Below are 57,671 nucleotides of genomic sequence, written 5' to 3'. Positions count from 1 at the left end.
GATATGGAAATAGAGTAGATCGTTTTATTGCAGCCGTTGCTTATCTTGATGGCGAAAAACCTAGCTTAGTAATGGGTCGTGGTTATTATACAAGACTTGTGCGAGTAGCTTGGGACTGGCGAAACAATAAACTCACACAAAGATGGATTTTTGACAGTAACGATTCTGCGAATTCCAGTGCTGCTGGGCAAGGTAATCATCAAATGACAGTAGGTGATGTTGACGGCGATGGCAAAGATGAAGTCTGTAATGGCGCCAGCACAATTGACGATAATGGCACGCTATTATATGCTAACGGCTTAGGCCATGGAGATTCTTTACACATGACCGACATGGACCCTGACCGTCCTGGACAAGAAGTATGGCAATGTCATGAAAGCCCTAGAAGTTATGGAGACTACGGTCTTGAATTTAGAGATGCAAAAACAGGAAAACCATTATGGGGTGCTAGCGGAGAAGGAAAAGACGTAGGCCGTGGCCTTGCTGCCGATATAGATCCTCGTTATAAAGGATATGAATGTTGGGGAGCCAAAGGAAATTTATATGATTGTAAAGGAAATGAAATCGGGACTTCAAAACCTTCCATGAATTTCGCTATTTGGTGGGATGGTGATTTAAACCGAGAATTGTTAAATTCAAATAGAATCGACAAATGGGATTATAGCAATGCAAAAAGCGTCAATTTGCTAACAGCCACAGGATATTCATCAAACAATGGAACTAAATCAACGCCTTGTCTGAGTGCCGACCTTTTTGGAGACTGGCGTGAAGAAGTTATATTCCGTAAATCTGATAATACTTCCATTAGAATTTACACGACTACTATCCCTACTACTCATAAATTATACACTTTAATGCACGACACTCAATATAGAGTAGCAATAGCATGGCAAAACTCTGCCTATAATCAACCACCACATCCAAGTTTCTATTTAGGAGTTGACATGGCGCCGCAAACAAAACCAAATGTAGTTGTAGCAGGTAAAAAATAAAAGACGCAATAATCAACTTTAGTTTTTCGTAATCAAAAGCTTCAAGATTTTTCTTGGGGCTTTTTTTTATCAATACAGCAAACCAACAAATAACAACATTGTTCATTTTTTTAACTTAAAAAAAATAAAAATAAGAAAAATAATCACAATTTATTATTATTAACTATTTATTTTGTGTATTTTTCACAATTATTAGCTAACCTACTCAACCAAAGCATTATGAACAAAAAAATCAAAGCCAATTTCCTCAGAAAAACAGCTATTTTACTTCTGTTTTTATTTGGAATATCTAACCAAATAACTGCACAACGCACTGTAGAAAAACTCAATCGTGGTCTTGTTGCAATGCGTTTAAATACAAATCAAGTCTATATTGGCTGGCGAATGTTAGGAACTGAACCAACTGATGTAAGTTATAATTTATATTGCGATGACGTAAAAGTTCCAGAAAGTCCTTTTACAACTACAACCAATTTTACACACACCATCGCTACCAATGGAACTTATACAGTCCGTGCCATTATCAATGGAGTTGAAGAACCCGCTTCAGAGACTGCTACTGTATGGGCAAATCAATATTTAGACATCGCCATGCAGATACCAGCTGGCGGAACTAATCGAGACGGAGAGATTTATACCTATAATGTAAACGATTGTAGTATAGGAGACGTTGATGGTGATGGACAATATGAAATATTTGTAAAATGGGATCCGTCTAATTCAAAAGACAACTCTCAACCAGGTTTTACAGGAAATGTATATATAGATTGTTATCGATTAGACGGAACCTTTCTTTGGAGAATCGATTTAGGAAGAAACATTCGTGCCGGAGCACATTATACTCAATTTATGGTGTATGATTTAGATTCTGATGGAAAAGCAGAAATGGCCTGCAGAACAGCTGACGGAACCATAGATGGAGCTGGGACAGTTATTGGCGACGCTAATGCAGATTATAGAAACACAAGTGGTAGTAAAACCACAACAAGCACTTATGGTGCTGTGATATCGGGTCCTGAATTTTTAACGGTTTTTAACGGACTAACAGGAAAAGCAATGGCAACTACTGATTATCTGCCAGCACGTGGAACAGTATCCTCTTGGGGTGATAGTTATGGAGGCCGTTCGGAACGTTTTGTTGCTGCGGTGGCTTATCTTGACGGATCTAAACCAAGCTTGGTGATGGGGCGTGGCTACTACACCAGACTAGTTCGCGTGGCTTGGGATTGGAGAAACAACACTCTCTCTCAACGATGGATTTTTGACAGTACTACTTCTGGAAATTCAGCTTACGCAGGAATGGGAAACCACCAAATGACAGTGGGAGACGTAGATGGAGATGGTAAAGACGAAATCTTTAACGGCTCTTCAGGGATCAATGATGATGGCACAAAATTATACGCTAATACCTTAGGTCACGGAGACGCTTTACACATGAGTGACATGGATCCTGATCGTCCTGGAATGGAAATCTGGCAATGCTTGGAAGAACCAGCCAAATACAAAACTAATGGTTTAGTATTTTTAGATGCTAAAACAGGAGCAACACTATGGGGAATACCTGCAAACGCAGATATAGGTCGTTGCAATGCTGCAGATATTGACCCTCGCTACAAAGGTTACGAATGTTTTGGAAGTTCAGGTGGTGTAAATTATTTAATGGATTGCAAAGGAAACCTTATCAGCAATAAAAAACCTACGCAGAATTTTTCAATTTGGTGGGATGCTGATTTGAATAGAGAATTATTGGATTCAAACAAAATAGACAAATGGGATTACATGAATGGCAAAACCAGCAATATGTTAACTGCAACTGGGTATTCATCTAACAACACCACCAAATCGACCCCTTGCTTAAGTGCTGACCTCTTTGGAGATTGGAGAGAAGAAGTTATCTTCCGAAAAGACGATAATACTTCTATTAGAATTTACTCAACTAACATCCCTACCACTAATAAATTATATACTCTGATGCACGATACGCAATATAGAGTCGCTATTGCCTGGCAAAATTCAGCTTACAATCAACCGCCACATCCAGGTTTTTATTTAGGAGTGGATATGGCAGCACAAACACAACCAAACATTGTTACTACAGATATAAACAAACTAGCAACCAATGACTATTCAAAAGAAGTCCCTTCGGCAAATGCTGTTGTATATCCAAATCCTGCAAACCAAACTTTCACTATCGCTGCAAAAGGCAAATTCACTTATACTATTCACAATATTATAGGGAAGGAAATCGCTAAAGGGAAAGGTGAAAACCAAGTAGAAGTATCCGAAATCGCAGCTTCATCAGGAGTATATATAATTAGTATCAAATCCGAAAAAGGAACCTCAACAGTAAGATTGATAAAAGATTAAAACCACTATTAATATCACCATCAAGAGCCTCAACATTTTTACTTGAGGCTTTTTTTATGGGGTTCCCTACGGTCGGGCTATCCGTTGCAATCTTTTGTTTTTTAAAGAAAAAAACAAAAGGATTTCCACATCTATCCCTAACCCAAAAAAGGGGACAACAAGCAAGACGTTTTTCGTTTAAAAATAAAATTCAAAAGTTTAAAAATGGAATAAAAAAACCAATCCTTTCAATTAAAAATCACATCCCTTTTTTTGTTAAATTTGAACATACTACAAGTGTAAAGCCTTTCGCTTTTATAACGAAGTAGAAATTGTAAATCATTATGGCAAATCATAAAAAGTTAATTCTTTACATCGCTCTTTTCTCTACTACCCTTTTATCAGCACAAACTGCCGAAATACCTTTTAAAGTAAATCCTCTTTTTGACCTTAAACAACCCGAGACTTTAGGACTTACTTTTGCAAAAGGGGCAGAAACATTCACCATCTTTTCACCCAAAGAAAACGAAAACAAATACAATCACGGTGTTGTTTTATTTGCTTTCAAAGGAATGCTGTATGCACAATGGCAGAGTTCTTCTATCGATGAAGATGGAGCAGACACACAAGTATTTTACAGCCGAAGCACCGATGGAAAAGTTTGGGAAAAACCAATGCCATTAACAACAATAGAACCTCAAAACATAAAAACAAGCGGAGGCTGGTGGAGTGATGGAAAGACACTCGTGGCTTATTTAGGCATTTGGCCCAAAAAAGAAAACACCCCTAAAGGAGGATTCACCCAGTACATAACATCTACAGATGGAATACATTGGGGAACACCAAAGCCAGTAACAAATAGCGAGAACAATCCTGTATCAGGAATTATCGAACAAGACGTTCATAGCTTACCAAACGGCAGAATTATAACCGCTTTTCACATGCAGCCTGGTCTAATCGCAACGCCGTTCTATACCGATGACACTTTGGGAATAACTGGATGGAAATCTGGCAAAATGGAAAACCTTCCTTCTAAAGATATTACTATTAGCAGAGAATTGGAACCTAGTTGGTTTTACAGAAAAGACGGTGCAATTGTAATGATTTTTAGAGACCAAAACGGTACATTTAAAAAACTAGCTGCTATAAGTCATGATAACGGAGTAACCTGGACCATACCAACACTTATCGATACACCTGATTCCAGAGCGAAACAAAGTGCTGGAAATTTACCAAACGGAATGGCGTATATGGTAAACAATCCATCAGGAAACAAAAATCGCTTTCCATTGGTCATTACGGTGAGTAAAGATGGCTTTTTATTTGACAAAGCCTATTTGCTTCGAAGCGGTGGAAAAGATTTACAACCGATGAAAACCGATGGGAAATTCAAAAGAATTGGCTATAGTTATCCCAAAAGTTTTGTTTGGAAAAACTATCTGTATGTAGGATATGCTACTAACAAAGAAGATGTTGAATTCACTAGAATTCCTCTGGATAGTTTTTAGCTTTGTAGCATTTAAAATTAGAGCATTTTTCTTAAAAAAATTAGCCACAGATTTGACGGATAAAACGGATTTTACACAGATTTCATTTTTAACACATTAAATTAAAAATCCGTGCTAATCTGTTAAATCCGTGCCATCCGTAGCTAAATATTCCGTTTAGAAATACAACATTTTTTTCAAAGCAAATACCTTGCTTTTTTTGCTAAATTTGGGCATAAACAAATACACATCCTGTACGAACCTATCACAATCTGTTCGTTACATAAAATATAAAAAATGAAAATACTACTTCTAGGTTCAGGCGAATTAGGAAAAGAATTTACAATCGCCGCGCAACGTATCGGTCAAACCGTAATTGCTGTTGACAGTTATGAAAATGCTCCTGCAATGCAAGTAGCACACGGTTTTGAAGTCATCAATATGTTGGACGGAGAAGCATTAGACAAAATCGTTGCCAAACACCAACCCGATTTTATTGTTCCCGAAATTGAAGCTATCAGAACCGAGCGTTTTTATGATTACGAAAAACAGGGGATTACCGTAGTTCCTTCTGCGAAAGCGGCGAACTTTACAATGAATAGAAAAGCGATTCGCGATTTGGCTTCTAAAGAACTGGGATTGCGAACCGCCAATTACCGTTACGCCACTTCAGCCGAAGAACTGCAAAAAGGAGTCGAAGCAGTTGGAATGCCTTGCGTAGTAAAGCCATTAATGTCTTCGTCTGGAAAAGGACAATCCACCATAAAAACAGCTGCTGATATTGACAAAGCCTGGCAATACGCCGTAGAAGGTTCCCGTGGTGATGTAGTCGAAGTTATTGTGGAGGCTTTTGTAAAATTCAATTCGGAAATCACGTTATTGACCGTGGTTCAAAACGACAACCCTACCCTATTTTGTGCGCCAATCGGACACAGACAAGAACGTGGCGATTATCAGGAAAGTTGGCAACCGGCAAAAATATCGGACGCAGCCTTATATGAAGCTCAGGATATGGCCGAAAAAGTAACGGAAGCTTTGGGCGGAGCAGGATTATTTGGCGTCGAATTTTTCCTTGCCGATGACGGCGTTTATTTCTCAGAGTTATCTCCAAGACCTCACGATACGGGAATGGTTACTTTGGCGGGAACACAAAACTTTAATGAATTTGAATTGCATTTACGTGCTATTTTGAGTTTGCCTATTTTCGAAATTACTTTAGAAAAAGCGGGAGCGAGTGCCGTAATTTTAGCTTCCGAAAATTCAACAAATCCAACTTTTACAGGAATAGAAAAAATCGCAGCTTTACCCAAAACCGATTTCAGAATATTTGGAAAACCTACTTCAAGACCGTATCGTAGAATGGGTGTGGCTTTGGTCAATGACACTTTGGACACTGCAATTGAGGAAGTGGTTGAAAAAGCGAAAGCTGCTGCTGGATTAGTAAAAGTCATAGCTAACTAATTAAAAAAATAAACACGAATTTCACTAATTAGCACGAATTTGAATGCTGTGATTATTTCACAAATACTCAAATGCTCAAAGAACTATTGTAATTTTATTTTTAGGGCCACAACTTTTAATTATACCATAGCCAACGGTTTCAAACGTTGGAGATATTAAAGAGACAATACAATATCGCAAATTGATTTTGCAATACGTTACCAACGGTTGAAACCGTTGGCTATGAAAGCAATGTTTGCAAACTATATTTCGTGATACAGATTCACCTTAAATATCAGTAAAAAAAACTGTGTAAATCTTTTTAATCTATGGCAAAAAAAACAATTGGTAATCTTTGCTTACTATCAATTAACAAAATACTCGCAATATCGGGTATTTTTTTTGCTTCAAAATAATTTTGAAACTGAAATCAAACAAAAAATGTAGCGTATTTCGTATTATATATATACCTTAGTTTTCGAACCAAAAAACTAAACACATGTCAAATCTTACCTATAATCGCATCGATACTACAATTTCAGAATCATCTATTAGTTCCATTAAAACCAATTTGCAACATATTAGCGCTTTACTTCCTCCCAATTCATTAACAGCAGATGAGAAAAAATCTTTTCGGGGTATGGATGCCGCCAACAAAGCATTTACCGAAGACTGTATCAATCAGCTCCGATCCAATGGTGCCGAAACGATGCCTTCGTATATCAAAATTGACAATCTGATCGCCGATTTAAAACTATTTGAACAACTCGATATTCTAAAATCAATGCTTAATCAGGTTATTAGTCAGGTCAATGCTGCCCAACGATTAGCGGGAAAAGAAGCTTATGACACCGCACTAAAGGTGTATGAACTTTATGAAACTGCCTCAAAATCGGGTGTCCCTGGATCTAAAACTTCATTTGAACTGCTTAACCAAAGGTTTAAAACGAACACTGGCAGAAAATCGGATACCCAATTAAAAAGAAAACAACAATAAATAGTTATAAATAACAATTAAATTAATTTTTATAACTATTTAATTGTTTATTTTAATAATAAAATTATCTTTATAATCAATTAAATTATTATTATTAACAACCAAATTAATATATAAAATAACTAAATTGTTATTTTTGATAATTAAATTGATATATTAAATAATTCACTTCTATTTCAAATCAAATAATGGAAAAAAACGTACACATCGGCACACTATTAAAAGGATATATCAAAGAAAACAATGTTTCGAAAGCAGCTTTGTCAAGAGCCTTAGACATTGATCCAGCAAATCTTGAAGTCCGTCTTAAACAGGCTTGGATTCGCACCGATATTCTTTTAAAAATAAGCAATTTACTGCAACACAATTTCTTTACGGATATTGCCGCATTACTCCCTGATAAATTTTCAACGAACAAAATAGGAGACCAAGCAAAAGATGATTTAATAGCCGAATTGGAACTCGAAATAAAAATGCTGAAACGGGAACGTGATGTGTTAAGCAACCTCATCAGTGCAAAGATAAAATAGCCTGTTATTTCTTCAAATCCCTAAAAGCTGTCGGCGTCATTGCTGTATGCTTTTTAAACAATCGCACAAAATACGAATAGTCATCGAAACCCAATGCTGTAGCAATTTCGTTGACTGTTCTTTTTTTATCCATTAGCATTCTTTTGGCCTCTAAAATAATTCTCTCCGTAATAACCTGAGTCGTGGTCTTCTTTAGGATTTCATTGCATATTCTATTCAAATGCTTTAAGGTAATATGAAGTTGAGAAGCATAAAAGGAAGGCGCTTTTTCTGTTAAAAAGTAGTTTTCCAAAAGCACATTAAAATCTCTTATTTTCACATTATATGAATGTGTTTCGAGAATATTGTTTTCACTGTACTTTCGGGCAATTTCAATATGAATACTATCCAATACATTGATGATTTTATCCTGCTTCATCATTTTATTCCCTTGATACTCCGCCAACATACTATGAAAGTAGGGTTCTATAGCTTTGGTTTCTTTAGCATCCAAAATCATTTCGGGTGAATTCCCTAAGGAGTGATAAAACGGATAAGCGTCAATTGTCTTTTGACGAAAATAAAGATTATACATTTCCTGAGAATAAAAAACCACAAAACCATCAATATCATCAGACAAATCCCAATGATGAATTTGACCAGGCTGCAAAAAAAACATACTCCCCGGCTGAATTTTAAACGTATCAAAATCGATATCATGCGTTCCTGATCCATTGGTAAAAAGAACCAATACATACGAATTATGCCTATGCGGTTCTTCGACAAAACTGTGATCTACCAAGTGATTTTTGAAGGTATTTATATAAAAATCACTATTCACATCATTACAATTGAACCGCTGAATAGAATATATGGGATACTTTTTCATAATTTCAGAAATGTCTTTTTTGTGCTATAATTAGCGAATATAGAAAACTTTTGAGACATGAATAAAAAATACCTTTGATAAAAAATAAAATCATGTCACACGCACTTATTCACATCCTAAATAATGATTGTCCACATTGTCTAAAAGGAAAAGTATTTAACGAAAAAAATATTTTCTTAAACGTTGGATTCCCAAAAATGAACCCATATTGTCCTCATTGTCATTTCAAATTCGAAAAAGAACCTGGCTATTTTTTTGGTGCTATGTATGTAAATTATGGTTTGACGGTCGCACAAGGAATAGCAACTTATTTAATTGCTCATCAATTTTTCGCAGAAACTTTTGATTTAAGAATCATTGGGATTATTACAGCAGTAATATTATTTATGGCGTCTTTCAACATTCGTTTATCAAGATTATTATGGATTTATATGTTTAAAAACTATTCTATTTAAGAGAAGAACAACACACATTAAAGTCACAAGGCATTAGCTATTGAAACTTTCAACTGCAATAAAAATGGCACACAGATGACACGGATTGAACTGATTTTACACAGATTTCAACTAATTTTTTAACGGATTTATTTAAAATCCGTTCTAATCTGTTACATCAGTAGAATCCGTGGCTAATAAATTATTTAGCCAAATAGGAAAATAATATTTATTTTTCTAAAGCGAATGCCATTCTAAAATCATCTTTTCAAAAAAAATTCCAAAAAAAACCTTAAGAAATCCCAACTTATAGAAAATTACATTTTCATTTTTTTATGTTTGTAAAAACAAACACTTGTAAATGAAATTATTGATCGTTGAAGATGAACCTAATTTGTTATCCGTTTTAAGAAAAGGATTTACCGAGAACAACTTCGAAGTAAGTGTCTGTCTTGACGGAGAAACTGCGTTGGAAATGATTCAGAACAATGATTTTGATGTAGTGATTTTGGATGTAATGCTTCCGAAAGTTAACGGAATTGAGATTTGCCGAAGATTAAGAGCCATCAAAAACTTTGTTCCCATTCTTTTATTAACAGCATTGGGAACTTCTGAAAACATCGTTAACGGATTAGAAAACGGCGCCGATGATTATTTGGTTAAACCATTCAAATTTACGGAACTTAATGCAAGAGTGATGGCTTTGGCAAGAAGAGCCAATTTAGATACTCAAAAACCTGACATTATAAAACTAGAGGATTTAGAAATAAATGGAAAAACCAAGTCGGTACATCGAAATGGAAATCCAATACTTTTAACGCATAAGGAATTTAGATTACTCTATTATTTAGCCAAAAATAAGGGAACAATCGTTTCCCGAAATCAAATTCTGGACAATGTTTGGGACATCAGTTTTGACATGAACACCAATGTTGTAGATGTGTACATTAATTATTTGAGAAAAAAAATCGACAAACCTTATAACACCAAAATGATTCAAACCATAAAAGGTTTTGGTTATTTATTACAGGCTGAAAATGAATAATATCAAGAAAAAAATCACCTATTCGTACGTTATACTCTCTACATTTAGTACTGTACTTCTGTGCATATTGGTGTTTTTTTTATTTAGAAGTAACAACCAATATTATTTTTTAAAACGACTTGAAGATCGCGCCAAAATTGTTGCTTCGATTCACTTCCAGAAAGATCCTGAAAAAATTAAGTATTACAAGCAGCTTAAAAAAAATGGTTTAGAAGAATTGATTCAAGAAGAAGATTTTGTACTAAAAGTAAATAGTCAAAACACTTTTGAATACAACACCAAATTAAACTTACCCAACGAATTTTATACTAACGTTTTAAAAAACGGAAAAGAATCCTTTGAAATAGATAACAAATATTACTTGGGTCAAATTTTTACGGAGAATGGCCAAAAATACATTGTAATCATTGCAGCAGTAGACCGAAAAGGACATCTTACAACCGTTTATATTTCAAGAATTATGATTCTTGGAATTGCCATTTTCTTGATTATCTCTTTTTTTCTAGGACGATTATTAGCCAAAAAAGTAATAATTCCTGTCTCCAATATAGCCAAAGAAGTAAAAAGAATCAGTGCTTCCAATTTATCCCGAAGACTACAAAATGATGGACATACAGGCGAAATAGCCGACTTGACTTCGACCTTCAATGATATGCTCGATCGATTGGAAACATCATTTGAAATTCAGACTAATTTTATCAATAATGCTTCTCACGAATTAAAAACACCTATTACCACCATTATTGCCGAGGCAGAAATCATGCTTCTCAAAGACCGTGAAAAAGAAGAATATATTACTTCATTAGAAAATATTTACAGACAAGCTTCTAAATTAGGAAGTTTAACCGAGAGTCTTTTAAAACTTACTCAAACGGGTTATGACGGAACCAAACAAGTCCAAAATGTTGTTCGCATGGACGATTTGTTATTTGAAGTAAAAACAGACTTAGATACTTTTTTCCCAGATAATAAAGTAAGCATCAAACTAGATATTTCTGCAAAAGACAGCAATTATTTATCCATTCCATGTAACAAAAACTTATTAGAATTAGCTATAAATAATATTGTTGCCAATGGGGTAAAATACTCGGATAATAAAGAAGTTTTTGTTAATCTTAGTGCTACCAAAGACACCATTAAAATTGTAATTAGCGATATCGGAATCGGAATCCCATCGGAGGATATTCCACACCTTTACGAGCCTTTTTTCAGAGGAAAAGAAGCAAGTAAATATATTGGTTACGGTTTAGGACTCCCATTAGCTATGAAAATCATCCGAATGCATAATGGCGAATTGCAAATTCAATCCGAGAAAGACAAAGGAACTATCGTGACTATTTTGTTCAAAAAAACCAACATTAAAAATTCTAATGTCAATTCTTAGGATTTTCTAATGTTATTTTAAACTAGCTCTAATGTAGCTAAGATTACTTTGTAAGTACAAAAAAACAACCGTACTTATGAAAAACTTTTTAATCCCTACCCGACTAACTTCTGATACGATATCAGCAGTCAAAACAGCCATTAATCATTCTAAAAATGGAAATACAAAAATCATTCTATTTTTAGTTACTGATGAAATTGATTCATTCTCGGCGGCACAATATCTAAGAGAACAAGACAGTCAAATAACCCATAAAGAAATGGATGTATTAGACAATTGTCGTGATCTAATTGAACTTTTTCCTAATTGCAAATTAGAATTCAAGCGTCAATCTGGAATCTCGTCTCCGCTTTTAAAAAACTTTTTGCATTTACATTCCGTTGATTTAATTCTCCTTACAAAATCAATCATCACAAGTAAAAAAAGTGTACACATTAATTTGATACATAGTATTGAAAATCAAAAAATACCAATTTTACGTCTCATCAATGACTCTACGACTCAACTGAATAAAGCGATTTATTTAGAAAATGCTTTTTCCCGATTAAATATCGATGACATTCAGCAATATATGCATGATCAATTTCCATTGCAAAAAATCAGTCAAGTCCTAAAAAAAGAACAGGAAACGTCTGAGTACACCAATCTTCTTTTGAACGATATCTTATCAAAAAATGATATTGATTTTGTAATTGAAACCCGTACTTCAGAACGGTCAAAAATTAAAAAGAAAAACGAACTGAATCAACATTTTGAAATTCCCGTTTTATCATTGCATGAAGAAACCGTTTAAAACAATTACATTATGTTACTAAAAAAGAAAATACCACTAAAATACATACTAGGCAAAATTAAATATGAACTTATAATAGTACTAGTATACACCTGTTTATTTGATATTTTTCATCGGTTTAATCCTGAGCTAAATACTGAAATACCATTGGCAATCCCATCTGTTATTGGAACCGTAATTTCGTTATTACTTGCCTTTAAATCGAACCAAGCGTATGACCGTTGGTGGGAAGCTAGAATTGTTTGGGGAGCGATAACTAACGATTCAAGAACCCTTGTTAGACAAATCATAACCTTTTATAAGGATCCTATTTTTTCGATAGAATCGAATAATTTTATCGAAAAAATAGCAAAAAGACAAGCTGCCTGGTGTTATGCTTTAGGAAATGCGCTTCGTGGTGAAAATGTATACAAACCTATTGAAGGCTTACTTTCTGCAGAAGAATTAGACTATGTAAAAAGACATAAACACGTACCCAATGCATTATTAATGCTTCACGGAAAAGATTTAAAAGATGCTTTGGATGGAGAAAAAATTAATATGTATCAACAAATCGAATTAGATAAAACATTGACTCGTTTTTGTGATCAAATGGGTAAATGTGAACGTATTAAAACGACAATATTCCCAACTACTTATGGATTATACATTCACATGACTATCTATTTATTCATTATGATGTTGCCTTTTAGTTTACCAACTATGTTGCGTACTTTAGAAATTCCATTAGTTACCATAATAGCAGCAGCCTTTTTCTTGGTTGAAAAAATGGCTATTCATCTACAGGATCCATTCGAGAACAAACCAACAGATACGCCTGTTTCTACTATTGCCAAAAACATTGAGAAAAATTTAATGCAAATGGTAAATGAATACAATGATGAATTTTCAAATCAATCGGATCATTTCGAATCCAATACATATCCTAAGAAAGCAAAACCCAAAATGGAAGACTATTATATTTTATAGTTAGTATAATTAAGTTTTCCCTAGAGCCTGTAGGAACAACGTTTCTTGCAGGCTTTTTTTTATGATTATAATTTTACAAATAGTTAAATAATCGTACTTTTGAAAGAATGAAGGCCATTCTCGAAAACATCAGCAAACACGTTACTTTAACGCCACAAGAGCAAGAACTTTTTCTCTCTAAAACAGAAACAAAGCAATACAAGGCCAAAACCGTTTTGCTTAATGCGGGAGAAGTTTGCAAACATTCATATTTTGTAAATTCTGGTATTTTGCGCAGTTTCAATATTAATGACAATATTGTGGAGCATGTTTTGAGTTTTGCCTGTAGTGGCTGGTGGATAAGTGACATGTATAGTTTGCTTTCGCAAAAACCTGGAAACCTTTTTATTCAAGTTATCGAAGATGCCGAAGTAGTTATATTATCCAAAGAAAACCAAGAAATTCTATATAAAGAAATACCTCAACTCGAACGCTTTTTCAGGATTCTGACTGAGAATTCATTGGTAGCACATCAACAGCGCCTGATGGATAATTTGAGTTTAACCGCCGAGGAGCGTTTTGAAAAATTTTGCACAAAATACTCGGACTTAATTTATAATGTTCCTCAAAAACAAATTGCTTCTTATCTTGGTGTGACTCCTGAGTTTTTCAGCAAAATGAAAAGCAAAATGTTGCGGAAATAAAACTTAACGAATACTAATATAAAAAACCAAATAACCACAAGGGGATTTTATTTCCAATGCCGTATTCAATATCGTCTGAAACTACGAAAGCATTATCAATAAATTCAATTTGTTTTGCTTTTTTGTCTTTACCTCCTATTTCAAATGTAAATTTTTCATCAACCAAAAAATCTCCTTTATCAGTATAATTGAGTCTATGACGATGATTCAATTGATTTGCAAAAAATGTTTCACGCAAATTTCCAATATTAGTATTTTCTCTTGACAGCAAGTAAGCTAAATTGGTGTTCTCTAAATAAATTTTAGAAGGCTTTTGTAACCTACTAATGCCAGATGCTTCTTTAAATAAATTATGAGTAAGCCCAATCTCATCCAAATAATGCAAATAACTTAATAAGGTTGCTCTATTAATATTTATCTTTTCACTCAATTTACTAACGTTAGGAACAAATGGAACCGACTCAGCGATGATTACTAATAACTGTTTTATTTTACCAATATAAGATAGTTCTACATTGCGAAGTAGTGGAAGTTCTATTTCCAAAATCATATTGACAACCTCTGCTAATCGCATAAAATATAATTCTGGTTGTTCACGATAAAAAGGATAATAACCTTGTTTTAAATAATTTTCAAAATATTGAAAAGGCCTTATCTGATTATTGATTTTCCGCGCTTCCTCTTTGTGGTCAGTAAGTATCTGATCCAACGAAAGAATATCAAAAATCTGCCCTGTTTCTACTGCTATGAATTCACGAAACGAAAATCCCTGCATAGTATAAACTACTGCTCTACGGCTTAAATCGGCACGAGCATTAAGAATTTCAAGCAATGAAGAACCTGTAAACACAATTTTGAGCTCAGGATATATATCATAGATATTTTTGAGCTCTTGTGCCCATCCTTCATATTTATGCACTTCATCTAAAAAAAGATATTTTCCCCCTCTACGTTCAAAATCCTTCACTAATTCTAGAAGTGAGTTTTTATGAAACCAAGTAGTATCTAAACTCACATACAATGTTTCATTCAATTTATCAGCAAGATGCAACTTTATATATTGTAACAAAAGCGTAGTCTTACCAATTCCTCTTGCTCCTTTTATCCCTATTAATCGGGCGTTCCAGTTAATTTCATTCATTATAGAACGAACAAAATCTACCGAAACATATCGCATTCTTTGCTCAAACTGATTGTTTAAATCCTCCATATCGTTTTCTTAATTAAACAAAAATACAATATTTTGTTTACTTCACTAAACAATTTCAAGCAAAAAATAAATAACAAACTAAACAAAACATTAATCCTTACATTATTATTATCATAATTATAGCACTCGGTATTTTAGAATTACACTTTCTTAATCTAGGTTAAGTGCCTTTTGCTTACAACTGATGTAAATTTGTATAACAAAAATCATTAAATTTATATATCATGGCAACTACTACAGTTTTACACAAAGCAGATACAAGAGGACACGCAGATCACGGATGGTTAAACGCTTATCATAGTTTTAGCTTTGCTAGCTGGTACAATCCAGATAGAGTTCAATTTGGAGCATTACGCGTTTTAAACGATGACACCGTTGCAGCAGGAATGGGTTTTGGAACACATCCACACGACAATATGGAGATTATCACTATTCCTTTAGAAGGTGATTTGGCTCACAAAGACAGTATGGGAAATACTGAAACCATCAAAACTGGTGATATACAAGTAATGAGCGCGGGAACTGGAGTTCAACACAGTGAATTCAATCCAAATGCAGATCAACGCACCAAACTTTTTCAAATTTGGTTATTCCCAAAAGTGAGAAATGTAGAACCTCGTTACCAACAAATCACTTTAGATACTACTGAACAAAAAAATAATTTTGCTCAAATATTATCCCCAAATCCTGATGATGATGGTGTTTGGATTCATCAAGATGCTTGGTTTCATTTAGCTGATTTTGAGGCAGGTTTTGAAAAACAATATGAATTGAAAAAAGCAGGAAACGGTGTTTATGCTTTTGTAATTTCTGGAACCATAACTATTGACGGTCAAGAATTAGAAACTCGTGATGGTTTAGGTATCACTGACTTCAAAACTTTGGATATTAAAGCATCCACAGACGCAAAATTTCTGTTAATGGAAATTCCGATGGCTTATTAAATAGATACAAAGTTTCTGAGATACTAAGATTCTAAGCTATTAATCTTATCATCTCAGAAACTTAAAAAAACTTAAACTCTTAGCGACTTAGAAACTTAGCAACTCAAAAAAAATGAACGAAGAAGTACAATTAGAATTAACTGATAAAAACGGTTTTTTCCATATAGATGTGAATGGTAAGACGGAAGCAAAAATGACTTTTGTATTTGCTGGTCCAAATAAAATTATCATAGATCATACTGAAGTAAACGAAGGAAACAACGGAAAAGGTTTTGGAAAAAAAATGGTAGCAAAAGCTGTGGAATTTGCTCGCGAAAAAGACATTAAAATTATTCCGCTTTGTCCTTTTGCAAAAAAAGTTTTTGATAAAACTCCCGAATTTAGAGACGTTTTATAATCCTCATAAAAAACAAACCTTATGGAAAATCTATTAGAGAATGACATTACCGGAAACATTGGAACACAAAAATACCTGTGCACTATTGCTTGGCGCAATGGAAAATTACTAATGGATGAACCTGAGAATGTTGGCGGAAATGATTTGGGCCCAGACCCCTTTTCGACTTTATTGGCATCGTTAGCTGGTTGTACTTTATCTACTTTGAGAATGTATATTGATCGAAAAGGCTGGGATATTCCAGAAATAAATATTTCGCTAAATATATCTCAAGAAAATGATACTGAATTAACAACAACGATTAGTCGTTCTATCAGCTTTCCAGGAACCGTTGATGAAGACACCAAAAACAGATTATTAATTATTGCCGAAAAATGCCCGATTTCTAAAATATTAAAAAACAAAATACTAATCAATACCACTATATAATCATGGATCCAAAAGACATCAAAAAAGAATACACCAATGGTGAAGTGACGATTGTGTGGGAATCAGGAAAATGCATACATTCTGCCATGTGTGTTAAGAACAATCCAGATGTTTTTCACCCAAAAGAGAAACCTTGGATTTTACCCGAAAAGTCAACTTCTGAAAAAATAATGGACACCATTAACAAATGTCCATCAGGAGCACTGAGTTTTTACCTCAACAAAAAAGATTAATCCTCATTCAATTTCCGAATCACTTTGGCAGGATTACCCACTGCCAATGAATTTTCGGGAATATCTTTGGTTACTACCGAACCTGCGCCAATTACGCAACCGGCTCCAATGGTCACTCCTGGGCAAATAACAGAATTTCCTCCTATCCAGCAATCATCTCCGATGGATACAGGTTTTGAACTTTCGACAGTTCTTCTTTCAATAGCATTAAGCGGATGCGTCGCTGTGTAAATATGCACACCGGGAGCAAAGAAAACATTGTTCCCAATAGTCACTTTCATTGTATCCAAAACCACACAATTGACATTGAAATACACATTCTCCCCCGAATGAATATTATACCCATAATCACAATGAAATGGAGGTTCGATGTATAACCGTTTATGAGAATTAGGCATTAACTCCCGAAGAATAGCTCGTGATCTTCCATTCATCAAATATTCGGTGACATTCAATTTATGCAATAATTTTTTAGCTCTGGTTCTTTCTTCGGTTAGCTGTTTATCATTGGCAAAATAGATTTCACCCAAAAGCATTTTTTCTTTTTCGGTCATTTTAAAAAATTTATAGAGTATCCCTAAACTCGATTGGCACTTTTAAAAGCAACAAAATCAGTTATTTTAAAAAAAATAAAACAATAATTAAGTATTGTAATCAGGGATAAAGATAAGCATTTGGCATTTTTGTAATCTACTCAAAAATTAATAATAGTTAATCAAAATCGAAACGTTAACAAATCATCAATAAAAAGCCATAAAATTATTGTTTCAAGAGTATTAACACGTATTTTTAATAAATTATTATCAATAAAATTCGTTAAATAATGTTTTTTTTTCAATATTTGTATAAACAAAATATGTCATAAAAAAACTTCTTATGTCCATAAAAATAGCCATTTCACATAAAACAACATATAAATTTGACCGAAGCGTTAAATTATTCCCACATGTTTTCAGACTTCGCCCAGCAGTACATTCTCGAACTCAGATTGAAGGATATACATTTAAAATTAGCCCAGATAATCATTTCATAAATTGGCAACAAGATCCTTTTGGGAATTATCAGGCTAGAATTGTTTTCCCAGATAAAATTAAAGAATTAAAAGTCGAAGTCGAAGTCATTGCAAAACTTCAAGTCATCAATCCATTTGATTATTTTGTAGAAGAATATGCTCAGAAGTTTCCATTTAAATATGACAATGTACTCGAACAAGAATTAATTCCTTATTTGAAATTAAGTGAAGAAAGTCCAACTTTTTTAAAATTTATTGAACAAATAAAACTAAACGATTCTTTAGAAATAAATGATTTTTTAGTTTACATGAACCAAGTAGTTTATAAAACACTTACTTACAATCTGAGAATGGAAGTTGGTGTGCAAACTCCAGAAGAAACATTAAGGCTAAAAAGTGGTTCTTGTAGAGATTTTGCTTGGTTATTAATTCATATTTTGAGGCACTTTGGCTTAGCCACACGTTTTGTTTCTGGTTATATCGTACAATTAGCACCAGATGTCAAATCTCTTGATGGCCCATCTGGACCCGAAAATGATTTTACCGATTTGCACGCTTGGGTTGAAGTGTATCTCCCTGGCGCTGGTTGGATTGGGCTCGATCCTACTTCTGGACTTTTTGCCAGTGAAGGGCATATTCCATTGTGTTGTACTCCGCATTATGAAAGCGCTGCGCCTGTAACTGGAGCAACAGAAAAATGTGAAGTAAGTTTTGAATTTGAAAATAAAGTAACCCGAATTCATGAAGACCCAAGGGTTACCAAACCCTATTCTGATAAACAATGGGAAGACATCATGGAAGTTGGAAATGTCGTTGAAAATGATTTAATTCAAGGGGATGTTCGTCTAACAATGGGTGGAGAACCAACCTTTATTTCTATTGATGATTTTGAGGGTGCCGAATGGAATACCGCCGCCGATGGGCCACTGAAACGAAAACTAGCTTATGATTTAGCATTACGTTTAAAACAACGATTTGCTCACGGAGGTTTACTGCATTTTGGACAAGGAAAATGGTATCCTGGAGAATTATTCCCTCGTTGGCAATATGGGTTATACTGGAGAAAAGACGGATTCCCTTTATGGAAAAATGATGCTTTGGTAGCCAAAGAAGGAGAAACCAAATTCACCTTTCACGATGCTGAAAAATTCGCAACCGAATTGACCAAATTCCTAGGAATTGATACTAAAAATTTATTACCAACCTACGAAGACCCTATCTATTGGGCGCTTGAGGAAGGAAAACTTCCAGTGAATTTGGATCCATTAAAAGTGAATTTAAAAGATTCTATTGAACGCCATAATCTCGCAAAGGTTTTAGAAAAAGGGTTGAATAATCCATCAGGGTTTGTTTTACCAATACGAAAAAATTACTCTTGGGATAATTGGGAAAGTTGTGCATGGGAATTTAGAAGAGGAAATTGTTTTTTAATTCCTGGAAATTCTCCTATTGGTTTGCGTTTACCTTTAGACTCCCTGCCAAAAGTCTCCAAAAACAAGAGAGAAACAGTTGTTGACAGAAGTTTATTTGAAGATTTACCTCCATTAGGTGATTACTCTGAAAAAGTAAAAAAACGTTACGGAACTATTGCAAAGATTTTCGAAGCAATTAAAAAAGTAGCTTCCAAAAAAGAGGATAAAAAGAAAGAAGACTCCACCGTATTCGAAGTTGACACTTTCATTACCGCGATGTGTGTACAAGAACGCGATGGCATGTTATATGTTTTTCTCCCACCAACTGATTATTTAGAAGATTATATTGACTTAATTACTTCGATTGAAAGTACTGCCGAAAAGCTACAAATGCCCGTAAGAATTGAAGGATATCAGCCAAAAACGGATTACAGGGTAGAAAAAATGATGGTTACTCCAGATCCAGGTGTAATTGAAGTGAATGTACATCCAGCCAAATCATGGCAAGAAATTGTAGACAACACAACAGCACTTTACGAAGAAGCATTCTTAACTCGTCTTGGTACTGATAAATTTATGGTTGATGGTCGTCATACAGGAACTGGCGGAGGAAATCACGTAACGTTAGGTGCAGAAAGACCCGAAGACAGTCCGTTATTGAGAAGACCTGATTTATTGCGAAGTTTAATTACCTATTGGCAACACCATCCAGTTTTGAGTTACCTTTTTGCTGGACCTTTTATTGGACCAACGAGTCAAGCTCCACGTATTGACGAAGGCCGTGATGAACGCCTATATGAAATGGAAATTGCTTTTGAACAAATCCCAAAAGACAGAGAAGTTCCTTTTTGGATGGTGGATCGAATTTTTAGAAACCTATTGACTGATATCACAGGAAATACACACCGTACCGAATTTTGTATCGACAAATTATACTCTCCAGATTCTTCAACAGGACGTTTGGGAATATTAGAGTTACGTGCGTTTGATATGCCGCCGCACAAACATATGAATTTAGTTCAGAATTTATTAGTTCGGGCTTTGGTCGCAAAATTTTGGAAAAACCCTTACGAGAAAAAATTAATTCGTTGGGGAACCGAACTGCATGATAAATTTTTATTACCTCATTTCGCTTATTTGGATATGATTGATGTCGTAAATGATTTAAAAGATGCCGAATATAATTTTGACATTTCATGGTTTGATCCTTTCTTCGAATTTAGATATCCGCATCATGGTAATGTGACTATTGATAACATCCAGTTAGAAATTAGATTAGGAATAGAACCTTGGCACGTACTAGGAGAAGAATTGTCTAGTTCTGGAACTTCTCGATTTGTAGATTCTTCTTTAGAGAGATTACAAGTAAAAGTTTCAGGAATTGTACCTGATCGTCATATTTTATTATGCAAAGGCTGCCGAATTCCGTTAAGAAGCACTGGAACCAAAGGAGAATATGTAGCAGGAATACGTTATAAATCATGGAACCCACCATCCGCATTGCATCCTAATATTGGAATTGATGTACCGCTTGTTTTTGACTTAGTAGATACTTGGAACAATAAAGTAATTGGTGGCTGTACTTATTTTGTAACACATCCTGGTGGAAGAAGTTTTGATAGTTTCCCCGTGAATAGTTTTGAAGCCGAATCAAGAAAAATAAGTCGTTTTTGGGATTTTGGTCACACACCGTCTTCAGCACTTGAGGATGTCGAAAAAGAGAAAGAGATGATTGCCAACAGCACTGCAACTTCTCGTTTTTTAATAGAATCTAAATCTGAACTAAGACTTGATACACCAATAGAACTTATTAATCCTGAATACCCTTACACTTTAGATTTAAGACATTATTGGAAAGCAAAAGAATAGGATAATTGCATTGTTGTTCGCTTTAAAAGCCATTATTTTGCCAATTATTAAAAAGCAATTCATTTACAATTAACAAAATGATTCAAGATATTTCATTGGGACTACTCCATTCATATAAAGAAAAAATTAATTCTTACGACGAAGTACTTGACCAAAATGGTGAAATTAAGCCATATTGGAAAGGGCTTTTTGATACCTTAGAATCTATTGGCATCCATGAATTAGAATTACGCAATCAAGAAATCGTAAAAAAATTAAAGGAAAACGGAGTTACTTACAATGTTTACGAAACCAATAAGGAGTCTAATCGTGCTTGGAAACTGGACCCTATTCCATTTCTAATTCATGAATCGGAATGGAAAACTATAGAGCAAGGATTAAAACAAAGAGCCATTTTATTAGATTTAATTTTAAAAGATCTTTACGGCCCTCAAACTTTAATTAAAAATGCCATTATTCCTGCTGAATTAGTTTTTGATAATGCTGGTTTTTTACTGCCTTGTTTTGACATTATTCAAAAGCAAGACAAACGATTATTGAATTACGCAGTTGATTTAGCTCGGGGTCCCGATGGTAAAATGTGGCTATTAGATAATAGAACTCAAGCCATTTCTGGACCAGGATATGCACTCGAAAATAGAATTGTAATGAGTAAGGTTTTCCCTGAACTCAATGAAAAAACATATCGAAAAAGGCTTTCTCCTTATTTTAATCAATTACAACAAACCGTTGATTCCTTAGGAAATAATAGCAATGAAAATCCAAATGTGGTTTTCTTGACTTCTGGTCCTGGAAACGAAACTTATTTTGAACACGTTTATCTTTCTTCTTTTTTAGGGTATACATTAGTACAAGGAAATGATTTGGTGGTTAGGGATGGTTTTGTTTGGCTAAAATCTATCGATCAACTCGAACGGGTAGATGTAATTATCAAACGATTGGATGACGAATGGTGTGATCCACTAGAATTACGTAGAGATTCTCTACTCGGAATTGCTGGTTTATTACAAGTGATTCGTTTAGGAAATGTTACCGTTTTAAATCCTCCGGGAACGAGCATATTAGAAAATTATGGATTGATGGCTTTTATGCAAAATGCCTGTAAATTTCTACTCAACGAACCTTTACTAATCAGTTCGATTGCTACATGGTGGTGCGGACATACCAAAGAATTAAACTTTGTTTTGGCTAATTTACCCAAATTAATCATAAAGAAAACCAATCGAAAACAAGGTTTTAGATCCATTTATGGGCGTTTATTAAACAAAGAACAGCTTGAAGATTTAAAAAAACTAATTCTCAAAAGCCCAAAAGATTATGTGGCTCAAGAAGAGGTAAGTTTATCTACCACTCCTGCCTTTATTAACGGATCAATAGAACCAAGATATGCCGCAATTCGTGCTTTTTTAATAGCCGACGGAACCAATTACAAAGTGATGCAAGGCGGCTTAACACGAAGTTCCGCGGTTAAAGATAAATTTGAAATTTCAAACCAATTTGGCGGAATTTCAAAAGACACTTGGATCATAACTGATGCACCAACAGAATATCACGAAAAAACAGTTGAACGAAAAAACACCAACAATCAGCTAAACAATTCATTGACCAGCCGTAACGCCGAAAACTTATTTTGGTTGGGACGCTTGTGCGAAAGAACAATGGCGCTGCGTGGTTTTCTAAAAATAATATTGAATAGACTTAATGAAAACGTGGTTAAACACGGCAACAAACAACCTGAATTCTTAATTGTTTTGTTAAAATCTGTAACCCATCTGTCTCAGACCTATCCGGGATTTGTGGGAAAAGAAGCCAAAGACGGAGAAACAATAGACAACGAAGCCATTTTTGTAAATCCGATTACAGAGTTACTTCTTTTGATAAATGATTCAAAAAAACCAGGTTCAGTTGTTTATAATATGCAATCCTTACTAAATACTATTAATCAGGTTAGTGAAAAATGGAATCTTGATACCAGACGCATCATTAATCTACTAGAAGACTGTCAAATTTCGCTTAAAAATACTAATACCAATACTATTAACCATGTCAATCAGGCTTTAGATAAATTACACATTCGACTTTTTTCTTTCTATGGCAACATATATGAAACACTACCACGAGATAATGGGTTTTACCTAATGGAAGTAGGGAAAAATGTAGAACGAATTTTATCTTTGGTTTCTGTATTTCGTTCCACTTTCAATTACAAAAAAGAGGAAGAAGAGGAAGCTGTTTTGATGGAAGCTGTTTTGGAATACCACCATTTATTAGCCCAATATCGAAATATTTACAAATCGCATTTGAGTTTGAAAGCAGTAATTAATATGGTGTTTTTAGAAAAAAACTTACCTTATACCCTATCTTTTTTATTGGATATCCTAACAAAATATCTTTCTAAATTACCCAAAACCAATGAACCGAATCGATTGAGTATTGCCGAAAAATCAGCTTTAGAAGCAAGTACACTTATTAAGTTAATCGATGCCGATAGTTTAATACAAGTAGATGAGGCGACACAATTTCGTCTCAATTTAGACAAAACGCTGGAGGATGTTTTCGAATTGATTTCAAACGTTTCCAATAACTTATCTAGTTTGTATTTTAATCATTCTGTGATGCAACATTCTGTTTTAGACACCCTTGAAAATATAGATACTGATGAAATATAAATTAAAACATCAAACGCTGTATACCTATGTAAATGAGGTACACAATTATCAAAGTATTTTGTGTCTTCAACCGCAAAATTCTACAAAACAAACATGCACAAATTTCAAAATAGAAATTGAGCCTAAACCTTCAAAAATATATTCTCGAGTGGATTATTTTGGAAATACTCAGCATTATTTTTCGCTTCATCAATCACATAAATCGTTAAAAGTTACGGTTTCTAGCGAAATCGAAGTATTAGAGAACGTGACACAGCTAACTTTAAACACAATAACTTGCGAAGAAGCTAGATTAAAATTCACAACCGATCGCGCTCTCAAAATTGAAGTTTTACAATATCAATTACCTAGCCAATTCATAACTTGGGATGAGGAAATTGTCGCTTTCGCTGAAAGCTGTTTACTTCCAAACACACCTCTTTTTGAAGCAGTATTAAATTTAATCAAAAAAATATATACTGAATTTCAATTCAAATCAGGCTCGACAAATGTCAATACACCTATAAAAACTGTTCTTAAAGAACGAAGAGGAGTTTGTCAGGATTTCTCTCATTTAGCAATTGCAAGTTTGCGTAGCGTTGGTATTCCTGCCCGATATGTGAGTGGCTACATCGAAACATTACCTCCGATAGGGAAACCAAAACTAGAAGGTTCTGACGCTTCACACGCTTGGATATCGGTTTATATCCCCGAAATGGGCTGGTGCGAATTCGATCCAACCAATAATATGATTCCGCAACAACGTCATATTGTAACCGCTTATGGAAGAGATTTTGCTGATGTATCGCCTTTAAAAGGAATTATTTTTAGTTCAGGAGATCATAAAGTAAAAGTAGAAGTAGATGTGATACCTTTAAAATAATTTACTATCAAAAAGCATCCTCTTTTAACGCCACGAAAGCTATCAATACTGGATTTAAATTCTGCAAAAGCTTTGTTTTCAGAATTTAAAAACTCCGGAATTCCTTTTGGGTATCAACAAGCCAATTGTCATAATATTTCTCACTATATCAGTTTACTATTAGCTTCTAAAGGCATTCAATGCGCAAAAATTTGGGCCTTTGCTCCCGCAGTTTATTCCACTTCTAATAGTAATTTGATTTCGTTTATTGACAAAAAAAACATCTCTCCAACAGGAACAATTGATTGGGGCTATCATGTAGCTCCAGTAATACAAGTTAAAATTGAAAATAAAGTACGTAAAATGGTCATTGACCCAGGTTTATTTCCTAATGGAATCGTTAGGTACAGGACTTGGCTGGCGAAACTAAATACTAAGAAAATAATCTATTTGATTATGGATTCCGAATGGTATTTATACAATTCCTCGATGATTCCTAATGCGCAATTACAATCTGCTTCTAATGACTTATTAAATTCAAATCGACCAAATATTAAGCTTCCCAATTGGTTTTCAGACAAGCATATTACTGATTTCTTTAAGTACGAAGAAGAAGCTTTAGAGCAACATTGGGTTGAAAAAGGATTAGCTGTAAACGAAACAGCCATAACTTTTTATGATTCTGAAATTGAACCCATTTTGCAATCCGAACAACACCAGAATTTAGTTACTGATTATAAAATGTTAGCTGGAAATGTCTTTAATTTTGAAACTATTATTAGAGATAATAATTGGAACTACGAAATGAATAACGACTTTCAATTGAAACATCAAAATATCATAGCTCAATACCGTGAAATTTATTTTTCGAATCTTGCTAAATGGAAAGAAGCCCTTGCTTTATTAAAACCCTAATTTTAATAGATTTTCATAATTCTCAGGATAACACTTTTTTAGTATTCTTCAAAACATCTAATAATTCGACCAAATCAATTACAGCATAAGTCGATGAATAATCGGATACCGCATAAGGCAAAATGAGGCTGTTATTATGAATTATTGAACCGCAAGAATAAACTACATTTGGCACATAGCCTTCACGCTCATCTTCCATAGGAGCTATCAAAGGTTCTGGGAGTCTTCCTATTTCTTTGGAAGGATCATCCAAATCAAATAATGAAGCTCCAATACAATATCTTCTCATCGCTCCTACTCCATGCGTTAATATCAACCAACCTTCCTCTGTCCATAAAGGAGATCCACAATTCCCAATTTGTGTTAATTCCCAAGCATATTCAGGTCTCTGAATAATTTGCGGATTTTTCCACTGGTTTAATCTAGACGAATACATCAGATAATTATTTACGCCATCGACTCTGGCCAGCATAGCATATTTCCCTTTTATTTTTTTTGGAAACAAAGCCATTCCTTTACTTTGGGATTCTTCACCATACAAAGGCATTACCCGAAAAGTATAAAAATCTTCGGTTGTAATTATTTTCGAAAGTATTGAATGTCCGTTATAAGCGGTATAAGTCCCCATTATCATCTCTGAATTATCATCATCAACAAAACGAACAAAACGAGCATCTTCGATACCACGACTCTCCGTATCTACTATAGGAAATATAACACGCTCCGAAATATCCGAATCATGTTTGAATTGTATATCATAAAAAGAATTCATCAACCAAAGCACTTCTTCAAAAGCTTCCTGATCTTCTTTTTTAATATTTGGCTTTTTTAATTCTGCCTGTACCAAATCTTTAAAAACAGAATATTCAAATACATCTGGTAAATTGCTTAGTATCGTAGAGTAAATATCTAGAGTATGCATTTCTGCTAATTTGGACAAAATTCGTTTTTTATTAAACATCATTTTATGAGAAACCTCGGCTTTTTCAATACTGTCGCCAATTCGCATCATTCTAAGATTATTATCCTTATCAATAATTCCTCTTCTAAATACGATCGACGAAACATGCCCTTCACCAGTTGCTCTAAATGAAATAATTATCCTTTTTTCTCCCTTTTCTAAACCTGATTGATCAAAATCTTCTACAATGGAAGGATTAAAAAAAGCAGCAGATTCAATAGAATACTCCATAGTTAAGTAAGAACCTATAAGCCATTTTCTTTCCTCCGACAATTCTTCTTCATTGATTTTCATTTTAGTAATTATAGGTCTGACATATTCATAATGTTTATAAAATATAGCAGATAAATTCCTATGCCGTCTTGCAAAGTCTCTGTTTATTTGTTCTAAAAATTTATTTACATCAGAATTACTCATAACCAAAATACGGCTAATTAACTCTTTTGTTCGCTCTTCACCATTCATAAAATATCGAGCAACAACCCTACTGGAATCAGGTAAAAATTTTATAGTTTTTCTCGTAACAGATACCTTCATAAATTTGATTTTTTTATTAAAACACAATAAGTAAACGCATTTTGAATATAATAAAACGTATTCCTTGTATTACTTCTTATTTAATTATTAAAAAAAAATCTACTACTATGAAAACCTACACACTAAAAGGCAATCAAAATTTTATAGTTATCAATTTTTATTCAAAATAAGATTTCTAAACCACATGTAAATCTGAAAAAGCTTAAAATAGCAAAAGAAAGTTGTTATTGTAGTTGACAACCTATTTCAAATATACGAAATAAAAAAAACAATAATTTGACTTTTAATAAATTACAAACAAAATCAAATATTTAATTTTTTATGTTTTATTTCTTAATCTAGGTTAAGTACTCTATTTCTATTGTCGCTGTAAATTTGTCTTATCAAAATGAAACAAATTATTAAATAATAAAAAATAAAATTATGTCAACAACAAAATGGGCAATTGACCCAACACACTCAGAAATTGGATTTAAAGTAAAACACATGATGTTTACAAATGTTTCAGGAAATTTCAAAACCTATGATGCAACAATCACAGCAGAAGATGATACCTTCGAAAATGCTAGTTTTGAATTTTCTGCAGACATCAATTCTATCAATACCAACAATACAGACAGAGACAATCACTTGATTAGTGGTGATTTTTTTGACGCAGAAAGCTATCCAAAACTAACATTTAAAGCTACTTCTTTTTCTAAAGATGGTGATGACTATGAATTGGCAGGTGATTTGAGTTTAAAAGGTGTTACAAAACCAGTAAAATTTCCAGCAGAATTCAGCGGATTAATGAAAGATCCTTGGGGAAATACCAAAGCAGCATTGAACATAACTGGTAAAATAAACCGTAAAGATTGGGGATTAAACTATAACGCAGCATTAGAAACTGGAGGCGTTTTAATTGGAGAAGAAGTTCGTTTGAATATCGAATTACAATTGATAAAATTATAAATCATTTCCAAAAACTGATTTTTATATCCTTACAAACCTCCCTGCTTTATTAACAAGCGGAGAGGTTTTTTTTGTCACATTTGCATCTTTCTTTATAAATCCTAAAAAAACACTATTTTTGCATCCCGATTGAAAGTAATTTTTCAATCTTTAAATTTTTAATCTTTAAAATTAAAGACATGAAATGCCTTTTGGCATTCCATCTGACAAATAAAAAAACAATAAAAAAATCACAGATGAAAGCATACGTATTTCCAGGTCAAGGAGCACAATTCACAGGAATGGGTAAAGACTTATATGAAAGCTCGCCTTTAGCAAAAGAATTATTCGAAAAAGCCAATGATATTTTAGGTTTCCGTATCACAGACATCATGTTTGAAGGTACTGCAGATGAATTAAAAGAAACCAAAGTTACACAACCAGCGGTTTTTTTACACTCAGTAATCTTGGCAAAAACTTTAGAAGATTTCAAACCAGAAATGGTAGCAGGACATTCTTTAGGTGAATTTTCAGCTTTGGTGGCAAATGGTGTATTATCCTTTGAAGACGGATTAAAATTAGTTTCACAACGTGCATTAGCGATGCAAAAAGCATGTGAAATTACTCCTTCAACTATGGCCGCTGTTTTAGGCTTGGCTGACAATATTGTGGAAGAAGTTTGTGCTTCTATTGATGGTGTTGTAGTAGCGGCAAATTATAACTGCCCTGGACAATTGGTAATTTCTGGTGAATTTAAAGCAGTTGAATTAGCTTGTGAAGCAATGAAACAAGCAGGTGCTAAACGTGCTTTATTATTGCCAGTCGGCGGAGCATTTCACTCTCCAATGATGGAACCAGCAAGAGAAGAATTAGCAGCAGCTATCGAAGCTACTACATTCTCTGCTCCTAGCTGTCCAGTTTATCAAAACGTAACTGCTAGTGCAATTTCGGATGCAAATGAAATCAAGAAAAATTTAATTATCCAATTGACAGCTCCTGTAAAATGGACACAATCAGTTCAACAAATGATCGCTGATGGTGCAACTTTATTTACCGAAGTAGGACCAGGAAAAGTATTGACTGGATTGATTCATAAAATTGAAAAAGAAGCAGCTACGGCTCATGCTTAATTACTTCTTTTTATCCTTATAAAATCATCCTCGTGAGCAAAAGTTCACGAGGATTTTTTATTTCAAAGCTCTTTTGCTTCCTCACAATGATTGTTAAGAATTCCGGTAATTAAATAATTATTATTCTTTTTTTCAAAGAAAACATACCAAGTCGTTCTGTTATTGGAGTTATAAAAAATGTAGTTAGAGCCTAGATATTGGAGTTTTTGTGGAGTAGTTTTGTGTGGAAAATAATTAATCTCCAAAATAATAAAGTCTACAATTTTATCCACATAAAGCTGAGCATTTTCAGAATAACTAAAGTACTCTTCCTTAAAAAGCACATAAACTAATTCATCCAAATAATCTAAAACCTTGTCCTTAAATATTACTTTTTCCAAGGATATGCTTTTATTCTTTTATGCATTTCAGCCTTGAATTCTTCTGGAGTATAACCGTTTTTAAATTCTTCATCAAAATCAAAAGTAGCTCTGTCAATTCCTTTGAATTTAATCTTCGAAGATTCATAAACCACAGCAGGTTCTTCTACTTTGGTTATTTTCGGGTTTACTTTTTTAGGATTCATAGCTTTTCTTTTATGTAACGAATTTACAATTAATTATTTAAAACAAAAAATCCCAAACTATCTCTAGATAATTTGGGATTCGGTTTTAATTATAAATTATTTTTTATACTGGTAATTTATAAGCTTGTCTAGCGACAAGTAACCATTTGTTTTTTTGTTTTTGCCAAATGAGCATAATTCCTATTTTGATATCCTTATCTACACCAGCATCTTTTGTATGAGCAGCTAAATTATGACGAACAATAGCTAAATCTCCAACAATCTCAATGGTTTGATTTTGAAATTCAATACTAACAAAATCAGACTCACCATTCACAATTTTTTCTATAAAAACAGTTTGATTTTGAATATTCCCATTCGAATGCCCGTAGCTTAAACTTTCAGAAGTTAAATCTTTTAGTTTTTTTCCATCGGCATCAATCATCGCTTGACGCAAAACTTCAACACGAGCAGCAACAGCACTTCCTTCTTTGGATTTAGAAGCATCCTGAGAAAAACCTGAAAACTGAACTAAAATTATCGTAAGAATTGTCAAAAAATATTTCATATATAGCTATTTGTTATTTTAAAAATTCCAGAACACTATCTGTGATAAATTTAATTTGTTCATCATCTAATTCTGTGTGCATTGGTAATGCAATAACTTCTTTTACCAATTGATTTGTCACTGGGAAATCTTCTTCTTTGTAACGCACATCCAAATATGCTTTTTGCGAATGCAATGGAATTGGATAATAGATAGCACAAGGAATTGCTTTATCTAATAAATGTTGCATCAAAGCATCTCTATCAGCATCTACAATTCGAAGCACATATTGGTGAAAAACATGATCATCTCCATTCCAATCAAATGCTGGAGTAACAATATTTTTATTTCCTTCAAAAGCAGCATTGTATTTTGACGCTGCTAATCTACGTGCAGTATTATACTCATTCAAGAAAGGTAATTTTGCATTCAAAACTCCTGCTTGAATACTATCTAACCTTGAATTTACTCCAACAACATCATGATGATAACGCTCATACATTCCGTGATTTACAATCCCACGAATTTTGTGCGCCAATGCATCATCATTAGTAAAAATAGCACCACCATCTCCGTAACATCCTAAATTTTTAGAAGGAAAAAATGAGGTTGAACTCACATGACCAATAACTCCTGCTTTTTTCTTACTACCATCAGCAAAAGTATAATTTGCTCCAATCGCTTGAGCATTATCTTCAATAACATACAAATTATGGGCTGCCGCGATAGCCATAATTTCGTCCATATTAGCAGAACGTCCAAATAAATGTACTGGAACAATCGCTTTGGTTTTTGGAGTAATCGCTTTTTTGATTGCATCGATAGAAATATTCATATTTACCAAATCAACATCAACCAAAACTGGAGTCAATTGTAATAAAGCAATAACTTCAACTGTAGCTGCAAAAGTAAAATCGGCAGTAATTACTTCGTCACCTGGTTTTAAATCTAATCCCATCATTGCAATTTGCAACGCATCTGTTCCGTTAGCACAAGGAATTACGTGCTTAACGTCTAAATATTCTTCAAGGCTTTTTTGAAATTGATGAACTTGTGGTCCATTAATATAGGTATTCGTATCGAGAACTTCTTGGATTGAAGCATTAACAGTTGTAGCAATTTTATCATATTGACTCTTTAAGTCAACCATTTGTATTTTTTTCATTATAATCTTTCGTTTAAAATTCTTGAACAACAAAGTGGACAACGCTCACGCAAAATTCACAAAGTTTTACATTTGCAACAAAAATAAGGATTTTAGCAGAATGATTTTATAGATAATTAAAAGAAAACGTATTTTAGCCCCAGAAATTTTTTGATATGCTTTTTCTCTACACTTTAATCGTTCAAATTGCGAATTTTTTATTAAAAATCATCGCTCAATTCAGTCCAAAAATCAAGCTTTTTGTAAATGGAAGAAAAGCTGTTTTCGAAATTTTGGCAGCAAAAATAAAAGCCAATGATAAAACCATTTGGTTTCACGCGGCCTCATTAGGCGAATATGAACAAGGTTTACCCGTTATTGAAAAGATAAAAGAAAAATTCCCAAATCATAAAATCATAGTTACTTTTTTCTCTCCCTCAGGTTATGAAGTTCGCAAGAATAATACTGTAGCAGATGTTACTGTATATCTACCTTTGGATACACGAAAAAATGCACAACGCTTTTTACAGCTTGCTCGTCCAGAGATGGCATTCTTTATCAAATATGAATATTGGCCTAACTATTTGAATGAACTTCGAAAATTGAAAACTCCAACCTATTTAATTTCGGGAATTCTAAGAGAAAACCAACTGTTTTTTAAATGGTACGGTGGATTTTATAGAAAAGCATTAGAAACATTCACTCATTTTTTTGTTCAAAATGAAATATCAAAAAAATTATTACTGCAATTGGACAAAACCAATGTAACTGTTTCTGGCGATACCCGCTTTGACCGGGTGGTTGCTATTTTAGAAAAAGACAATACGCTTGATTTTATAGAAAACTTCAAAAACGACACACTAACGATTGTAGTAGGAAGTTCGTGGCCAAAGGACGAGAGTTTATTAATTAATTACATTAATCAAACTAAAGAAAAAGTCAAGTTTATTATTGCACCACATAATATTAAAGCAGAACAAATTCAAGAATTAAAAAAATCTACTTCTAAAAAAGTAGTTTTATTTTCCGAATTAAACACAACATCAATCAAGCCTCTAAATGAATACGATGTATTTATTATAGATACTATTGGAATTTTAACCAAAATCTACAGCTATGCGGATATAGCATATGTGGGCGGCGGTTTTGGGAACCCAGGAGTCCACAATATCTTAGAGCCAGCCACTTTTGGCGTTCCTATTGTCATTGGACCAAATTTTTCTCATTTTGACGAAGCCATCAAACTAGAAGAGAACAAAGGCTGTATTTCTATAAAGAATTACAATGAACTAAAAATTGCTTTTTCAACGTTAATTCAAAACAAAGAAACGAGAGATGAAAAAGGAAAAATTTGCGCTGAATTTGTACAAAAAAACAAAGGAGCTACCAATTCAATTTTAACACAAATAACTCCTTAAAAAAGCCTTTAAAACAAGTTTTAAACATAATAAATGATTTATAAAACAGAAATACAAAACGTTATAAATGAGAGAATTTTTCAATGAATATCGTTTTTTACTAATTTTTCGTTCAACAAATGGAAAGTTAAAGCCCTAATTAGAAATTATTTTTAAAAAATAAATGAAAAAATATTTTACATATTAAAAAATTTATATCTTTGCCAAGAATTAATAATTAACCTTTATATTAAATTAAGATGAAAAAAGTATTTTTAAGTTTAGCTGTTGTTGCTGTATTATCTGTTGTATCTTGTAAAAAAGCTGATGCTCCTGCAGAAGGAGAAGTAGCTGCTGATACTACTGCTGTAGTTGCTGATACTGCTGCTGTTGTTGCTGATACTGCTGCTGTTGCTGCTGATACTGCTGCTGTTGCTGCACCTGCTGCTGCTACTGAAGCTCCAGCTGCTAAGTAATTTTAAATTACACTAGAAAAAAATAAGCTGCATTTAATGCAGCTTTTTTTTATGGAATAAAGTCAAAAAAAGGGAATTAAAAACAAAGACTAAGCAATTACTTCAACTCATTAAAACCAAGAAGAAATTCGCTTTTTAAACTCTTCTAAATTAATCCCTAAACTTATAAACACTGAAAGAATTCAACGCAAACATCTACACCTTATTCTTTCACCCCCTCCTTAACAATATTTATAAATTTTGATATCTAAATTCGCTAAACATCGTAGGAGTGAACAAATTTCAAATAACAATAAGCTCATCACTACTTCATTGTTTTAAGCAGATAAAAATTAGATCAGGATATTTACCAGTAAATGAAGATATGATAAGAATCAAGAACCTCAAGCATCATCTCTCCTTTCATTGATTCCAAAATAAAAACCATTAGAAATCATAACATTTTCACGATTCGATATTTACTTTTTTTTGACATAAACCTCAAAAACAAAAAAAGAGAGGTCTTAATTTCAAAACACCCTTCAAATACTATTACTACTCTACCTTTTTACACACTCTTCTTTTTTATTTTCAACTTTTACATATATAGAAACTAGCTTCGAGTAAATAATTTTCATCTCTACCATCATTAAAAATCATTAACTAGAATCAAAACAAACAGACGATCTAGAACAAAAAAACTTTCAGAAAAATAAACCACTAAGAGTTACTCTACTTATAAAAGTATAAATAACACTAAAAACCCCCTTACAGAACACCCCTAAAAGCAAAAACCTCTGAAAATCAAATGATTTCAGAGGTTTTAAGTACCCGGAGCCGGAGTCGAACCGGCACGGTTTCCCACAGGTGTTTGAGACCAGCGCGTCTACCAATTCCGCCATCCGGGCTTAGCAGACAAAAATAATTAACAATTATTTTAACGCAATAAAGAGATTCTTACTGGTAAATAAAAACCTTTTCCTTTAACACGGTGCAAATGTAAAAAAAATATTTAAACATTCTAATAAAAATACTTAAATTTTTCCTTTCAGAGTTGAATTAATTTCATAAATTTGCACCTCGTTAAAAAACATTACACACAACTAACTACAAAACAACAAATTAAATGTCACACCTAGAACCTGAAGCTAAAATTTTTGCTTGTTCAAAAAGTGAATATCTTGCAGAGAAAATTGCAAAAGAATACGGTATACCATTAGGTAAAGTAACAATGTCTACTTATAGCGATGGTGAATTTCAACCATCTTATGAAGAGTCTATCAGAGGGTTACGCGTATTTATAGTATGCTCTACTTTTCCAACTGCGGATAATTTGATGGAATTATTACTAATGATTGATGCTGCAAAAAGAGCATCAGCAAGACATATTACTGCTGTAATGCCTTATTTTGGTTGGGCAAGACAAGACAGAAAAGACAAACCAAGAGTGCCGATTGGAGCTAAACTAGTTGCAAATTTATTAAATGCAGCTGGAGCAACAAGAGTTATGACTATGGATTTGCACGCAGATCAAATACAAGGATTCTTCGAGAAACCAGTAGATCATCTTTTTGCATCTACTATCTTTTTACCTTATGTAGAAAGTCTTGAACTAGACAATTTAATGATTGCTTCACCAGATATGGGAGGATCGAAAAGAGCTTATGCGTATTCGAAATTCTTAAATTCTGAAGTAGTAATCTGTTACAAACAAAGAAAAGCGGCCAACGTTATCGAAACAATGGAGCTTATCGGAGAAGTAAAAGGCAAAAATGTAATCTTAGTAGATGACATGATTGACACAGGAGGAACTTTGGCGAGAGCCGCCGATTTAATGATCGAAAAAGGAGCCTTAAGCGTAAGAGCAATTTGTACACATGCCATTTTATCGGGCGGTGCTTACGAAAAAATTGAAAATTCAAAATTGTTGGAACTAATCGTAACCGATTCTATTCCGTTGAAAAAGCAATCAAACAAAATAAGAGTAGTGAGTTGTGCACCACTTTTTGCCGAAGTAATGCACATGGTTCATCACAACAACTCTATTAGTAGCAAGTTTTTAATGTAATTCATTACACAAAACAAAAGCTATTTAGAGACAAGTAAAAAGCAATTAGCGAACTAAGCTAAAAGTAATTACTTAATAAAAAGAGTTTAATTAATAACTATATAAATTTTTACAATGAAATCGATTACAATTAAAGGATCAGAAAGAGAAAGCGTGGGCAAAGTAGCAACTAAAGCCTTACGTAATGCTGGATTGGTTCCTTGCGTATTATACGGAGGAAGTCAAGCAGTTCATTTTTCAGCGGAAGTTATAGCTTTCAAGAACTTGGTTTACACTCCAAACGCGCACACAGTTGTGATTGAGCTTGGAAACGGTAAAACTTTCAACGCTGTATTGCAAGATATTCAGGTTCACCCGGTATCTGACAAAATTTTACACATTGACTTCTTTCAAATCCATGATGACAAAGAAATCACTATTGAAGTTCCAGTTCATATCGTTGGAAAATCAAAAGGAGTTATGGCAGGTGGAGATTTACGTTTGAACACTCGTAAATTGAAAGTTAAAGCTTTACCAAAAAATCTTCCAGATTTCGTTGAAGCTGATATTACTCCTCTTGACATGGGTAACAAATTATACGTTACTAAAGTGCCAACTCCAAACTTCAAAATCATGCACCCAGACAATACTGTTATTTGTCAAGTGAAGATTTCTCGTGCAGCTATGAAAGCAGCTCAAGAAGCAGCAAAAGCAGCAAAAGCTCCTGCAAAAAAGAAAAAATAATACTTTTTCAATCTATATCAAAAGCATCAGTTTCACAACTGGTGCTTTTTTTTGATTTAAAGCGAAAAGATTAGATATAGAAATAATTTGGAGCAACACAGTTGATAATTTCAAGACCATCAGTCCCGCTATCCGTTTCAATCTTTTTGTTTTTAAAGAAAAAACAAAAAGGATTTCCACTTCTCTCGGGGCTAAGCCAAATATTCAGTTTTTCAAAACAAAAAAATCAATTGCACCTAGATTTTATCATATAAGTTTGTTTAAGCCCTGCTCATATGACCTTATATTTCTTATATGATTAAAATTAATACTATCTGTTTAGAAATTCGAACTAGTTAGGTTTTATGATTTTGCTTTAATAATAAATCCAACAATTTGATATGCCAGTCAACGCTTTTCCAAACATTTTCAAATTATCTCATTTTCAAATTGACAAATTAACCAATTAGTTTATTTTTGCAACATGATAAAATGGATACAAAACCTGTTTTCATCACCAAAAACAGCAGAGAATATAGACACTATGAAGAAATTTTTAATCGTTGGCCTTGGCAACATTGGCTCCGAATACGTAAATACCCGACACAATATTGGTTTTAAAGTCTTGGATTTCCTAGCAAAAAAAGAAGGGATTTCTTTTGAAACAGTAAAACTAGGCGCACTTGCCGAATACAAATTCAAAGGCAGAACGTTTTTGCTACTAAAACCAAACACCTATATGAATTTAAGCGGTAAAGCGGTAAAATACTGGATGGACAAAGAAAACATTCCGCTAGAAAACATATTTGTCATCACCGACGATTTAAACCTTTCGTTCGGAACTGTTCGAATTCGCAAAAAAGGTAGTGATGGAGGTCATAATGGACTCAAAAACATCAATCTCGTCTTGAACACCCAAGAATATACCCGCTTCCGATTTGGAATCAGTGATGAGTTCAAAAAAGGGCAACAAGTAGATTATGTATTAGGAGACTGGGATGATAATGAAAAAACAAAACTTCCAGAAAGACTAGAACTCGCTTCCGAAATTATAAAATCATTTGGCACAGCAGGTTTAGAAAACACTATGACCACATTCAATGGAAAATAAAAAAAAAGAGAGACCATTGTCTCTCTTTTTACGTTAAACCATTTCAGCTTTCAAAACAATCTGTTCTTCAATAGCATCCCAAAGTCCTATTCTTTTTTCTAAAGCCAAAACCGAAACGGATTGTACCTCAGACCATTTTTTTGAATCTTCACCACAAAGTTCTTTAATCATTGTCATCGCCATTGGCCCATGCTCATCTGCATCTAACTCAATATGTCTTTCAAAATAATAAAGGAGTTTACTTAAATCATAATTTGGAAAATTAGATTGAAATTGCTTTAAGATTTCAGTAAACATATTTGGAATTAGATCTTCTCGTCCAAAAGTAAATGCAGCAGCTATTTCATGAGGTTTTCCTTCTTCAATAACTCTAAACGTAAAATCAAGAAACGCTTTAATATTTGGATGCAAATCACTTTTCTTAATAGCTACAAATATATTTTTAAGCGAATTAACTTCTTCTAAAAATCGTTCTATATTAGTTGTCTTTGCACCACAATCCTGCATCGCCTCCAAGTACATTTCAAAATGACTCAAACGTCTGCCATCAATACTTAAATCACTTTCTTCAGCCAAAACAATTTCATTGATTAAATATCGAGTTTCAGGATATGGTGAAGCAAACCAAGGCGTCGTAGTACATGTTAATTTATTTTGCAATGCTTTCAATAGCGACATAAAATCCCAAACAGCATACACATGGCATTCTAAAAAATCATGTAAATCATCAATAGTATTAATTTTTTTATATAATGAGTGGTTTAATAATTGTTGTTTCTGTGTTTCAATGCTAGCATTGATAGTTGCAATATTCATCTGGACTGTTGTTTTTTTTGTAAAATTAAAAAAGCTTCCTGATTACAAGAAGCTTTATTAACAAATTTATAATTATTTTAGTATTTGTATGATTTTATTTAAAAGCTGCAATCCCAGTAACATCCATTCCAGTAATTAACAAATGAATATCATGAGTTCCTTCATAAGTAATTACAGATTCTAAGTTCATCATGTGACGCATAATTGAGTATTCACCCGTAATCCCCATTCCACCTAACATTTGCCTAGCTTCACGTGCAATATGCAAAGCCATATCTACGTTATTTCTTTTCGCCATAGAGATCTGAGCTGTTGTTGCCTTTCCTTCATTTCTTAAAACTCCAAGTCTCCAAGTCAATAATTGTGCTTTTGTAATTTCAGTAATCATTTCAGCCAATTTTTTTTGCTGTAATTGCGTACCCGCAATTGGTTTATCAAACTGAATTCTTTCTTTTGCATAGCGCAAAGCTGTATCATAACAGTCCATTGCTGCACCAATCGCACCCCAAGCAATTCCGTAACGAGCAGAATCTAAGCACCCGAGTGGCGCTCCGAGTCCAGATTTATTAGGCAATAGATTTTCTTTAGGAACTTTTACATTATCAAAAATTAACTCTCCTGTAGACGAAGCACGAAGTGACCATTTATTATGAGTTTCTGGAGTAGTAAAACCTTCCATCCCTCTTTCTACGATTAATCCATGTATTCTTCCTTCTTCATTTTTTGCCCAAACAACGGCAATATCAGCAAATGGAGCATTTGATATCCACATTTTAGCACCATTCAAAAGATAATGATCACCCATATCTTTAAAATTAGTAATCATGCTACCAGGATCTGAACCATAATTGGGCTCAGTCAATCCAAAACAACCCATCAATTCTCCGGTAGCCAGTTTTGGCAAATATTTCATCCTTTGGTCTTCGTTTCCATACTTCCAAATAGGATACATTACCAATGACGATTGCACTGATGATGTAGAACGAACACCAGAATCTCCACGTTCTATTTCTTGCATAATTAGACCATACGAAATTTGATCCAACCCTGAGCCTCCATATTCAACAGGAATATAAGGTCCAAAACCGCCAATTTCACCGAGACCTTTTATAATCTGTTTTGGAAATTCTGCTTTCTGTGCATATTCTTCTATAATAGGAGAAACTTCGCGCTTTACCCAAGCACGTGCAGAATCACGAACGAGCTTATGCTCCTCACTTAATAAATCATCTAGATTATAATAATCCGGGGCTTGAAATAAATCGGGTTTCATGGCATCATTTTTTATTATTACAAAACTACATAAAGAAATATAACAAAACTAAAATGTAAAGTTATATTTGTAAATTCTACTTTTAAAAACCACTAATTAAAGAACTTTATTGGACATAAATTAAAAAGGATAGTCAAAAACTATCCTTTACTTAATATCGTGGTTAATTATTAAATCATCCTAACTTTACCAAAGCCACCACTCTACTTTTGCTCCCAAATATTGCCCCCAACTCTTTGTACCACTTTGTGCTAGGTAAGGAGAATACAGGTTGTCAGCAGCAAATTTGTTATAGTGTGCCACGCTATATACTAGCCTAAAATGTGGTCTTGCCCAAACATCTCGTATCGCAGTAGGAACTAATGTTGGCGCAATAGTAAACTTTGTCATCTGCGCAAAATCTTGTGTACCGTCTTTTCTCCAAGCTAAATCAAATTCATGAAGTAAATGCAACCAGTCTTTTATATACCAGGTTCCCCTAGCTCCAAATGAAATATCTTGTTTTCGGTTAAATAACAATTGCTTTCCTAAATAATCTGGCGCCTTATTTAAACTATCACTAGCACCCCTACTTTTGGTATAAATAGCATATCCATTTAAGGAATATTTATTATTGAAATTAATCAAAAAAGTTTCGGTGATCGCAAGAGAGTTTGCTTTTCTAAAACTATTAGTCTCGATGTTTGGAGCTCCATACGTGACATACGTTCGGCTACTTCCTCCATCTCCACCATTTGCTATTCCACTACCATAACGGGCACTAATTGCATTAAACGAACCCGGCTTAGATGGAATATCTTTAAAATATTTAGCACCTAAAACATAACCATGATCAGCAGGGTAATTATAAATAGTATTAGCGTTTTGTGCATTTCCAGACGGGAGTCTTTGAAATTCAGCAAGGAACTTTACATATCCTTTTTCTAACATCATTGTGTGCTCTAAAATAGAAACATATCTATTACGCAATCCTAAAGTAGGTGTACCATTTACAATATTAAGATAAAAATTAGGAGGTAATGTAGATGTCGTATCAATTGAACCTGCAAAAATAACAGATACTTGAGTATTTTTATATTTTATTCCGACGCCTTGCCCCGAATGATCATCAAAATAAAAATGGTCAATAATATGAATATCATCACCCCTAAATAATCTTGCTCCCAGCCAAACACTCCATTCACTCCCCATTATATTATTAGCTTCGGCATATAATTCAGGTAAAGCTGTTACGATTCCTCCAATTGATTTATTAGAAACATTACCTATTAACTGACCTTGAGTAGTATAAAAAGCAAAGCGGGCTTGTACGTTTATTTTTGTTTTTTCTTTCTCTGCGATAACAGGATCAAAGTGTAATGCAGTAGCTAACTCAAAATAATCATTTTCTTCAAAACGACCTCCAATAGACCCCATTCCATTTAAATTTAGAGACCTGGGAAAATCACTGTTCGGGGCCCCTAAGCCATAAGCTATACCAGCTCGACCATAACTTCCAATTGAAAATAATTTATTGGTAGTTGATGGAACTTGAGCCAATAAATGCATCGAAAATAAAAAAAAGAAAACGAGCGTTAATTGTTTTTTCATAGCTTCAATTTTAAGGGTCTAATCAAAGATTTACAATTTAATATTTAGTAATCGTTGCTATTTCTTACTAAGCTGTAAATGTTTGCTTTTTAATGTTTTGAAAACTTTGTCTTTAAAATTCTTATTAATGATTTAAATCAAATTTAATATTTTTTATGATAAATTTAAGATTTAAGATTAAGAATTATTAAGAAATATCGTTTTTTTTAGAGTCCTAAAATATATTTCACAAAAAAACATTAGATATAACAGTCATTAGCTGATAATATCACTTAAAGGTTTTAATTTTTTTTAAAAATAAAAGAAGAAAAGATGTTACATCTTCAGATAAAACGCCTTAGTCAACTCAATATATTCTGGAGTATAAATGTGTCGTGCCGTTTCGATAATTAATTCATCAATAGGAAAATTGACAATTTCATTTCTACTAAAAGCCAATAAACTGCGTTTAGTTTCACTTATTGGAGTTCCTTTTACGCGAGTAATTTTTAGAGGATAAAGTTCGTATTCTTTAGCAAGAGCCAAGAAACCTTCTTCTTCTTTAAAAGGAATTATAACGGAAAAAATTCCATTTTCCGAAAGTAATAAATCTGCCGCCTCGATCAAATCTTCAAAAGGCATAGCGTCTTGAAAACGAGCTAAATCTCGTTGTTCATTCTCAGATTTGTAATCTTCACTATAAAAAGGAGGATTGGAAACAATTAAATCATATTCATCTTCGGGTTCTTCAACAAATTCGTCCAAGCCGGCATGAAAACAAAATAAGCGGTCATTCCAAGGGGAATTTTCAAAATTATCTGTAGCCTGTTCGTAAGCTTCTTCATCAATCTCTAAAGCATCGATTTGCTGCGCTCCACTTCTTTGCGCAAGCATTAAAGCAATAATTCCAGTTCCTGCACCAATATCTAAAACACTAAAAGGATTGTTTTCAATAGGAGCCCAAGCACCAAGCAAAACACCATCAGTACCAATCTTCATAGCACATCGATCTTGTTCGACAGAAAATTGTTTGAATTGAAACATGGAGATTTTTGATTTCAGATTGTAGATTAACGAATGCTGATTTTAGATTTTTTCGAATAACCGAATAAACAAATAACCGATTTAACTTTCCTAAAGGTACATTTCGATTAAGCCTTCTGGCAAATCCATGATGACTTTTTTATTTTCTCGATCAATTTTAACCAAAAAATGATCAATCATAGGAATAAGAATTTCGGCATCGCCTTTTAAAACTTCAAAAAGAGGCTGAGCAGTAGTATCATTGATAGATTGAATTTCTCCAACATAACCAAGACGTTTGTCTTCTACCTCAAAACCTATAACTTCATGAAAGTAGAATTTATTACCTGTAAGTTTAGGCAACATTTTTAATGGAAGATACAAATCGTTACCCAATAAGGCATCGGCTTCTTCTTCGGTATTCACATCTTCAAAACGAATACGAAGGAAATCGTTTTTGTGTAGTGAACTATTTTCAATAAAAAAAGGAACCAAGTGTTTGTTGCATTCAACAAACACTGATTCCAAGTTTTCGTATAACTCAGGTTCGTCAGTATCTAAATAAGCTAAGACTTCCCCTTTGAAACTAAATTTTTTGGCAATTTTACCTAAATAGAAACAATCTTCTTTACGCATCGTCGCCTACTAAAATTATGCTTCAGTTGTTTCGTTATTTTCTTCTGCAGCAGGAGCTTCTTCAGCTTCAGCAACAACTTCTTCTTCAACAGCAGGAGCTGCAGCAGCAATAGCATCAGCTTCAGCTTTTGCAGCATCAGCTAAACGTTTTGCGTTTACAGCTTGTTCTGCTTTCAAAGCTTTTGCTTTAACATCAGCTTGCGCTTTAGATAAACCATCTTTTTTAGCATCAACTTTTCCAGCTTTAGCTTCTAACCAAGCAGCTAATTTTGCATCAGCTTGTTCTTGAGTCAAAGCACCTTTACGAATACCTCCATCAAGGTGGTGTTTCAATAAAGCTCCTTTGTAAGAAAGAATAGCTTTTGCTGTATCAGTAGGTTGTGCACCATTGTGCAACCATTTTACTGCGCTATCCAAGTTTAATTCGATAGTTGCAGGATTTGTGTTTGGATTGTAAGTACCAATTTTTTCTAGGTATTTACCATCTCTTTTTGAGCGAGCATCTGCTGCTACAACCCAGTAAAAAGGTTTTTGCTTTTTACCGTGTCTTTGTAATCTAATTTTTACTGACATAATCGTATGATTAAATTTTGAGGTACTCGACCTCGATTAATTAAGGGTGCAAAGATACATCTTTTATTGAAACAATCTAAAAAGTTTATTATTTTAATGAGTAACACATTGTTACCCTTAATTCTAAACACAAAAATGCTGCCCAAATTTAAAAAATCATTCTTTTTTTATTCAAAATTCAAACTTATATCTTCCTATTTAAGTTGATACTGAAATTAATAACAACCCAAAAAGCAGTTTTTAAGTGTTAAATCAAAAAGATGACAAGACAACAAAACAGAGCTTTTTCATAAAATATCTGATAAATAAGCTAATTTATAGTTGTTTAGAAAAAAAATAGAGTACATTTGTTTCAATTATTATAAATAAGTACATATGAATATTTTTGTTGGAAGCCTTCCATTCAGTATTGAGGAAGCAGATTTAAGAGAGTCTTTTGAGGCTTACGGAGCAGTTGATTCTGTAAAAATTATCAGTGATAAATTTACTGGAAGAAGCAAAGGATTCGGTTTTGTTGAAATGACAAATGATGACGAAGCTCAAAAAGCAATTGACGAATTGAACGGAGCTACTGTTCAAGGACGTGCAATCGTTGTAAACAAATCTGAACCAAAACCAGAAGGCGAAAGAAGAAGTTTTAACAACAACCGTGGTGGTGATTCTCGCGGAGGTTACGGAAACAACCGTGGTGGAGACAACCGTGGTGGTGGAGACAGAGGAAGATATTAATATTTTTTTCAATCATATATCAAAAAGCCGGTTCAAAATCTTGAACCGGCTTTTCTTTTATGCTTTTTTTTTAAAATCAATCCAAAAAAATCAAATCATTATCCGAAAAATCTAAAATTTCAGATACTGAAGCATATTTGACAATTTCATCAATTCCTTTCTGAACCCTTAACTCAGTAGTATATTTTCTGCTTAATGCAAAAGGAGCTTCATCCAAAAATAATCTAAAAAAATATTTCCCACCAGCAGATCTATGCTTCTCAAAAGCGGCCAAGTTAATATTACTTTTAAAATATTCTATCGCTGCCTCGCATTCAAATTTAAGCTCATACTTCATACTCGTAAAGATCACTTTCCCTTTTTTTGAAGTAAAAACAAATTTATATTGATCGTCAAATCTTTTACTAACTACAAAAGCCCCCATTTGATTTTAGATTTAAGAATTAAAATTACAGATTTTAGACTTCAAAACACTCGCATTCAAACTACTTTACTATCTAATTCATACAAATAAAAAAAGCTCCAAACATAGTTTGAAGCTTTCTTGTACTCAGAGCGGGACTTGAACCCGCACGAACATTGCTGTTCACTGGATTTTAAGTCCAGCGTGTCTACCAATTTCACCATCCGAGCATTATGTGGTGTTAGAGCGAAAAACGGGGCTCGAACCCGCGACCTCGACCTTGGCAAGGTCGCGCTCTACCAACTGAGCTATTTTCGCATTTCAATTCTTAAAAGAACCGCAATATTTGTTTCATATTGCGGTTGCAAATTTAGAACTTTTATTCAATTACACAAGACTTTTTTTGAAAAAAAATAAAGATAAAATTTAACGTTCTGACAACGATAACTTTAAATCTAAAAATCATTTCCTTGTCAACATCCTTTTAATCTCATTGAGTTTCATCAATGCTTCAACTGGAGTAATCGCATTTATATCCAAATTCATTATCTCTTCTTTTATCTCCTCTAACAAAGGATCATCCAAATTAAAGAAACTCATTTGCATTTCGTCATTTGCCGATTTTACACCATTTAAAACATCACTCGAATGATTTTTTTCTAATTTCTTAAGCATCTTTTGAGCTCTTGAAATTACAAGTTGCGGCATTCCGGCCATTTTCGCCACATGAATACCAAAACTATGCGCACTTCCTCCTTTTACCAGTTTTCTAATAAAAAGCACGGTATCTTTTAATTCTTTTACAGAAACATTGTAATTCTGAATTCGAGACATTGTTTCACTCATCTCATTCAATTCATGATAATGCGTTGCAAATAATGTCTTCGCTTTTGACGGATGCTCATGTAAAAATTCGGCGATAGCCCAAGCAATCGAAATTCCATCATAAGTACTCGTTCCTCTACCGATTTCGTCTAATAAAACCAAACTACGATCGGATATGTTATTCAAAATAGAAGCCGTTTCATTCATTTCAACCATGAAAGTAGATTCGCCCATCGAAATATTATCTGAAGCACCTACCCTAGTAAATATCTTATCAACTATTCCCATTCTTACGCTTTCAGCAGGAACAAAACTTCCCATTTGAGCCAACAACACAATCAAAGCTGTTTGACGCAAAATAGCCGACTTACCCGACATATTTGGTCCCGTAATCATAATTAATTGTTGTGTTTCTCTATCTAAAAAAACATCATTGGTAATATATGGAACACCAACTGGTAACTGCTTTTCGATCACAGGATGCCTTCCTTCTTTTATTTCAAGTTCGAAAGTGTCATCAATTTCTGGGCAAACATATTTATTTTCAATCGCCAATTGAGTAAAGCAACACAAACAATCCAATTGTGCCACTAAATTAGCATTCATCTGAACAGGCTTTATATAAGTAGCTACCCAGCTTACTAACTGCTCAAATAAATCATTTTCAATTTTCTGAATTTTCTCTTCTGCGCCCAGAATTTTAGTTTCATATTCTTTTAGCTCTTCTGTAATATAACGCTCAGCATTTACTAATGTTTGCTTTCTAATCCATTCCTCAGGTACTTTATCTTTATGCGTATTTCGAACTTCAATATAATATCCAAAAACATTATTGAATGATATTTTTAAAGAAGAAATACCTGTACGCTCTGATTCTCTTTTTTCGATCCCTTCCAAAAACTGCTTTCCAGAAGTAGATATCGCACGCAAATCATCTAATTCTTCATTAATACCTGTAGCTATTGCATTTCCTTTTGCAATTGCCACTGGAGCATCTTGATTTAAAGTTGTTTTAATTTTTTCACGCAATAAATCACAACTATGCAAACTATCTCCAATTACTTTAACTGCTTCCTGCGGACTTGACAAAGCCAATGTTTTAATCGGAATAATAGCATCTAGTGATTCCTTTAAATACACTACTTCTCGCGGGGAAACTTTTCCAGTAGCAATTTTAGAAATCAGACGCTCCAAATCCGAAATCTGTTTGATTTGATTTTGAATATTTTTTAAAATATCTTGATTTTCTTTTAAATAAGAAACCACCTGATGACGGCTTTTTATTTTATTAGCATCTTTTAATGGCAATGCCAACCAACGTTTTAATAAACGACCACCCATTGGCGAAAGCGTTTTATCAATCACATCCAACAACGTAACTGCATTCGGATTATAACTGTGATACAATTCCAGATTTCGAATTGTGAAACGATCCATCCACACGTAAGCATCTTCAGCAATTCGTTGAATGGCTGTAATATGCTGTACTCTATTATGTTGTGTTTCGGACAAATAATACAAAATTGCACCCGAAGCGATTATTCCCTCTTTCAATTCTTCAACTCCAAATCCTTTTAAAGAAGTCGTTTGAAAATGCTTAGTCAAAGTTTCAACTGCATAATCTTCTTTAAAAATCCAGTCTTCCAAATAGAAATTATGAAAATCTTCTCCGAAAGTTTCACGGAATTCAGTTTTATTATTTTTTGGAACTAATACTTCACTCGGATTAAAATTTTGAAGCAATTTATCAATATACTCCGCATTTCCTTGAGCTGTTAAAAACTCACCTGTTGAGACATCCAAAAAAGAAACCCCAATCATTTTATTAGCAAAATAAACGGCAGCTAGAAAATTATTTGTTTTGGAATGCAAAACCTCATCATTCATAGAAACGCCAGGCGTAACCAGTTCAGTCACCCCACGTTTAACAATTGTTTTGGTCATTTTAGGATCTTCTAATTGATCACAAATCGCAACACGAAGTCCTGCTTTCACCAATTTAGGCAAATAAGTATTGATAGAATGATGTGGAAAACCTGCGAGCGCAGTCTCTGTTTCGGAACCAGCCCCTCGTTTGGTTAATGTAATTCCCAGAATCTTTGATGCCCGAACTGCATCTTCTCCAAATGTTTCATAAAAATCTCCAACCCGAAACAACAAACAAGCATCAGGATATTTCCTTTTGATTTCATTATATTGTTTCATTAATGGAGTTTCTTTAACTACCTTATCTTTTGCTGCCAAAATTGTTATATTTGAATGAATAAAAAACACAGCGAATTTATAATTTTATACCGCAAAAAACTAAAATGAAAAAAAATTAAATTATTTTTAAGAAAGTTTTAGACCTCAATTTTGTTAATTTGTATAAATTTGTGAAGTAATTTAAAAAAACTATGAGAAAAATATTTTTATTAGCTATGCTAACTGTTTTAGGAACAACGTTTTCTAACGCTCAAGAATCTTCTAAGAAAACTAAAAAAGCAAAAACAACAGTTGCTGCATTACCAAAAGTAGATGGCGCTGGAATGGTTTTTGAAAACGAAACAATTGATTATGGAACTATAGCTCACAATGCTGATGGTAACCGTCAATTTGTATTCACAAACAATGGTAACAAACCATTAGTTATCACTAACACACAAGGATCTTGTGGATGTACTGTGCCTACTACACCAAAAGAGCCAATTGCACCAGGAGCAAAAGGAGTTATTGGAGTAAAATATGCGACTGACAGAGTTGGTCCATTTACAAAAACTGTTACTGTAACTTCAAATGCTGAAGGACAAGCAACAAAAACACTTACAATTAAAGGTACAATTTTGCCAGATGCTGCACCAGCTGCAACTAAAAGCTAATACTCTTTTTTTAACAAAATAAAAGAAAGGCTTCCTGATTTTAGGAAGCCTTTTTTATAAAATGTCTCGTCCTGAAAAAAGTTGACTATAATTACCTTAATTATGTCAACAGAAAGAAAAGAATTCAAAAAGCCGTTAGCTCCACAAACTTTCGGAGAGCTATTCAAAAAGCAAGTAGTAAAAGAATTTGAACAGGGATTATTTACAAAAGCGGAACTTCGCAGGCGCTATAATATTCGTGGTAACAGCTGTATACCCCGTTGGTTAAAAAAATATGGTAAATTTACCTATCAAGATAAACTAACCATTGGCCGTCCTATGAAAGATCCTCAATCTCAGCGCATCAAAGAACTTGAAGCACAATTAGCCAAGAAAGAACAAGAATTGTTGGTTTTTAAAAAGTTTATAGAAATAGCCGAACGAGAGCTAAAAGTTGAGATTGTAAAAAAGTCTGGTTCCAAGCAGTCCAAGAAATAAATCATATTTACAGGATTAGTCCTCAGGGAATATGTCGATTGTTTGGGTATAGCAAACAAGCTTATTATAAACGAAAAACACATCTGTTAAAATCAGGTTTAGACAAAGAGTGCCTAAACTCTTTAGTGATGTCAGTGCGTCAAAAACTGCCCAAAACGGGAGGTAAAAAACTATATTTTATGTTGAAAGATGATTTTAAGAAACATCAAATAAAGATAGGCAGAGATAAATTATTTGATTTTTTACGAGATGAATATTTATTAGTTCCGAAAGTTCGAAGATATTACAAGACAACCAATTCAAGACATTGGATGCGTAAATATCCAAACTTAATTAAAGAGATAGAAATCAAAAGGCCTGAGCAAATTTGGGTAGCTGATATTACTTACCTTAGAACTAAAGATAAAACACATTATTTACATCTGATAACAGATGCCTATTCGAAGAAAATTGTGGGCTATAAATTATCGGATAATTTAATGGCAGCTTCTACATTAGAAGCTTTAAAAATGGCTGTTATTAATAGAAAATACAGTAACAATCTTATACATCATTCAGACAGAGGCTTGCAGTATTGTAGCAAAGAATATACCGAATGTTTATCCAGAAACAACATTCGGATAAGCATGACGCAAAGTTATGATCCCTATGAAAATGCAATTGCAGAAAGGGTAAATGGAATTTTAAAAGAAGAGTTTGGATTATTTGAAATTTTTGAGAATGTTGAAAACTTAAAAAAGCAAGTCGAAGAATCTATTCTGTTTTACAATCAAATTAGAGTCCATTTGTCTATAAATATGCTTACTCCTAATCAAGCGCATTCTCAAAATAATATTAAACTAAAACGATGGAAAAAAATAAATCGGAACAGAAGTAATTCTGTCCCGATTTAACTAATTTTATAATATTAATCGAGTCAACCTTTTTCAGGACAACTCAAAACATTATTCATACAATGAGAAAACTCGAGAACAGCGAACTAGATAGGAAATCAATTGACGATTTTAAGAAATCTGAAAAAACACCTTTAATTTTGGTTCTAGATGACATACGCAGTTTACACAATATAGGTTCCGTTTTTCGAACTGCTGATGCTTTTTTGATAGAAAAAATAATTTTGTGCGGCATTACAGCTACCCCTCCCAATAAAGAAATTCACAAAACAGCTCTTGGCGCCACCGAAACCGTCACTTGGGAACACCACGAAAATGTACTGGAAGTTATCACAAACTTAAAAAAAGAGAACATCATTACTCTTGCCATCGAACAAGTAGAAAGTGCTATTTTCCTTCAAAATTTTAAAGTAGAGAAGAATCAAAAATATGCTTTAATCTTCGGTAATGAAGTCTATGGAGTAGCACAAGAAGCTGTGGCTTTATGTGATGGTTGTATTGAAATTCCGCAATTAGGTACTAAACATTCTTTGAACATCTCAGTAAGTGCCGGGATTGTAGTTTGGGATTTATTTCAAAAAATGAATTGGCCAAAATAAAAAGTATTATTTAGAAAAAAACAATACTTTTATATAATGAGAAGATATGTTTTTTTTAGAATAATTATACTCGTATCCTTTTTATTTTCAAATAGATCCTATTCATTTTATGTTATAAAAGAGAATACTAAAAAATCTATTTTACCAACAAATATATTAGGCAACATTAGTATAAAAACGGCTGTTGCTATTGACCCTCCTTCAATAAGTGCTGATGGGAATCAAATATATTGTTCTCAATCTCATTTGAAAATTGCAAAAAATGTAATCATAACGCATGACCCCTCAGAAACTGGTACAGATGCCGTATATATTCAAATTGCCTCAGGTTATGTAAAAGGTCAGGATTTCCTTGATTTAAGCAGTGCTTTTACCTCTTCAAATTCTTCAATAGTTGCAAGTTTCAATGCAACTGAAGGAAAACTTAAATTATATAGTCCAACCGACAGTACAATCCCCTATGCCGACTTTGAAACAGCAATTGAAGAAGTTGAATTTTACAATTGGTCAGCATCGGCATCAGGAACTCGAACTTTCTCCATTAGCACAGGAGACATGGGACAATTAAGTTATCTACCCCGAAATGGTCATTATTATCAATATATCCCTGATTTAGGCATTAGCTGGACATCGGCAAGAGATAAAGCTGCCGCAAAAAACTACTATGGTCTTCATGGCTATCTAGCCACATTAACAGCCGAGGATGAAGCACAATTAGGCGGAGCGCAAGCCTCCGGAGCAGGATGGATTGGCGGAAGTGATGCCCAAACAGAAGGCGAATGGAAATGGGTTACTGGCCCTGAAGCTGGGACAATTTTTTGGTATGGCAAAAACAATGGTTACAGCCCCAATTACGCAAATTGGAATTCACCTGATGAACCTAATGATAGAGGAAATAACGAAGATTATGCTCATATAACTGACCCCGCGGTTGGAAACCTTGGAACTTGGAATGACCTGCCAGAACCAGGTGATGGTCCAGGTAATTATTTTCCTAAAGGCTATATTGTAGAGTATGGCGGCATGCCTGGAGATATTGTTCTACATCTTACAGCCAGTACTACTTTGACAATTGCTTCTATAACAACTACTACACCTGTAACAAGATGTAATGCTGGAACAGTTACACTTCAAGCAACTACTACCGTAGGAACCATTAATTGGTATGATACTGTAACAGGCGGAAATATATTAGGTACTGGACCTAGTTTTACTACTCCAAATTTAACAACTACAACAACTTTTTACGTAGAAACCACTACCCAAGGCTGTACAACTAACAGAACAGATGTAGTAGCTAGAATAAACATTAGCCCTACAATCACTTCTGCCAACTCACCAACACCTCTTTGCGGATCAGGGACATTTCAATTAAAAGCAACACCTAGCGAAGGAGTTGTAAATTGGTATTCGCAAACTGGAGGAACAATCGTTGAAACAGGATTATCCTATACAACTCCAACTATTACAACTAATACGACTTATTATGCCGAAGCTAGTTTTAGAGGTTGTGTTAGCACCACAAAAACTCCAATTAACTTGATTATTTACCCACTTCCACAAGTAAGTGATCAAACTTTGACAAAGTGTATTTCACAGACTATTACTCTAGACGCAGGCCTTCCCAATATGACTTATCTTTGGTCAACTGGCGCTACCACACAAACTGTTAATATTATCGATAAAGGTGAGTATACTGTAGCCGTAACAAGCCCTTCTCCTCAAAACTGCACCAGCAAAAAAACAATTAATGTATTTGAAAATAACAAACCCAAAATAAAAAACATAGTCGTTGATGAAATAACAGCTACTATTGAACTAGAACAGAACGAAAATTATTTTGAATATTCTATAGATGGAATTAATTTTCAAAGTTCTAACGTATTTATAAATACTCCAATTGGACTACAAACTGCCTATGTTCGAGAAATAAATTTATGTAGCAGCGACCAAAAAACATTTATAGTTATTGTTGTCCCGAAATTTTTTACTCCAAATAATGATGGATATAATGATGTTTGGAGAGTAAAAGGCATAGAAAACTATCCCTTAGCCGAAATCAATATTTTTGACCGTTACGGAAAATTAATAACGCAACTTAATAGTTTTAATACTAGTTGGAATGGCACATTTAACCAAAAAATATTACCCGCATCCGATTATTGGTATGTATTAAAAGTAGATAAAGAAAGTCCAGAAGTAAAAGGACATTTTTCGTTGAAGAGATAATATTACAAAATGCTTTTTTCCTGAATTTTATTTAATACAAAAAGATAATCTTCCTGATTATTTACAAAATCACGATCGGAAACATCAATAACCAAAACATTTAAATCAGTTTGAGTTTTGATATATTCTAAGTAGCCTTTATTTATTTTTTCTAAATATTCAGCAGTAATATCTTGCTCGTAACTTCTGCCACGGTTTTTTATATTTTGCAATAAACGACCTGTATTTTGATAGAGGTAAATATACAAATCAGGCTTTGGCATTTCCTTATAAATAATATCAAAAAGAGTACGATACAATCTAAACTCATCAACTTCCAAAGTAATTTTAGAAAATAACAGCGATTTAAAGATATGATAATCGGCAATAATAAAATCTTTAAACAAATCAAATTGCGACAAATCATCTGATAACTGCTGATATCTGTCTGCCAAAAAAGACATTTCTAAAGAGAAAGCATATCGACTTTGATCTTCGTAGAATTTGGGCAAAAAGGGATTATCGGCAAAACGTTCCAAAACCGTTTTAGCATTAAAATCCTGAGCCATCTTTAGTGCCAAAGTAGATTTTCCTGCGCCAATATTTCCTTCAATAGCAATATAATTATACTGATTTAAGCGAATAGAATTCAAAGGATTTGCTAATTTCTGAACTACTTCACAAACACTGTCATCGGGTGTTATTTGAAGCAATTCTGGAATTGTTTTTTTCAAAATTGGATGCATCCAATCTAAATTTAGATCCTGAAAAGGCAACAAGACAAATTTTCGATTTTGCATCAACGGATGAGGAATTTGAAGATGCTCAACATGAATGATTTCAGAATCAAAAGCAATCAAATCGATATCAATAATTCTAGATTGATAACCAGAATTTTCATTACGAATGCGTCCCAGTTTTTTTTCAACCAGCAAAACTTGTTTCAAAATTTGCTCAGCATCTTTAGTGGTATGCAAAACCAAGGCACAATTATAGAATGCCTCACTTTCAAAACCCCAAGAAGGTGTTTCATATAAATTGGACACTTTTATAATAGTCCCAATTTCCTGATGAATCAGTTCCAAGCACAATTCGATGTTTGTCAAACGATTGCCTTGATTACTTCCTAGAGATAAAATGACTTGATACTGTAATTCCATATTAAGCGCAAATTAAGTGAAAGAATTTTAGAATAACATTATATTTGGTCACTCTGTTGCATTTTATTTTTATTAGCGACTGTAACAAATTAACACTTCTTGATACTTATAAAGAAAATATAATATATGAAATTTTTAGGAAACGTAATGGCTACCATTATTGGTATTTTTGTTTTTTGCATGTTATTTTTCTTTGGAATACTGCTTATTGGAGCAATTTTCGGAGGCGAAGAAGGAAAAATTGAACTCAAAAACAATTCGGTTATCGAATTGAAATTAGATGACATATCCGATGATTATGCTGGAAAATACAAAGACCCTTGGATTGATATTTTTTCAGAGAAAAAAAACATAGGACTTACTGATGTTATCAACTCAATTGCTATAGCAAAAACAGATAATGATATCAAAGGAATTTCTATTTTGAACCAAAATTCATCATTGGGACTAGCACAAAGCAAAGAACTTAGAGAAGCTCTCGAAGATTTTAAAAAATCAGGAAAGTTTGTTATGGCATACGCCAATGAATATACGCAGAAAGATTATTATTTGAACTCTGTTGCCAATACCATTTATTTGAATCCATCTGGAGATCTTGATTTTAAAGGATTATCAACTGAAATAATGTTCTTTAAAGATTTACAAGAAAAATCAGGAGTAAAAATGGAAGTTATCCGTCACGGAAAATACAAAAGTGCCGTTGAACCTTTCATTGAAAACAAAATGAGTGATGCTAATAGAGAACAAACAACTGCATTATTAAACTCGGTTTGGAGTTCAGTATTGCAGGATATCTCAACAAGTCGTCATATCCCTGTCGCACGATTAAACGAAATAGCAACTGGTTTATTAGCGCGAACTCCAGAAATGGCAAAAGCTAACAAACTTATTGATATTGTTGCTTATGAAGATGTGTACCATGACGCAATCAAAAATGCATTGAAAGTAGCAAAAGACGAAGATTACAACAAAATTTCGATATCTGATTACACTCAAAAAGTAGTCACTACTGCTATAACTTCTGAAAATGACAATCAAATTGCCGTAATCTATGCGCAAGGCGAAATCCAAAGCGGTGAAGGAGATGTTAATGTAATTGGTGAAGGTTCTATGCGTCGTTCTTTTCAAGAGGCTAGAAAAAATAAAGATATAAAAGCTGTTGTACTTCGTGTAGATAGCCCAGGTGGTAGCGCCTTGACATCTGATTTAATTTGGAGAGAAATTGAACTGACTAAAAAAGTAAAACCAGTTGTAGTTTCTATGGGGAATTATGCTGCCTCTGGAGGATATTATATTTCATGCAATGCCAATACCATTTTTGCCGAAAAAAATACCATAACAGGTTCTATTGGGGTTTTTGGAGTTTTACCAAATTTTAGTCAATTATCTACCAAAATTGGAATTAATACAGAACAAGTAACAACAAATGAAAATGCCAAATACAGTCCGTTTGTACCTTTAAATGAAAAATTTAAAAGTGTAACTCTCGAAGGAATTGAAAGAGTTTATAGAACATTTGTAACACACGTTGCCGAAGGAAGAAAAATGACTTTTGCACAAGTAGATTCAATTGCACAAGGTCGCGTTTGGACAGGTACGGAAGCGAAAAAAATTGGTTTGGTAGATAAAATTGGAAATTTAAATGACGCCATTAATGAAGCCGCATCATTAGCAAAAATCAAAGATTACTCAACTCAAAACTTCCCAGAATACGAAAAAGATTTTTCAGATATATTAGCAAAACTTCCTTTTGCAAAATCAAAAGAAGCTTTAATCAAAGAGGAAATTGGAGAGCAAAACTATTTTATATTACAACAAATTAAAAAAATGCAACTTCAAAAAGGAATCCAAACCAGAATGCCTTTTGAAATTTCAATACAATAATTTTTTTAAAATAATAAAACTCAAACCCTTTCCGTTTTAAACTGAAAGGGTTTCTTTTTATGAAATCGCCATGATTCCAAAATCATAAAATAAAACTAAAGAATGGCGATACCATATTCCGATGAAAAAACAAATATTATCTTCTTATGAAAATTTTACCTACTAACTAATTAATAAACCCTTATTTTTGTAAATAGTAACCCAAATTACCGAATCCATATGCTAAAGAAAATTTTAAAAATCGTTGGAATTGTATTAGTTGTACTTGCTGCTTCCCTATTTGCAATCCCTTATTTCTTTAAAGATCAAATAAAGGCAAAAATTACCGAGGCTATCAACGAAAAAGTGGATGCCAAAGTTTCTTTTACCGATGCTGACTTAAGTTTATTCAAAAATTTTCCAAAAGCTACTGTAACTCTAGACCGGTTATTGATTATCAACAAAGCTCCATTTGAAGGGGACACTTTAGTTTCTTTGGGCGAATTGAATTTAAAAATGTCTATAAAGGAATTATTTAAAGGCAAAGAGGAAGCCATGGAAATTGAAGGAATCACTTCAAAAAATGGTTTTATCAATATTATATTCAACAAAGATGGAATTGGAAATTTCGATATTGCTTTAAAAGACAACAATCCTAAAGAGAATGACACCAAAAGCAAGCCATTATCATTGAAAATTCAGAAGTATCAAATTGAGAATTTCAAGTTCCAATACTTTGATGAAGCATCGCAAATGAAAATGATTATTGACAGTTTAAATCACGAAGGAACAGGGGATTTTAGTGGTTCAAAACTAGATTTAGATACCAAATCGACTGCTAAAGTTTCATTTGATATGGGGAAAATCAATTACATGAAAAATGTTGCTTTGTCACTAGATGCGGTTCTTGGGATTGATTTAGAGAAAAGCAAATACACATTTAAAGAAAACAAAGCTTTAATCAATCAATTGCCGTTAGAATTTGACGGTTTTATACAAATGGTAGATACTGGACAAATCTATGATTTGAAATTCAAAACACCGACTTCCTCATTCAAGAATTTCTTGGGATTGATTCCTGCTGCCTATTCTTCGAGTTTAGAAGGTGTAAAAACTACTGGAGATTTTACAGTTAATGGTTTTGCAAAAGGGATGCTTACGGACACTACCATTCCAAAATTCAACATTGCCATTGCTTCCAATAATGGATCTTTTCAATATCCGAACTTACCAAAATCCGTTCAAAGTATTGTGATTGATACAAAAATAATAAATGAAACGGGAATCATGAATGATACTTATGTCAATCTGGACAAACTTTCTTTTAGAATAGATCAAGACGTTTTTGATGCCAAAGCCAATATAAAAAACATAAGCACTAACGCATTGGTTGATGCCGCTTTGAAAGGAACAATCAACTTAGCCAATCTTTCTAAAGCATATCCTATAAAACTTAGCAAACCACTTACCGGGATTTTAAAAGCAAATGTTACCACCAAATTTGATATGGCTTCAGTCGAAAAAAGTCAATATCAAAACATTAATAATGCGGGAACTATTGGTTTAACAGGATTTAATTATGATGATGGAAACGGTAAAAACATGACCATAAGTAATGCCTTGGTACAATTTAATCCAAGTCAGGTGAACCTAAAACAATTTAATGCCAAAACTGGAAAAAGCGACCTTAGTGTAACGGGAGTTTTAGATAATTTTTATGGCTTTTTGTTTAGAAAACAAGAGTTAAAAGGGAATTTCAACATGTCTTCTAATCAACTAGTTGTTAGTGATTTCATGACAACCAGCACTGCTCCAGCCACTACAGGAACTACAGAAACTAAAGCACCAGCAAAAACTTCGAAATCCGAACCCTTAAAAATCCCTGCTTTCTTAAATTGTACGCTTACCGCAAAAGCCAATACAGTTCTTTACGACAACCTAACATTGAAAGCTGTTTCGGGGAAAATGATCATCAAAGACGAAAAAGCAACCTTAGAAAATGTAAAAACATCCATTTTTGGGGGTAATATTGGGGCCAGCGGATCAATTTCTACCAAAGGGAAAACACCAATTTTTGACATGAATCTTAATTTGAACCAAGTTGATATTCAACAAAGTTTTACTCAATTAGATATGTTGAAGAAAATAGCACCGATTGCTGGTGTTGTAAATGGAAAAATAAATACTACTATCAAATTGAACGGAAATCTGGATGCTACTGAAATGACCCCTGATTTAAAAACAATTTCTGGTGATTTGATTGGGCAATTACTTTCTACAACTATAAATTCGAACAATTCGACATTGTTGAAAGCGTTGACTTCTAATATAAAATTTGTCA

Annotated in this window: 51 protein-coding genes and 3 tRNA genes (2 of these 54 running past the window's edge); 34 read left to right on the top strand and 20 right to left on the bottom strand. The window is 33.5% G+C overall.

The window, feature by feature from the left end; translation table 11 throughout:
* The 6 genes from ACUN3A_RS12035 to ACUN3A_RS12010 all read left to right on the top strand — a co-directional run.
* On the top strand, positions 1 to 992 hold the 3' portion of the coding sequence (locus ACUN3A_RS12035; protein WP_445551532.1) for a rhamnogalacturonan lyase. 868 nt of this gene lie to the left of the window's left edge; 992 of the gene's 1,860 nt are visible here — the last part of the coding sequence; the start codon falls outside the window, past its left edge; it ends in the stop codon at positions 990 to 992.
* A gap of 219 nt (positions 993 to 1,211) precedes the next feature.
* Entirely contained in the window at positions 1,212 to 3,359 is a 2,148-nt protein-coding gene (locus ACUN3A_RS12030; protein WP_445551531.1) for a rhamnogalacturonan lyase family protein, read from the top strand.
* Between the two features lie 323 nt (positions 3,360 to 3,682).
* Positions 3,683 to 4,846 carry a sialidase family protein gene (locus ACUN3A_RS12025; protein ID WP_445551530.1) on the top strand — a complete coding sequence of 388 codons (1,164 nt, stop codon included), beginning with the start codon at positions 3,683 to 3,685 and terminating at the stop codon, positions 4,844 to 4,846.
* Between the two features lie 276 nt (positions 4,847 to 5,122).
* A complete protein-coding gene (gene purT, locus ACUN3A_RS12020; RefSeq protein ID WP_445551529.1) occupies positions 5,123 to 6,286 on the top strand; it encodes a formate-dependent phosphoribosylglycinamide formyltransferase in 1,164 nt (387 codons plus the stop codon).
* A 478-nt stretch (positions 6,287 to 6,764) separates the two neighbouring features.
* On the top strand, positions 6,765 to 7,262 hold the full coding sequence (locus tag ACUN3A_RS12015) for a hypothetical protein (protein WP_445551528.1): 498 nt from the start codon (positions 6,765 to 6,767) through the stop codon (positions 7,260 to 7,262).
* Between the two features lie 188 nt (positions 7,263 to 7,450).
* Complete coding sequence (locus tag ACUN3A_RS12010; RefSeq protein WP_445551527.1) at positions 7,451 to 7,792, top strand: hypothetical protein; 342 nt, start codon at positions 7,451 to 7,453, stop codon at positions 7,790 to 7,792.
* A 4-nt stretch (positions 7,793 to 7,796) separates the two neighbouring features.
* On the opposite strand, the gene ACUN3A_RS12005 is transcribed toward ACUN3A_RS12010, so the two are convergent.
* The gene (locus ACUN3A_RS12005) at positions 7,797 to 8,660 is read right to left on the bottom strand and encodes an AraC family transcriptional regulator (RefSeq protein WP_445551526.1); all 864 of its coding nucleotides are present in this window, start codon (positions 8,658 to 8,660) and stop codon (positions 7,797 to 7,799) included.
* A 92-nt stretch (positions 8,661 to 8,752) separates the two neighbouring features.
* Between ACUN3A_RS12005 and ACUN3A_RS12000 the strand changes: the two genes are divergently transcribed.
* The 6 genes from ACUN3A_RS12000 to ACUN3A_RS11975 all read left to right on the top strand — a co-directional run bounded on the left by ACUN3A_RS12000 (position 8,753) and on the right by ACUN3A_RS11975 (position 13,968).
* Entirely contained in the window at positions 8,753 to 9,115 is a 363-nt protein-coding gene (locus ACUN3A_RS12000; RefSeq protein WP_445551525.1) for a DUF983 domain-containing protein, read from the top strand.
* Positions 9,116 to 9,455: 340 nt separating this feature from the next.
* Complete coding sequence (locus ACUN3A_RS11995; RefSeq protein WP_100842190.1) at positions 9,456 to 10,139, top strand: response regulator transcription factor; 684 nt, start codon at positions 9,456 to 9,458, stop codon at positions 10,137 to 10,139.
* Positions 10,132 to 11,523, top strand: coding sequence for a sensor histidine kinase (locus ACUN3A_RS11990; protein WP_445551524.1), 1,392 nt, complete (start codon positions 10,132 to 10,134; stop codon positions 11,521 to 11,523). Before ACUN3A_RS11995 ends, ACUN3A_RS11990 begins: the two co-directional genes overlap by 8 nt.
* Positions 11,524 to 11,599: 76 nt before the next feature.
* A complete protein-coding gene (locus ACUN3A_RS11985; protein ID WP_445551523.1) occupies positions 11,600 to 12,316 on the top strand; it encodes a hypothetical protein in 717 nt (238 codons plus the stop codon).
* A gap of 12 nt (positions 12,317 to 12,328) precedes the next feature.
* Positions 12,329 to 13,285 carry a bestrophin family protein gene (locus ACUN3A_RS11980; RefSeq protein ID WP_445551522.1) on the top strand — a complete coding sequence of 319 codons (957 nt, stop codon included), beginning with the start codon at positions 12,329 to 12,331 and terminating at the stop codon, positions 13,283 to 13,285.
* Between the two features lie 107 nt (positions 13,286 to 13,392).
* Positions 13,393 to 13,968: a Crp/Fnr family transcriptional regulator gene (locus tag ACUN3A_RS11975; RefSeq protein ID WP_445551521.1), complete on the top strand. Its 576-nt coding sequence runs from the start codon at positions 13,393 to 13,395 to the stop codon at positions 13,966 to 13,968.
* 13 nt (positions 13,969 to 13,981) lie between these two features.
* On the opposite strand, the gene ACUN3A_RS11970 is transcribed toward ACUN3A_RS11975, so the two are convergent.
* Positions 13,982 to 15,178 carry an ATP-binding protein gene (locus ACUN3A_RS11970; protein WP_445551520.1) on the bottom strand — a complete coding sequence of 399 codons (1,197 nt, stop codon included), beginning with the start codon at positions 15,176 to 15,178 and terminating at the stop codon, positions 13,982 to 13,984.
* A 224-nt stretch (positions 15,179 to 15,402) separates the two neighbouring features.
* Here ACUN3A_RS11970 and ACUN3A_RS11965 point away from each other — a divergent pair, with 224 nt between their 5' ends.
* The 4 genes from ACUN3A_RS11965 to ACUN3A_RS11950 all read left to right on the top strand — a co-directional run bounded on the left by ACUN3A_RS11965 (position 15,403) and on the right by ACUN3A_RS11950 (position 17,181).
* Positions 15,403 to 16,122 carry a pirin family protein gene (locus tag ACUN3A_RS11965; RefSeq protein ID WP_445551519.1) on the top strand — a complete coding sequence of 240 codons (720 nt, stop codon included), beginning with the start codon at positions 15,403 to 15,405 and terminating at the stop codon, positions 16,120 to 16,122.
* A gap of 112 nt (positions 16,123 to 16,234) precedes the next feature.
* On the top strand, positions 16,235 to 16,519 hold the full coding sequence (locus tag ACUN3A_RS11960; protein WP_445551518.1) for a GNAT family N-acetyltransferase: 285 nt from the start codon (positions 16,235 to 16,237) through the stop codon (positions 16,517 to 16,519).
* A gap of 21 nt (positions 16,520 to 16,540) precedes the next feature.
* A complete protein-coding gene (locus ACUN3A_RS11955; RefSeq protein WP_445551517.1) occupies positions 16,541 to 16,948 on the top strand; it encodes an OsmC family protein in 408 nt (135 codons plus the stop codon).
* A gap of 2 nt (positions 16,949 to 16,950) precedes the next feature.
* Positions 16,951 to 17,181: a (4Fe-4S)-binding protein gene (locus ACUN3A_RS11950; protein ID WP_445551516.1), complete on the top strand. Its 231-nt coding sequence runs from the start codon at positions 16,951 to 16,953 to the stop codon at positions 17,179 to 17,181.
* Here the strand turns inward: ACUN3A_RS11950 and ACUN3A_RS11945 are convergent.
* Positions 17,178 to 17,735, bottom strand: coding sequence for a sugar O-acetyltransferase (locus ACUN3A_RS11945; RefSeq protein WP_445551515.1), 558 nt, complete (start codon positions 17,733 to 17,735; stop codon positions 17,178 to 17,180). The genes ACUN3A_RS11950 and ACUN3A_RS11945 overlap by 4 nt on opposite strands.
* A 322-nt stretch (positions 17,736 to 18,057) precedes the next feature.
* Between ACUN3A_RS11945 and ACUN3A_RS11940 the strand changes: the two genes are divergently transcribed.
* The 4 genes from ACUN3A_RS11940 to ACUN3A_RS11925 all read left to right on the top strand — a co-directional run bounded on the left by ACUN3A_RS11940 (position 18,058) and on the right by ACUN3A_RS11925 (position 25,899).
* Positions 18,058 to 21,474 carry a transglutaminase family protein gene (locus ACUN3A_RS11940; RefSeq protein WP_445551514.1) on the top strand — a complete coding sequence of 1,139 codons (3,417 nt, stop codon included), beginning with the start codon at positions 18,058 to 18,060 and terminating at the stop codon, positions 21,472 to 21,474.
* Between the two features lie 77 nt (positions 21,475 to 21,551).
* Positions 21,552 to 24,143, top strand: coding sequence for a circularly permuted type 2 ATP-grasp protein (locus tag ACUN3A_RS11935; RefSeq protein WP_445551513.1), 2,592 nt, complete (start codon positions 21,552 to 21,554; stop codon positions 24,141 to 24,143).
* Positions 24,133 to 25,005 (top strand): transglutaminase family protein, encoded by an 873-nt coding sequence (locus ACUN3A_RS11930; protein WP_445551512.1) that lies wholly within the window; start codon positions 24,133 to 24,135, stop codon positions 25,003 to 25,005. The genes ACUN3A_RS11935 and ACUN3A_RS11930 overlap by 11 nt, the downstream gene beginning before the upstream one ends.
* 72 nt (positions 25,006 to 25,077) lie before the next feature.
* Positions 25,078 to 25,899 carry a protein-glutamine glutaminase family protein gene (locus ACUN3A_RS11925; RefSeq protein WP_445551511.1) on the top strand — a complete coding sequence of 274 codons (822 nt, stop codon included), beginning with the start codon at positions 25,078 to 25,080 and terminating at the stop codon, positions 25,897 to 25,899.
* Positions 25,900 to 25,921: 22 nt separating this feature from the next.
* On the opposite strand, the gene ACUN3A_RS11920 is transcribed toward ACUN3A_RS11925, so the two are convergent.
* Positions 25,922 to 27,397: a glycoside hydrolase family 130 protein gene (locus ACUN3A_RS11920; protein ID WP_445551510.1), complete on the bottom strand. Its 1,476-nt coding sequence runs from the start codon at positions 27,395 to 27,397 to the stop codon at positions 25,922 to 25,924.
* Positions 27,398 to 27,820: 423 nt separating this feature from the next.
* Here ACUN3A_RS11920 and ACUN3A_RS11915 point away from each other — a divergent pair, with 423 nt between their 5' ends.
* The gene (locus ACUN3A_RS11915; protein WP_445551509.1) at positions 27,821 to 28,348 is read left to right on the top strand and encodes a YceI family protein; all 528 of its coding nucleotides are present in this window, start codon (positions 27,821 to 27,823) and stop codon (positions 28,346 to 28,348) included.
* 236 nt (positions 28,349 to 28,584) lie between these two features.
* Complete coding sequence (gene fabD, locus ACUN3A_RS11910; protein WP_445551508.1) at positions 28,585 to 29,457, top strand: ACP S-malonyltransferase; 873 nt, start codon at positions 28,585 to 28,587, stop codon at positions 29,455 to 29,457.
* 62 nt (positions 29,458 to 29,519) lie between these two features.
* Here the strand turns inward: fabD and ACUN3A_RS11905 are convergent, their stop codons facing one another.
* The 4 genes from ACUN3A_RS11905 to ACUN3A_RS11890 form a co-directional block, all read right to left on the bottom strand.
* On the bottom strand, positions 29,520 to 29,837 hold the full coding sequence (locus ACUN3A_RS11905; RefSeq protein ID WP_445551507.1) for a hypothetical protein: 318 nt from the start codon (positions 29,835 to 29,837) through the stop codon (positions 29,520 to 29,522).
* Positions 29,825 to 30,022 carry a hypothetical protein gene (locus ACUN3A_RS11900; RefSeq protein ID WP_445551506.1) on the bottom strand — a complete coding sequence of 66 codons (198 nt, stop codon included), beginning with the start codon at positions 30,020 to 30,022 and terminating at the stop codon, positions 29,825 to 29,827. Before ACUN3A_RS11900 ends, ACUN3A_RS11905 begins: the two co-directional genes overlap by 13 nt.
* A gap of 103 nt (positions 30,023 to 30,125) precedes the next feature.
* Positions 30,126 to 30,569, bottom strand: a complete 444-nt coding sequence (locus ACUN3A_RS11895; protein WP_445551505.1) for a nuclear transport factor 2 family protein — start codon at positions 30,567 to 30,569, stop codon at positions 30,126 to 30,128.
* Between the two features lie 13 nt (positions 30,570 to 30,582).
* Positions 30,583 to 31,713 (bottom strand): DegT/DnrJ/EryC1/StrS family aminotransferase, encoded by a 1,131-nt coding sequence (locus ACUN3A_RS11890; protein ID WP_445551504.1) that lies wholly within the window; start codon positions 31,711 to 31,713, stop codon positions 30,583 to 30,585.
* Positions 31,714 to 31,868: 155 nt separating this feature from the next.
* On the opposite strand from ACUN3A_RS11890, the gene ACUN3A_RS11885 reads away from it, so the two are divergent.
* Positions 31,869 to 33,110 (top strand): 3-deoxy-D-manno-octulosonic acid transferase, encoded by a 1,242-nt coding sequence (locus ACUN3A_RS11885; protein WP_445551503.1) that lies wholly within the window; start codon positions 31,869 to 31,871, stop codon positions 33,108 to 33,110.
* Positions 33,111 to 33,349: 239 nt separating this feature from the next.
* Entirely contained in the window at positions 33,350 to 33,565 is a 216-nt protein-coding gene (locus tag ACUN3A_RS11880) for a hypothetical protein (protein ID WP_445551502.1), read from the top strand.
* Between the two features lie 807 nt (positions 33,566 to 34,372).
* On the opposite strand, the gene ACUN3A_RS11875 is transcribed toward ACUN3A_RS11880, so the two are convergent.
* Positions 34,373 to 34,452, bottom strand: a tRNA-Leu gene (locus ACUN3A_RS11875).
* A 218-nt stretch (positions 34,453 to 34,670) separates the two neighbouring features.
* Here ACUN3A_RS11875 and ACUN3A_RS11870 point away from each other — a divergent pair.
* The 3 genes from ACUN3A_RS11870 (at position 34,671) to pth (ending at position 37,425) form a co-directional block, all read left to right on the top strand.
* On the top strand, positions 34,671 to 35,612 hold the full coding sequence (locus ACUN3A_RS11870; RefSeq protein ID WP_445551501.1) for a ribose-phosphate pyrophosphokinase: 942 nt from the start codon (positions 34,671 to 34,673) through the stop codon (positions 35,610 to 35,612).
* 114 nt (positions 35,613 to 35,726) lie between these two features.
* Positions 35,727 to 36,335, top strand: coding sequence for a 50S ribosomal protein L25/general stress protein Ctc (locus ACUN3A_RS11865; protein ID WP_445551500.1), 609 nt, complete (start codon positions 35,727 to 35,729; stop codon positions 36,333 to 36,335).
* A 463-nt stretch (positions 36,336 to 36,798) separates the two neighbouring features.
* On the top strand, positions 36,799 to 37,425 hold the full coding sequence (pth, locus tag ACUN3A_RS11860; protein WP_445551499.1) for an aminoacyl-tRNA hydrolase: 627 nt from the start codon (positions 36,799 to 36,801) through the stop codon (positions 37,423 to 37,425).
* Between the two features lie 33 nt (positions 37,426 to 37,458).
* Here pth and ACUN3A_RS11855 read toward each other — a convergent pair whose 3' ends face one another.
* From ACUN3A_RS11855 to ACUN3A_RS11830, 6 genes are all read right to left on the bottom strand, one after another.
* A complete protein-coding gene (locus ACUN3A_RS11855; RefSeq protein WP_445551498.1) occupies positions 37,459 to 38,241 on the bottom strand; it encodes a DUF3050 domain-containing protein in 783 nt (260 codons plus the stop codon).
* 94 nt (positions 38,242 to 38,335) lie between these two features.
* Positions 38,336 to 39,514, bottom strand: coding sequence for an acyl-CoA dehydrogenase family protein (locus ACUN3A_RS11850; RefSeq protein ID WP_445551497.1), 1,179 nt, complete (start codon positions 39,512 to 39,514; stop codon positions 38,336 to 38,338).
* 186 nt (positions 39,515 to 39,700) lie between these two features.
* Positions 39,701 to 41,104 carry a carbohydrate porin gene (locus ACUN3A_RS11845; protein ID WP_445551496.1) on the bottom strand — a complete coding sequence of 468 codons (1,404 nt, stop codon included), beginning with the start codon at positions 41,102 to 41,104 and terminating at the stop codon, positions 39,701 to 39,703.
* 315 nt (positions 41,105 to 41,419) lie between these two features.
* A complete protein-coding gene (locus ACUN3A_RS11840; RefSeq protein ID WP_445551495.1) occupies positions 41,420 to 42,127 on the bottom strand; it encodes a tRNA1(Val) (adenine(37)-N6)-methyltransferase in 708 nt (235 codons plus the stop codon).
* A 90-nt stretch (positions 42,128 to 42,217) separates the two neighbouring features.
* A complete protein-coding gene (gene rimM, locus ACUN3A_RS11835) occupies positions 42,218 to 42,742 on the bottom strand; it encodes a ribosome maturation factor RimM (RefSeq protein ID WP_445551494.1) in 525 nt (174 codons plus the stop codon).
* A 15-nt stretch (positions 42,743 to 42,757) separates the two neighbouring features.
* Positions 42,758 to 43,315 (bottom strand): 30S ribosomal protein S16, encoded by a 558-nt coding sequence (locus ACUN3A_RS11830; protein ID WP_445551493.1) that lies wholly within the window; start codon positions 43,313 to 43,315, stop codon positions 42,758 to 42,760.
* Between the two features lie 375 nt (positions 43,316 to 43,690).
* On the opposite strand from ACUN3A_RS11830, the gene ACUN3A_RS11825 reads away from it, so the two are divergent.
* On the top strand, positions 43,691 to 44,044 hold the full coding sequence (locus tag ACUN3A_RS11825) for an RNA recognition motif domain-containing protein (RefSeq protein ID WP_445551492.1): 354 nt from the start codon (positions 43,691 to 43,693) through the stop codon (positions 44,042 to 44,044).
* Positions 44,045 to 44,120: 76 nt separating this feature from the next.
* On the opposite strand, the gene ACUN3A_RS11820 is transcribed toward ACUN3A_RS11825, so the two are convergent.
* The 4 genes from ACUN3A_RS11820 to mutS form a co-directional block, all read right to left on the bottom strand.
* On the bottom strand, positions 44,121 to 44,468 hold the full coding sequence (locus ACUN3A_RS11820; RefSeq protein ID WP_445551491.1) for a DUF1508 domain-containing protein: 348 nt from the start codon (positions 44,466 to 44,468) through the stop codon (positions 44,121 to 44,123).
* Between the two features lie 123 nt (positions 44,469 to 44,591).
* Positions 44,592 to 44,677, bottom strand: a tRNA-Leu gene (locus ACUN3A_RS11815).
* A gap of 15 nt (positions 44,678 to 44,692) precedes the next feature.
* Positions 44,693 to 44,765, bottom strand: a tRNA-Gly gene (locus ACUN3A_RS11810).
* Between the two features lie 144 nt (positions 44,766 to 44,909).
* Complete coding sequence (gene mutS, locus ACUN3A_RS11805; protein ID WP_445551490.1) at positions 44,910 to 47,516, bottom strand: DNA mismatch repair protein MutS; 2,607 nt, start codon at positions 47,514 to 47,516, stop codon at positions 44,910 to 44,912.
* A 152-nt stretch (positions 47,517 to 47,668) separates the two neighbouring features.
* Between mutS and ACUN3A_RS11800 the strand changes: the two genes are divergently transcribed.
* The 4 genes from ACUN3A_RS11800 to ACUN3A_RS11785 all read left to right on the top strand — a co-directional run bounded on the left by ACUN3A_RS11800 (position 47,669) and on the right by ACUN3A_RS11785 (position 52,328).
* Positions 47,669 to 48,130, top strand: a complete 462-nt coding sequence (locus tag ACUN3A_RS11800; RefSeq protein WP_445551489.1) for a DUF1573 domain-containing protein — start codon at positions 47,669 to 47,671, stop codon at positions 48,128 to 48,130.
* Positions 48,131 to 48,232: 102 nt separating this feature from the next.
* Positions 48,233 to 49,500, top strand: a protein-coding gene (locus tag ACUN3A_RS11795) for an IS3 family transposase (protein WP_445550800.1) whose coding sequence is annotated in 2 segments (ribosomal slippage) — positions 48,233 to 48,572 and positions 48,572 to 49,500 — 1,269 coding nt in all. Because the reading frame shifts where the segments join, the coding sequence is not laid out codon by codon here.
* Between the two features lie 62 nt (positions 49,501 to 49,562).
* Positions 49,563 to 50,099: an RNA methyltransferase gene (locus ACUN3A_RS11790; protein WP_445551488.1), complete on the top strand. Its 537-nt coding sequence runs from the start codon at positions 49,563 to 49,565 to the stop codon at positions 50,097 to 50,099.
* Between the two features lie 36 nt (positions 50,100 to 50,135).
* Positions 50,136 to 52,328 (top strand): T9SS type B sorting domain-containing protein, encoded by a 2,193-nt coding sequence (locus ACUN3A_RS11785; protein ID WP_445551487.1) that lies wholly within the window; start codon positions 50,136 to 50,138, stop codon positions 52,326 to 52,328.
* Between the two features lie 2 nt (positions 52,329 to 52,330).
* Here ACUN3A_RS11785 and folK read toward each other — a convergent pair whose 3' ends face one another.
* Complete coding sequence (gene folK / locus ACUN3A_RS11780; protein WP_445551486.1) at positions 52,331 to 53,467, bottom strand: 2-amino-4-hydroxy-6-hydroxymethyldihydropteridine diphosphokinase; 1,137 nt, start codon at positions 53,465 to 53,467, stop codon at positions 52,331 to 52,333.
* Between the two features lie 126 nt (positions 53,468 to 53,593).
* On the opposite strand from folK, the gene sppA reads away from it, so the two are divergent.
* Together sppA and ACUN3A_RS11770 are read left to right on the top strand one after the other, a co-directional pair.
* Complete coding sequence (gene sppA, locus ACUN3A_RS11775) at positions 53,594 to 55,351, top strand: signal peptide peptidase SppA (protein ID WP_445551485.1); 1,758 nt, start codon at positions 53,594 to 53,596, stop codon at positions 55,349 to 55,351.
* A 219-nt stretch (positions 55,352 to 55,570) separates the two neighbouring features.
* Positions 55,571 to 57,671, top strand: the 5' portion of a protein-coding gene (locus ACUN3A_RS11770) for an AsmA family protein (RefSeq protein WP_445551484.1). Its footprint extends 527 nt past the window's final position; only the first 2,101 of its 2,628 coding nucleotides appear in the window; the start codon lies at positions 55,571 to 55,573; its stop codon lies off the right edge, out of view.

It is taken from the genome of Flavobacterium sp. WC2509 (genome assembly GCF_052683105.1).
This window is presented reverse-complemented; position numbering and strand designations above follow the sequence as displayed.

Coding starts and splice junctions, on each gene's coding strand:
- ACUN3A_RS11985 (WP_445551523.1), top strand. CDS start 11,600: ATGAAAAACTTTTTAATCCCTACCCGACTAACTTCTGATACGATATCA.
- ACUN3A_RS11995 (WP_100842190.1), top strand. CDS start 9,456: ATGAAATTATTGATCGTTGAAGATGAACCTAATTTGTTATCCGTTTTA.
- ACUN3A_RS11790 (WP_445551488.1), top strand. CDS start 49,563: ATGAGAAAACTCGAGAACAGCGAACTAGATAGGAAATCAATTGACGAT.
- ACUN3A_RS11955 (WP_445551517.1), top strand. CDS start 16,541: ATGGAAAATCTATTAGAGAATGACATTACCGGAAACATTGGAACACAA.
- pth (WP_445551499.1), top strand. CDS start 36,799: ATGATAAAATGGATACAAAACCTGTTTTCATCACCAAAAACAGCAGAG.
- purT (WP_445551529.1), top strand. CDS start 5,123: ATGAAAATACTACTTCTAGGTTCAGGCGAATTAGGAAAAGAATTTACA.
- fabD (WP_445551508.1), top strand. CDS start 28,585: ATGAAAGCATACGTATTTCCAGGTCAAGGAGCACAATTCACAGGAATG.
- ACUN3A_RS11960 (WP_445551518.1), top strand. CDS start 16,235: ATGAACGAAGAAGTACAATTAGAATTAACTGATAAAAACGGTTTTTTC.
- ACUN3A_RS11935 (WP_445551513.1), top strand. CDS start 21,552: ATGATTCAAGATATTTCATTGGGACTACTCCATTCATATAAAGAAAAA.
- ACUN3A_RS11895 (WP_445551505.1), bottom strand. CDS start 30,569: ATGAAATATTTTTTGACAATTCTTACGATAATTTTAGTTCAGTTTTCA.
- rimM (WP_445551494.1), bottom strand. CDS start 42,742: ATGCGTAAAGAAGATTGTTTCTATTTAGGTAAAATTGCCAAAAAATTT.
- folK (WP_445551486.1), bottom strand. CDS start 53,467: ATGGAATTACAGTATCAAGTCATTTTATCTCTAGGAAGTAATCAAGGC.
- ACUN3A_RS11950 (WP_445551516.1), top strand. CDS start 16,951: ATGGATCCAAAAGACATCAAAAAAGAATACACCAATGGTGAAGTGACG.
- ACUN3A_RS11855 (WP_445551498.1), bottom strand. CDS start 38,241: ATGAATATTGCAACTATCAATGCTAGCATTGAAACACAGAAACAACAA.
- ACUN3A_RS12025 (WP_445551530.1), top strand. CDS start 3,683: ATGGCAAATCATAAAAAGTTAATTCTTTACATCGCTCTTTTCTCTACT.
- ACUN3A_RS11965 (WP_445551519.1), top strand. CDS start 15,403: ATGGCAACTACTACAGTTTTACACAAAGCAGATACAAGAGGACACGCA.
- ACUN3A_RS11865 (WP_445551500.1), top strand. CDS start 35,727: ATGAAATCGATTACAATTAAAGGATCAGAAAGAGAAAGCGTGGGCAAA.
- ACUN3A_RS11800 (WP_445551489.1), top strand. CDS start 47,669: ATGAGAAAAATATTTTTATTAGCTATGCTAACTGTTTTAGGAACAACG.
- sppA (WP_445551485.1), top strand. CDS start 53,594: ATGAAATTTTTAGGAAACGTAATGGCTACCATTATTGGTATTTTTGTT.
- ACUN3A_RS12015 (WP_445551528.1), top strand. CDS start 6,765: ATGTCAAATCTTACCTATAATCGCATCGATACTACAATTTCAGAATCA.
- ACUN3A_RS11870 (WP_445551501.1), top strand. CDS start 34,671: ATGTCACACCTAGAACCTGAAGCTAAAATTTTTGCTTGTTCAAAAAGT.
- ACUN3A_RS12030 (WP_445551531.1), top strand. CDS start 1,212: ATGAACAAAAAAATCAAAGCCAATTTCCTCAGAAAAACAGCTATTTTA.
- ACUN3A_RS11840 (WP_445551495.1), bottom strand. CDS start 42,127: ATGTTTCAATTCAAACAATTTTCTGTCGAACAAGATCGATGTGCTATG.
- ACUN3A_RS11845 (WP_445551496.1), bottom strand. CDS start 41,104: ATGAAAAAACAATTAACGCTCGTTTTCTTTTTTTTATTTTCGATGCAT.
- ACUN3A_RS11830 (WP_445551493.1), bottom strand. CDS start 43,315: ATGTCAGTAAAAATTAGATTACAAAGACACGGTAAAAAGCAAAAACCT.
- ACUN3A_RS11990 (WP_445551524.1), top strand. CDS start 10,132: ATGAATAATATCAAGAAAAAAATCACCTATTCGTACGTTATACTCTCT.
- ACUN3A_RS11880 (WP_445551502.1), top strand. CDS start 33,350: ATGAAAAAAGTATTTTTAAGTTTAGCTGTTGTTGCTGTATTATCTGTT.
- ACUN3A_RS11785 (WP_445551487.1), top strand. CDS start 50,136: ATGAGAAGATATGTTTTTTTTAGAATAATTATACTCGTATCCTTTTTA.
- ACUN3A_RS11980 (WP_445551522.1), top strand. CDS start 12,329: ATGTTACTAAAAAAGAAAATACCACTAAAATACATACTAGGCAAAATT.
- ACUN3A_RS11940 (WP_445551514.1), top strand. CDS start 18,058: ATGTCCATAAAAATAGCCATTTCACATAAAACAACATATAAATTTGAC.
- ACUN3A_RS12005 (WP_445551526.1), bottom strand. CDS start 8,660: ATGAAAAAGTATCCCATATATTCTATTCAGCGGTTCAATTGTAATGAT.
- ACUN3A_RS11890 (WP_445551504.1), bottom strand. CDS start 31,713: ATGAAAAAAATACAAATGGTTGACTTAAAGAGTCAATATGATAAAATT.
- ACUN3A_RS11970 (WP_445551520.1), bottom strand. CDS start 15,178: ATGGAGGATTTAAACAATCAGTTTGAGCAAAGAATGCGATATGTTTCG.
- ACUN3A_RS11885 (WP_445551503.1), top strand. CDS start 31,869: ATGCTTTTTCTCTACACTTTAATCGTTCAAATTGCGAATTTTTTATTA.
- ACUN3A_RS12000 (WP_445551525.1), top strand. CDS start 8,753: ATGTCACACGCACTTATTCACATCCTAAATAATGATTGTCCACATTGT.
- ACUN3A_RS11920 (WP_445551510.1), bottom strand. CDS start 27,397: ATGAAGGTATCTGTTACGAGAAAAACTATAAAATTTTTACCTGATTCC.
- ACUN3A_RS11915 (WP_445551509.1), top strand. CDS start 27,821: ATGTCAACAACAAAATGGGCAATTGACCCAACACACTCAGAAATTGGA.
- ACUN3A_RS11900 (WP_445551506.1), bottom strand. CDS start 30,022: ATGAATCCTAAAAAAGTAAACCCGAAAATAACCAAAGTAGAAGAACCT.
- ACUN3A_RS11850 (WP_445551497.1), bottom strand. CDS start 39,514: ATGAAACCCGATTTATTTCAAGCCCCGGATTATTATAATCTAGATGAT.
- ACUN3A_RS11825 (WP_445551492.1), top strand. CDS start 43,691: ATGAATATTTTTGTTGGAAGCCTTCCATTCAGTATTGAGGAAGCAGAT.
- ACUN3A_RS11945 (WP_445551515.1), bottom strand. CDS start 17,735: ATGACCGAAAAAGAAAAAATGCTTTTGGGTGAAATCTATTTTGCCAAT.
- ACUN3A_RS11820 (WP_445551491.1), bottom strand. CDS start 44,468: ATGGGGGCTTTTGTAGTTAGTAAAAGATTTGACGATCAATATAAATTT.
- ACUN3A_RS11975 (WP_445551521.1), top strand. CDS start 13,393: ATGAAGGCCATTCTCGAAAACATCAGCAAACACGTTACTTTAACGCCA.
- ACUN3A_RS11930 (WP_445551512.1), top strand. CDS start 24,133: ATGAAATATAAATTAAAACATCAAACGCTGTATACCTATGTAAATGAG.
- ACUN3A_RS12010 (WP_445551527.1), top strand. CDS start 7,451: ATGGAAAAAAACGTACACATCGGCACACTATTAAAAGGATATATCAAA.